Raw genomic sequence first — 57671 nt, forward strand, 5'->3', positions numbered from 1 at the left:
TCGACGAGCGGCCTCTTCTTTTTGGTAGGCCTAAAGCGTGTCGCGTTTGATTGAGGCGAATCAGGCCGTTTGCCAGAGTGCTTGCGCGTTCAGCGGGCTCGATGGTCGCAACGAGCGGGCCGATGTAGCGCATGCGTCCGCGACCGAGCGGCTCTGAGCAGGTCGCATCCCGGAACTTATCGGGCGAAGACCTCCTCCATCGGATTGCGATCGAGCGATATGGCGGCAGAAATCAGGGCCTGCCATCTGCTGAGGAGTTATGGCCGCCGGAGATTTCCTCGATCTGGCGACATCTTCGTGCTGCTTTGTTTTTCTCTGATCGGCAGTTCCGCGTGCCAAATCGTCGTCGGCCAATGTCCCGGCATTGATTGCTGGTCGCAGCGAGCGGGGCCGCCTGGCTGATTTCTCGCCATTGCCCCTTGGAAGGGAACATGTCGGGTTGATCGGTCTGGCCCCCGATCACGAAGGTGTCCTCCGCACGGGAACGATCCGCCGAGGAGTTGGACAGCGCCGTTCATGAAAGCTGCTCATAAGGTCGAGCGAGTTTCCCGGACTTATCCAGCGGCGCCCCGCCTCCTAGATCGCTGCTGGAATGAACCCGCACCTAATGGAGGTAGATACGTCAATGTCTTACAATCCAGAGGACCACATCGTTGAATGGCGCGACGTCGGCGCCGGATGCTCGCTGGCGGTTGTTGCCCTTCTCGGTCTTTTCGCGCTTGGCGGCGGATCGGCGACGCTGGCGCGAGAGCCGGCCGGCCTGACGGTCGTGCGCGCTCAAATCCCGCAACAGCCGATTTGCCCCGATGACGAGGTCGCCGTCGGACGAAAGCCCGAGCCGGCGGCATCGTGAGTCCGCGACGCGGCTGAGTGCCCGCCGGCTCAGGGCATGCCGAGCGGCGGTCGCACTCATGAGTTCATCTCATATCCCCATGCGATCGGCCGGCCCTAATGCGTTGCCGTCGGCCACGATAACATTCGAGCGACTCCAAACAGGCTGCGTGCCGGCACGGTTTTCGACCGTGCAGGCCCTGCGAAGCCTTTGGAAAGCTGACCGGTCGGCCGTGAGCGGTGCTTTCGTGCAGCGTGATCGCGACGGCATGACCACACCCGCAATCCCGAGGAGAGAGCCATGGAGCTGAGTATCAATGGTGCGAAGCACCAGGTTGATGTCGAGGCAGATACGCCGCTGCTGTGGGTTCTGCGTGACGAACTCGGGATGGTGGGCACGAAATATGGCTGCGGGCTCGCCCAGTGCGGCGCCTGCACCGTGCTTATCGACGGCCAGGCCACGCGCGCCTGCGTCACACCGGTGGAGAGCGTCGCGGGTGCCGAGATCATGACGATCGAGGCGATCACCGAGGATGCGGTGGGCCAGAAGGTCGTGGAAGCCTGGGTGTCCAATCAGGTGCCGCAATGCGGCTATTGCCAGTCCGGGCAGGTGATGGCGGCGACGGCCTTGCTGAAGCAGAACGCGCGTCCCACCGACGAGGACATCGCGGGCGCGATGGTCAATCTCTGCCGCTGCGGCACCTACAACGCGATTGCCGCGGCCGTCCGGCAAGCCGCCAGCGCGTGAGAGAGGCGACGCCATGAACGACATGACACCCATCGCCCTCCATGCCGGAGCGGATCAGCCGCTGAACCCGTCGCGGCGCGGCTTTCTGGGCGCCTCGCTCGGTGCTCTTGCCCTCGGGATCGCGCTGCCGGGCGGCGCCAGCGCCCAGGGCTCACCGCCGGCCATCACGCCCGGCACTCGGGTCAGTGCCTTCTTGGAGATCCGGCCCGACAATACGGTCCTCTTCCGCAGCGCCTTCATAGAGGGCGGCCAGGGCATCTACACCGGCCTGGCGCAGATCGTCGGGGAGGAGCTCGATGTCGATCCCGCCCAGTTCGTGGTGGAGGCCGCCCCACCCGGACCGGACTATCTGGTGATGAATGGCCGGCGCATTACCGGCGGCAGCAACTCGATGCGTTCGAGCTATGAGCCGATGCGTCGCCTCGGCGCCGCGGCGCGGCAGATGCTGCTCCAGGCCGCCGCGACACGGCTCGGCGTGCCGGCCGCGGAACTCGCCACCGAGCCCGGCCACGTGGTGCATGCCGCGTCCGGCCGGACGCTCGCCTATGGCGAGCTCGCCGGCGCCGCTGCCGACCTGCCGGTACCGACCGAGGTCGTGCTGCGCTCGCGCGCCGAGTTTCGCTGGATCGGCAAGCCGGTGGCTCGGATCGATGTGCCCGACAAGTCCACCGGGAAGGCGCGCTACACCATAGACCTGGCGGTCGAGGGCATGTTGCACGGCGCGGTCCAGCATGCGCGTCGTCTGGGCATGGAGCCGGCCTCCATCGCCAATGAGGACCAGGTGCGCGCCATGCCCGGCGTGCATTCGGTGCACAAGCTGCCCGGCGCTGTCGCCGTCGTCGCGAACAGCTGGTGGCGTGCCCGGCGGGCCGCCGAGGCGCTCCAGGTCACCTGGACCGAGCCGGCCCCCGGCACGGCGAACGCCATGCCGGGGGATTTTTCTTCGGAAGCGCGGCGGGCCGCGCTGGCCGCGGCGTCGGGAGACGGCATCGCTGCCGAAAGCTTCGGCGATGTGGACGGCGCATTGCGCACAGCGGCGCAGGTGATCGAGTCCACCTACCATGCGCCGTACCTGGCGCATGCTCAGTTGGAGCCGCCTGCGGCGCTCGCCCGGTGGAACGAGGATGGCACGCTGGAACTGTGGACGCCCAACCAGGCGCCCGATGTGTTTCAGGGCTTGGCGGCGAAGTGAACCGCCCCTAGATTCCTGGACGCCTTCTTCCCTAAATTTGAGGCAAGGAGGCCCCCGATGGGCAAAGCGAACTTCACCGAGGACTTCAAGCGCGACGCGGTCGTTCAGATCACCGAGCGGGGCTATCCGGTTGCGGAGGTGGCTGCGCGGCTGGGGATCAGCAAGTACTCGCTCTACGAGTGGAGGAAACGGTATGGCAAGTCCGCCACCGTGGCCCGCGATGACGATCAGGCCGCTGAGGTCCGCCGGCTAAAGCGCGAGTTGCAGCGCGTCACCGAGGAGCGCGACATCCTAAAAAAAGCGGCCGCGTACTTCGCCAAGGATGCAAAGTGAAGTACGCGTTCATGGCCGAGCATCGTCTGCAGTTTTCGATCCGCGCCATGTGTCGGTGCCTCCGCGTCCAGCCCAGCGGCTTCTACGCCTGGCTGAAGGATCCGCTGAGCAAGCGCGCGCTGGAAGACCAACGACAGACCGAGCTGATCCGGGCGGCATGGAGCGAGAGCGGCAGGGTCTATGGCTATCGCAAGCTTCACGACGACCTGGCGGACATGGGCGAGCACTGCTGTCCCAACCGGGTTGCGCGGCTGACGCGGCTTGCCGGTATCCGGGCGCAGATCGGCTACAGACGCCGCCCCGGCCAATATGGAGGCAAGCCCTCCTTGGCGGTCGACAACACGCTCGATCGCCGTTTTGACACGGAGGCGCCTGACAAGGCCTGGGTGACCGACATCACCTACATCCGCACCCACGAGGGCTTCGCCTATCTGGCGGTCGTGATCGACCTCTTCTCCCGCCGCGTCGTCGGTTGGTCCATGCAGGTCCGGCAGACGACCAACGTCGTGCTTCAGGCGCTGCTGGCCGCCGTCTGGCGACGCAAGCCGAAGGACCGTGTGCTGGTGCATTCGGATCAGGGAAGCCAGTTCACCAGCTTGGAGTGGGCTTCATTCCTGAAACACCACGACCTGCAGCCCTCGATGAGCCGTCGCGGCAACTGTCATGACAACGCCGTGGCCGAGAGCTTCTTCAACCTGCTCAAGCGCGAACGCATCCGCCAAAAGGTCTACCGCACGCGCGACGAGGCACGCCGGGACGTGTTCGATTACATCGAGATGTTCTACAACCCCACCCGGAAGCACGCACGCAACGGAATGCTGTCGCCAATCGAGTTCGAACGGCGGCACAAAGCGAAAGCCGAAGGCGTCTAGAAAACGTGGGGCGGTTCATTGCGCCCGGCTTGGTGATCACCACCCAGGCGACGCGGGCCATCTTGGCGGCGAGCGCCACGGTGGCTTTGTTATTGTGCATCCGGCTCTGTAGGCCGTCGATCCAGCTACCGAGCCGATCGCAGGACCGGTCGAGATGGAGCAGGCAGGATCGGGCACCGTGGATGAGGAGGCGTCTCAGATACGAGCTCCCTCGCTTGCTGATGCCGAGCAGGGTCGTCTTGCCGCCGGTCGAGTACTCCCGCGGCACGAGGCCGAGCCAGGCTGCCATGTCGCGCGCCTTGCGGAACTGCAGACCCCGGCCGGCCGCCGCCAGCAAGGCCGTCGCGGCAAGCGGCCCGATGCCTGGCACCGTCATCAGGCGGCGCGCCGTATCGTCAGCCGCGGCGACGGCCTCGATCTCTCCGGTGACCTCCTTGATCCGGGCCTCGAGGTTCTTGACGTCGTCGAACAGCTCGGTGAGCAATCGCCGCATCGCCGGGCTGAGGTCGTTCTCCTCGTCGGCAACCACGCGGGGAAGATCGGCTTTGAACTTCCCGGCACCCTGATGCATCGCGATCCCGTACTCGAGGCAAAAGGCGCGCATCTGGCAGATCACGCGCGTGCGCTGAGCGACGAGGCGATCGCGGACGCGGTGAAGCGCTTGCCGGTCGACTTGCTCCGGTGACCGGATCTCGACGAAGCGCATCGTCGGGCGTGTGACGGCCTCGGCGATCGCCTCGGCGTCGATGATATCGTTCTTGTTGGACTTCACGTACGGCTTCACGAACTTGGCCGGGACGATGCGCACCGTGTGTCCCAAAGCCTTCAGCTTGCGGGCGAGCCACTGGGAGCCGGGACAGGCTTCCATCCCGACCACGGTCCGCGCTGCGCGCTCGAAGAACTGCAGCAGCGTCTCCCGCCGGAACGTAGAGCGCTGGATCGGCGCCCCGGTGCCGTCCAGCCCGACGACGTGGAAGGTGTTCTTGCCGATGTCGATCCCGAAGACGGCCGCGTCACGGGGCTTGTTGCGTTGGGTCATGCTGGTCTCCTCTTCGCACGATGCCTCGATAGAATGAGGCGGGGAGACGGGGCGGCCGTTTGCGGCACCGGACATGTCGACATCGTCACGACGGCGGACGCACCGATCCCGGAGCCGGAAGAAGATGAGGGCTTAGCCGCTATTTCCGATCGGCTAATGACTGAGCTGACCTCTCATCGGACGCTCGGACTGCGTCAAGCACTTGGCGAACGCCCTGATGTCGCCTTCCTCGCAGCGCTGCATGCCCTAACATTGCGGAGCTTCTATCATTACGGCTCTGACAGCTGCCTTGAGCTTGAGCTGAAGAGCGTCGGCTTTAGCGCCCAGGCGCCAGGGCTGAATGACAGCGCGTCTGCTGAAGCGATCCGCGCGCGTCATGAAAATTGGGCACGGGCACTCCCGAAGGAATCGACGGAGCTTTGGGACGCTCTGCAGGAATGGGACAGCGACAGCCGATCGAGCCTGTTCGCTCATGTCGTCAGCCTGTCGGTCAATGCCGTGCACGAGGCCTGGAACCGGCGCCCACGGACCCTCCATCATGCCGATCAACTCGGTTGCGCCGTTGAGCTCGATATGGTTGCCGCTGGATGGCGGCCGACCGTCGACAATTTCCTCGGTCGCGTAACCAAGGCCCGCATTCTTCAAGCGGTAAGCGAGGCGAGAGATCAACGTGCCGCTGATCGTATCGAGCATATGAAAAAGGGCGATATGGCCCGCGAGGCCGAGAGCCTTCTTGCCGATACGGGCTGGCTACCCGAGCCGTTGCGCGGAGCCGAGCCAAGGGCAAGCGCAGAAACGACGGCCAAAGGTGACATAACGGCCGTCGTTGAAGATGTGCTATTCCAAGCCTGGGGGTCGACATCTGGTCGATCCCGGCACCGTAGAATGTTCAGTGGCATTCCGAACACAAGCCTCGTGTTGGAAAACCCGCGTGTCAGTGCGCGAGGTTCTTCACGATGTCCTCGACCATTTTCTTTGCGTCGGCGAAGAGCATCATGGTGTTGTCGCGGAAGAAGAGTTCGTTCTCGACGCCGGCGTAACCGGCCGCCATGCCGCGCTTGATGAACAGCACGGTCTTGGCCTTCTCCACGTCCAGGATCGGCATGCCGTAGATCGCCGAGGTCGGGTCGGTCTTCGCCGCCGGGTTGGTCACGTCATTGGCGCCGATGACGAAGGCCACATCCGCCTGCGCGAACTCCGAGTTGATGTCCTCGAGCTCGAACACCTCGTCATAGGGCACGTTGGCTTCCGCCAGCAGCACGTTCATGTGGCCGGGCATGCGGCCGGCGACCGGGTGGATGGCGTACTTCACCTCGACGCCTTCGCTTTTAAGCCGGTCGGCCATCTCGCGCAGCGCATGCTGAGCCTGCGCGACCGCCATGCCGTAGCCCGGCACGATGATCACCTTGGCCGCGTTCTTCATGATGAACGCCGCATCCTCCGCCGAGCCCTGCTTGACCGGGCGCGTCTCGACCGCACCCGCCGGGCCGGCCGCGGCATCGCCGCCGAAGCCGCCGAGGATGACCGAGATGAAGGAGCGGTTCATGCCCTTGCACATGATGTAGGACAGGATCGCACCCGAGGAGCCCACCAGCGCGCCGGTGATGATCAGCGCCGTGTTGCCCAGCGTGAAGCCGATGCCCGCCGCCGCCCAGCCGGAGTAGGAGTTCAGCATCGAGACGACGACCGGCATGTCGGCGCCGCCGATCGGCACGATGATCAGGCCGCCGAGCACCAGCGACACGATCACGATCAGCCAGAACACGGTGTGGCTCTCGGTCGCCACCAAGACGCCGATCAGCACGACCAGCAGCGCGGCAAGGCCGGCATTGATGACGTGACGGCCCGGCAGCAGGATCGGCTTGCCGCTCATATTGCCGTTCAGCTTGGCGAAGGCGATCACCGAGCCGGTGAAGGTGATGGCGCCGATGGCGACGCCGAGGCTCATCTCGATCAGCGCCTGTGCATGGATCTGGCCGGGATCGCCGATGCCGAACGCCGCCGGGGCGTAGAGCGCGGCCGCCGCCACCATCACCGCGGCGAGACCGACCAGCGAGTGGAACGCCGCCACCAGCTGCGGCATCTGCGTCATGGCGATCTTCTTGGCGATGATCGCGCCGGCGCCGCCGCCGATGGCGAGGCCGCCGATCACCAGCGCCCAGCCGCCGAAGCCCGACGGGGGCGAGGCCGCCAGCGTGGTCAGCACGGCGATGGTCATGCCGACCATGCCGAACATGTTGCCCTGGCGCGAGGTCGACGGGCTCGACAGCCCGCGCAGCGCCATGATGAACAGCACCCCGGAGACGAGGTACAGGAGAGCGACGATATTGGCGTTCATCCGCGCGCCCTCACTTCTTCTTCGAGTACATGGCGAGCATCCGGCTGGTCACCAGGAACCCGCCGAAGATGTTCACGCTGGCGAGGATCAGCCCGAGGAAGCCGAAGCCCTTGGCCCAGCCCGTGCCTTCCGCCACCGTATCGACGCCGACCGCCAAGAGCGCGCCGACCACGATCACCGAGGAGATCGCGTTGGTCACGCTCATCAGCGGCGTGTGCAAAGCGGGGGTCACCGACCACACCACGTAATAGCCGACGAACACCGCCAGCACGAAGATGGCGAGGCGGAACACGAAGGGGTCGATCGCCCCGCCCGACACCGCATGCACCGCCGCGCCCGCCAGCTCGGCATAATGCTGCGCCGCCGCGTCCGCATATCCTTGAGCCGCCTCCGCCGCCTGCCGCGCCACTTCCGCCGCCGTGCGTGCGCCTTCCACCGCGTTCTGGGCGATCGGATCGCCCGCTACCGGATTGGCCATTTCCTAAATCCCCTGAAAGCCTGAGACCGCAGCGCCGCGCGCTCCCCGGCGCGGCCTCGGCCCGTCACTGTCCGTCATGGCGGAGGGCGGAGCCCGTCGCCGGTCTCCCGGCCGCCCCGCCGCTCGCGTGCGCCTTACGCCGCCGAGGCTTCCGCCGGTTTGAAGTTCGGGTGCACCACCGCCCCGTCCTTGGTCAGCAGCGTCGCCTTCACCAGCTCGTCGTCCCACTTCACGCCGAGCGTCTTCGTGCCCTTGTCCACCAGCGTCTCGACGAAGGCGTACAGGTTCTTGGCGTAGAGCTGCGAGGCGGTCGCCGCCAGCCGGCCGGGAACGTTGAGATAGCCGACGATCTTGGCGCCGTTCGCCGTGGTGACGACCTCGCCGGGGACCGCGCCCTCGACATTGCCACCGCGCTCCACCGCCAGGTCGACGAGGATCGAGCCGGCCTTCATCGCCGCCACCATCTCGCCCGAGACGAGCTTGGGTGCCGGACGGCCGGGGATCAGCGCCGTGGTGATCACCACGTCCTGCTTGGCGATGTGCGCCGCCACCAGCGCCGCCTGCTTGGCCTGGTACTCGGCCGACATCTGCTTGGCGTAGCCGCCCGCCGTCTCGGCCTGCTTGAACTCCTCGTCCTCCACCGCGATGAACTTCGCGCCGAGGGACTCCACCTGCTCCTTCGCCGCCGGGCGCACATCGGTGGCCGAAACCACCGCGCCGAGCCGGCGCGCGGTCGCGATCGCCTGCAGCCCCGCCACGCCCGCGCCCATCACGAAGACGCGCGCCGCCGGCACCGTGCCGGCCGCCGTCATCATCATCGGGAAGGCCCGGCCGAACTCGGCGGAGGCATCCACCACCGCGCGGTAGCCGGCCAGATTCGCCTGGGAGGACAGCACGTCCATCACCTGCGCGCGGGTGATGCGCGGCATCAGCTCCATGGCGAAGGTCGACACGCCGGCCTTGGCGAGCGCGTCCAGCTCCGCCTCGTGGCCATACGGGTCCATGATCGCGATCACCAGCGCGCCGAGCTTGGCGCCCTTCAGCGACGCGGCATCCGGACGGCGCACGCCGAGCACGACATCCGCCCCGGCCACCGCCGCGGCGTTGTCCGCCACCACCGTGCCCCCCGCGCCCTCATACTCCCCGTCGCCGATCCCCGACGCGACGCCAGCTCCAGACGCGACAATTACCTCCGCACCCAGACCAACATAACGCTTAACAGTCTCCGCAGACGCAGAAACCCGTGGCTCCGAGGCGGAGCTCTCCTTGATAACCGATATGCGCATATTTCCCCCTGTCGTCTCAGGTCGCGCCGGAGTTGACAAATCAGCGGTCACCGGCCGAGCGCCTTCGTTCTGATGTGTCGTTTCCAAGGCTCACATACCCGGGTAGTTCGGGCCCCCGCCGCCCTCGGGCGTCGTCCAGCTGATGTTGAGGTTCGGGTCCTTGATGTCGCAGGTCTTGCAGTGCACGCAGTTCTGCGCGTTGATCACGAAGGTCGGCTGGTCGGCCTTCGCGTCCGTTGGCTCGACCCATTCATAGACGCCGGCCGGGCAGTAGCGCGCCGAGGGGCCGGCATAGACGTCGTGCTCGGACGCCTTCTGCAGGGCGAGGTCGCCGACCTTCAGGTGTACCGGCTGGTTCTCCTCGTGATTGGTATTGGAGAGAAACACCGAGGAAAGGCGATCGAAGGAGACGGCACCGTCCGGCCGGGGATAGTCGATGCGCTTCGCGTCGGCGGCGGGCTTCAACGAGGCGTGGTCCGGCTTGCCGTGTCGCAGCGTGCCGAACGGGGAAGCCTTCAGGAGCGTGTTGCTCCACATGTCGAGCCCGCCGGCGGCGATGCCGAGATAGGTGCCGAGCTTCGACCAGAGCGGCTTCACATTCCGAACCGGCCACAGGTCGCGCCCTATCTCGGAGCGGCGCCAGCCATCCTCATAGGCGGAGAGCTCGTCATGAGCCCTTCCGTCGGCGAGAGCGGCAGCAGCGGCCTCGGCCGCGAGAATGCCGGAGAGTACCGCGTTATGGCTGCCCTTGATGCGGGGAACATTCACGAAGCCGGCCGCGCATCCCAGAAGCGCGCCGCCGGGAAAGACCAGCTTCGGAACTGACTGATATCCACCCTCGGTGATCGCCCGCGCCCCATACGCCAGCCGCTTGCCACCCTCGAAGGTGTCGCGCACCAGCGCGTGGGTCTTGAAGCGCTGGAACTCCTCGAACGGGGAGAGATAGGGGTTTGAATAGTTGAGGTGGACCACGAAACCCACCACCACCTGTCCGTCCTCAAGGTGGTAGAGGAAGGAGCCGCCGCCCGTGCCGGCGTCGAGCGGCCAGCCGAAACTGTGCTGTACCAGCCCGGGGTGATGCTTGTCCGGAGCGACCTGCCATAGCTCCTTGAGCCCCAACCCGAACTTCTGCGGCTCGCGGCCTTCGTCGAGCCTGTAGCGCGCAGTGAGCGTCTTGCTCAGCGAGCCACGAGCACCTTCAGCGAACAGCGTGTACTTGCCTCGCAGCTCCATGCCACGGGTGAAATGCGCGTGCGGCTCGCCATCCCGGCCAATGCCCATGTCGCCGGTGGCGATGCCGACCACGCGTTCGACACCCTCGCTTTCGTCGAATAGAACTTCGTTCGCGGCAAAGCCCGGATAGATCTCGACGCCGAGTTCTTCGGCCTTGCCCGCCAGCCAGCGGCAGACATGGCCGAGCGAGCCGATATAGGCGCCGTGATTGCTCATGAGCGAGGGCATGAGCGCGTTGGGCAGCCGCAGCGAACCGGCCGGCCCGAGAAGATAGAAGCGGTCGTCGGTGACAGGGGTCTTGAGCGGAGGCGAGGCCTCCGTCCGCCAGTCCGGGAAGAGCCTGTCGATGCCGACGGGATCGATGACCGCCCCCGACAGGATATGAGCGCCGACCTCCGAGCCCTTTTCCACGACGACGACCGACAGGTCGGGATCGACCTGCTTCAGCCGGATGGCCGCCGCGAGCCCGGCCGGGCCCGCGCCGACGACCACGACGTCGTACTCCATGGCCTCGCGGGCGGCGGAGCTCATTTGGCGACGGCCTTCGTCAGCTCCGGAAGAACCGTGAACAGATCGCCGACCAGCCCGAAATCGGCCACCTGAAAGATCGGGGCCTCTTCATCCTTGTTCACGGCGACGATGACCTTGGAGTCTTTCATGCCGGCCAGATGCTGGATGGCGCCGGAAATGCCCACGGCGATGTAGAGGTCCGGTGCCACGACCTTGCCGGTCTGGCCGACTTGGAGGTCGTTCGGCGCATAACCTGCATCGACGGCGGCACGCGAGGCGCCGACCGCCGCACCGAGCGCATCGGCGAGCGGCTCGATGAGCTTCGCAAAATTCTCCGCCGAGCCGATCGCGCGGCCGCCGGAAACGATGGACTGCGCGGCGGTGAGGTCGGGTCGTGCGCTGCTGGCGACGGCCTCGCTGACGAAGCGCGTGCCGCCGGGGGCAGGCGCCACGGACACCGCGCTGACCGGCGCCGCATTACCCTCCGCCTGCGCCGGGAAAGCTGCGGTACGGACCGTGAGCACCTTGTGGGCATCGGCGGAGCGGACGCGCTGGATGGCATTGCCGGCATAGATAGGGCGCTCGAACGTGTCGGGCGAGATGACCGACGTCACGTCGGAGATCTGCATCACATCGAGCAGTGCGGCGATGCGGGGCAGGGCGCTCTTCCAGATCGCCGTGGCCGGCGCGACCAGCGTCTTGTATTCGGCGGCGAGCGCGACGCCGAGCACGCTCAGCGCTTCGGCGGACTGATGTTCCAGCCCGGCATCGTCGGCAAGAAGAACCTCCGCGACGCCCGCAAGGTTCGCGGCGGCATCGGCGACCGCCCGGCAATTATGGCCGGCCACCACGACATGCACGGGAGCGTCGAGCGCGAGGGCCGCAGTCAGGGCGCGCGCGGTGACCGGGTTGAGGGCTTTCCCGTCATGTTCCGCGAAAAGCAGCGTGGCCATGTCAGAGAACTCCCGCCTGTTTCAGATGGCCCACCAGTTCCCTGACAGAGCTCACCATGATGCCTGCCACGCGCTGCGCGGCTTCTGTTGTGGCGAGAATTTCCAGCCGGGGCGCGATGTCGCCGCCCCAGTCGGCGGGGGCCGTCTCCTCGATGGGTTTCTTCTTCGCCTTCATGATGTTCGGCAGGCTGGCGTAGCGCGGCTCGTTGAGGCGCAGGTCGGAGGTGATGACGGCAGGCAGGTCGAGGCTGAGCGTTTGCAGCCCGCCATCCACTTCACGGGTCACCTCGACCACGCCATCGCCGAGCACGACCTTCGATGCGAATGTTGCGAGGGGCCAGCCGAGCAGGGCGGAGAGCATCTGGCCGGTCTGGTTGCAGTCATCGTCGATGGCCTGCTTGCCTAGGATGACGAGGCCCGGCTGCTCCGCTTCGACAATCTTTTTCAGGATCTTGGCGACGGCGAGCGGCTCAATGCCGGCTCCGTCCGTCTTGACCAGCACGCCGCGATCCGCGCCCATGGCCAGAGCGGTGCGAATGGTTTCGTCGGTCTTGAGTGGGCCGATGGAGACGACGACGACCTCGCTCGCCTTGCCGGCTTCCTTGAGACGCAGTGCTTCCTCGACGGCGATCTCGTCGAAGGGGTTCATCGCCATCTTGACGTTCGCCAGATCGACGCCGGAGCTGTCCGGCTTCACCCGAACCTTCACATTGTAGTCGACCACCCGTTTGACGGGGACGAGGATCTTCATCTGTTACACTCCACTTCCGCCGGGGCGGTCATTCGAGGCTGATGCCTTCGGTGGTGATCAGGGCGCTTTTCGCAGCGCTGCTGCGCGGGCGAGGATGGAGCGGGCCCGCTGGCGAACGGGCTCGTCCACCATGTTGCCGTCGACCGCGCTGGCGCCGTCGCCGCTGGCGGCTACTTTCTCCGCCCATGCGATTTCCGCCTCGTCCGGAGCGAAGCCGCGACGAACCGGGTCGATCTGGGCGGGGTGGATGCACAGTTTGCTGCCGAAGCCCACCTCGCGGGCGTGACGGGCATCGTCGGTGATGAGCGCGAGGTCGTGGATCGACGTCGTGACGCCATCGGCCGGCGGGCTCAGCCCCGCGAGGCGCGAGGCCAGCACCAGCTCGGACCTCGCCGCCAGCAGCGCGGTGCGGGTGTGGGCGCATCCGAGATCCGCGCAGTAGTCGATCGAGCCGAAGGCAAGTCGCCCGACACCCGGCACTCCCGCCAATGCCCTTGAGCGCTCCATGCCTCTTGCCGTCTCGATGAGCGGGACGACAAACCGGCCGGGCCCGACAGCTTCGGCGATGGCCGCGATATCCTCGGGGCGTTCGGCCTTCGGAATCATGATCCCGCTGAAGCCGAGGCGCGAGACGGCCGCCACATCGTCAAGATGCCACGCCGTGCCGATAGCGTTGATCCTGACCATGATGGGGCAGTCGGAAAAGTCGGCGCGCAGCAGCCCGCGCGCCTCGCCTTTGGCGTCGGCCGGCACGGCGTCTTCGAGATCGAGGATGATGGCGTCCGCGCCGGACGACGCGGCCTTGGCGAAGCGCTCCGGCCGGTTTGCCGGGACAAAGAGCGGAGCGGTGAAATCGAGCGCGACACTCATGTCCATCGCGCCTCCGCCATCATGCCGGGAGGACCATTGGCCCGCGCGGTCCATAGCTTCATGACGTCGCCGGCCGGCTCTTCCGCGTTGAGATGGAACGGCGCCGTGTCGAACACGGGCGAGGCACCGCGGAACGAGAAGCCTTTCAGTGCGCGTCCCCGCAGCCGGGCGGCGAAGTTGAGCAGCAGCGTGGCCTGCAACGGACCGTGGACGACCAGCCCCGGATAGCCCTCGACGTCACGGGCATAGGGATTGTCATAGTGGATGCGGTGGCCGTTGAAGGTAAGGGCCGAGTAGCGGAACAGAAGCGCCGGCGTCGGCATGATTTCCTGCCGATGGGCGCCTTCCAGTGCCGGCGCGGCGGCGCCTTCCGGCGATGGGGTGGAGGTGGCATCGCGGTACACGATGTCCTGCGTCTCGCTCAGTACCGGGCGACCATCCGCGCTGATCTCATGGTCGACACGGACAAAGCACAGAACGCCGGTGCGTCCTTCCTTCACCGTCACGTCCGAGATGCGGGAGTGCTTCGTCACGACCTCGCCGATACGCGGGTCGGCGTGGAAGGTGAGCTCGCCGCCGGCCCACATGCGCCTCGGCAGGGGGACGGGCGGCAGGAAGCCGCCCTTGCGCGGGTGACCGTCCTCGCCGAGCTCCGATGTCGCGGCAGCCTTCTGCGCGAGGCACCAGTGAATGAGCTGCGGGGCGGGCGAATTGAGCGCGACCTCGTCGGCCGGCATGTCCAGCGTGGCCAGAAACCGCTGCACCAGCGCCTGCGTAAGCTGCTCGCTGGACGTTTCCTCGTGGCCGATCCACTGCTTCAGATGGTCGATGTCGATTTCGGCGGAACCGGACATGGCGAACTGCTTATGTGACCAAATATCCCCGCCCTGCCGAGCGCGAGATCGTCCAACCATTCAGCAACGTGCCATCCGCTCAATCCGGCCGAGCCGGAATGCTGGACCTCGCGGGGCGCGAAGAGAGGGCGCGCCCGGCGTCTGATCGGACTAGGGGTGGCACGTACAGGCGAAACGCCCATGTGTCCTCGGGCGCGGAGAGGAAGCCGGGCGACCCGCACGGCTCCTGTAATGCCGACAATGTCATGAAGCGTATCGTTGCGTCAATATGCGAAACTCAATTTCGCACAGCGGAACATAAATTCGCGTGCGATGCGGAGTGAACTGAGCCGCTCAGCTCGCCAGCATCGTCGCCAGCCCGCGGCAGAGATGGGCGAGACGAGGTCCGCAGTCCTGCTCCAGCTTGTCCGGGGTGATGTGGAAGGTGGGGGCGGCGCAGTTCATCGCCATGACCATCTGGCCATCCGGCGAGATGATCGGCGCAGCCACCGCCCGCGTATCGCGCTGCCATTCCCCATCGACCATGCAGAAGCCGCGCTCCTGCACCTGGGCGATGCAGTTCTCGATGCGGCTCTTCAGGTCCGGCCATTTGGCGCCGTGCGTGCGCGCAAAATGCCCGTAGAAATACTCGCGCTCTTCCGGCGAAATGCCGGCAAGAAATGCGCGGCCAAGCGCCGATGTCTCCATGGCGGCACGCGAGCCGACATCCAGATGCATGGTGCGCAGCGTCGATCCATTGCGCATGGCGACATAGATCATCGACAGGCGGTCGCGGCTCGCCAGTCCGATGGTCGCGCCGGAATGCTCGGCGAGCTGCTGCATGTAGTCGCCGGCGAGCTGGCGCACCTTCATGTTTGAAAGCACGCAATAGCCCAGGGCGAGGATCGACGGGCTCGGCTCGTAGCGGCCGGCGCCTTCGAGATGGTTGAGATAGCCGAGCCGCGTGAGGGTGTGTGTGAGCCGCGACACCGTGGGCTTGGGCAGCTTGGTGGCGGCGGAAAGCTCGGCATTGCCCATCGGCCCCTCGCCGGGCTTGAAGGCTCGGAGGATTTCAAAGGCCCGCCCGATGGCCGCGACAAACTTGCGGTCAGTCACGTCCATCTCGCCGTGAAGTTCATCGGCAGCGTGATCTTCCTTCGAGACGGTATTGGCCATGGGCTCTGCTCTACAGTGTTGTTCGTGGAAGGCGGTGAGCGCGGCCGATCCGCCCCTCTAACTGAATGGCCGCTGATCGGTGCGCCGCAAGTGGTTGCTGCTAAACTGCATCAAATAGCATAGAGGACGGAAGCGAAAGTGCCCATAGCGGAAGGATTTATTTCCATAGCGACGTTCATGTTCCGCACAACGAAATAGTTCATGGGTTGCAATCCGGCAGGATATCTTGCCAGCAACTCGGCGGGCGTCGTCATGGTTAAAGGGCGCATGTTGCCTTCATCAGGCGCGCGACGGCTTCCATGGCTCCCGCATGTTCGAAGTTTTTCAGTGTCTCCAGCAGGCGGCCGGCATCTTTTCCTAAAAGTGGCGTGGCGGATTGCATGAACTTGCCGGCCGTCGCCTCCATGGACATCGGCCGTTCAGGACTTCCGGCCGCGGCGGCGACGTCCTGCACGATCTGTTGCCCCGATTTCAGTGTCACCTGCAGCCGTGCCGACGCTCGGCCGATCTGCTCGAGCGTGACGATCTCTATCCTGTCGCGCAGCCGGGTGGTTTCAGGAGCGTTCACGCTCTCGTCGGTGAAGTCCTGCGGCAAGGCGCTATGACCAAGCAGCGACATGGCGATGCAATGCGTTAGGCTGAACTTAGCCTGAAGCGGCGTGCGAGGGCTGCGATGGCTGGCCACCTTTGGCGCCAGAGGGTTGACGCAGGCGTGCACGGTCAGGATGTCGTCAGGCGAGATCTGCGCAGCCAACTGGCGGGCCGCATCGATCGAGGCATGGGTGAGCTGGCACGCGGCGTAGGGCTTGAACGTGTTCTGAAGGCTCTGCCATTCGCCATCGAGAGGCGGGTAGGGCGGGTCGATCCTGCGCTGGAACAGAACGGAGAGCACGCCCTTCTCCTGCTGAAGCAGGCCGGGCGGCGGGAGAGCGCCGGAGGCCGCCAGCGTCGCCGACATCACGCCCGAACATGCGGCCTTGCCGACGAGCAGCGGCTTGGCGATGGACCCCGCCGAAGCCATCAGGCCAGCCACCTGCGAGGCAGCGAAGTTCACCCCTCTCTCGATATGCGTCTCGTCGAGCTGCAGCAGTGTCGCGCAGGCGGCGGCGGAAGAGAGCGTTCCCATGACGGCGGTCGGGTGCCATCCGGCATCGGCCAGCGCCACGCCGGTGCCATTCATGCCCCATCGGACGCCGACCTCGAAGCCGGCGACGAAGGCGCGCAGGACTTCCGCGCCGCCGAGCCCGCGATCCATGCCCAGCGCCATCGCCGCCGCGAAGGTCGGCGCGCCGACATGGTGGACGGACGCCAGATGAAAGTCGTCGAAATCGAGGGCGTGGGCGAAGGTGCCGTTGATCAGGGCGATGGGGGCGGCGCTGCCGGTGCGGCCGTCGAACGCGACCGCTTCGCCCTGCGAGCGCCATGCATGAATGGTCTCGGCGGCCAGCCGCGCTTCCCTGTCTTCCAGGGCCGCGAAACACACGGCAAACCAGTCGACGAGGCTTTGCTTGGCCATGTCCGCGACGGCGCGGGGAAGCGGCTGCTCCCTTAGCGAGGCGACGAAGCGCGCGATCTGCGCTGCCGTATCCGTCTCGCCGTCCGTTGCCGTCATAGCGCTGTCTGCCTCGTCACATGTCGATGGCGGATGAGCGTAGGGAAGCCTTCGTCTCCCGACCCGCAGCGACTTGAGGGAATATCGTTATTGGAAATGACAGCGTCAATATGCGATATGAAATTCCGCAGAGCGAAAGAAACGAAAAACGATAATGTTGGGAGGTGCCCATGTCGTCCAATGTCTGCTTCGCCCGAATAGACGCGCCGGAAAGCGGCCCGATGATCCGCTGGCGCGACGATGTCGCGGCTCCGTCCATCGAACGCCGGCAGCCGGCGGTTCGCGTTGCGCGCTACACCGCCTTCAATGTGAACCAGTCGGCCATCGTCGCGGAACTATCCGGGGCGGGGTCGGCCGACGATCTCCCCTCGGCGCCGAAGGGCATCGAGAGCTCGGTCCTGTTCGCGCACAAGATTTCCGAGTTCCGCCAGCCATCGCTGCACGCCGACGCGTCGCCGTCGATCCTCTATTCGGTCGTCTTCGACATTCCGCAGGAATGGCACGAAGAGTTCAACGCCTGGTACGATCAGGAGCACATGCCGATGATCTTCGAATGCCGGGAGTGGCTGCGCACGATGCGTTATCGCGTGGAGGGGAGCACGAAGGCGACGCATCTGGCGCTGCACTACATTCAGGATCCCAGCGCATTCGATTCGCCGCCGCTGAAGGCCGCCCGCCTCACTCCCTGGCGCAACGCCTTGGTGAAACATCGCTGGTTCACCGACGTCGAGAAGATGATCTATTACCGCCAGGGCTGACGGCCGGAAGCCTTCCGGCGGTATCGGGTTTTAGGGGACGGGGCGATGAGCCCCGCCCTGCGCGGGCTGATAGATCAGCCCTTGTTCTGCGCGGCGATATCGCGGCGCAGCCGGGTGCGGACCCACTGGGTCGCGCCCGAGCTGAAGCCGCCATCGATCGCGATCTCCGCGCCCGTGATGTAGCTCGACTGATCCGACGCCAGAAACAGCACGAGATCGGCACATTCCTGAGGCGTGCCCAGCCGCTGCATCGGGATGATCTGGCAAGCGGATTCCGCGTGGCCCGGCAGTCCCTCCCGCACGAAACCGGTCTCGGCGATCTGCGCCGGGTGGATCGAGTTGACGCGGATATTCCACTCGACGAACTCGATCGCCGCCGTCTTGCTGAGCCCGCGCAGTCCCCACTTGCTGGCGGTGTAGGCGGCGTCGTGATGCGGCATCAGGCCCGCCGTCGACGAGACGTTGACGATCGAGCCGCCGCCGCTGTCGCGCATGGCCGGGGCGGCCACCTTCATGCCGAGCATCGGTCCAGTCAGATTGACCGCCATGGTGCGGTCCCAACTGGCGATGTCGGTCTTCTCGATGCTCAGGCGGCTGATGGTGCCCGCATTGTTGACGAGGACATGCACCCCGCCGAAGAGCTTGCGCGTTTCATCGACGACGTGACGCCACTGGCCTTCATCCACCACATCGTGCTGGAAATACTGGGCGCGGCCACCCGCGGCGCGTATCGAGGCGGCCAGTTCCTCGCCCGCATCCGCCCGGAGATCGGTGAGCACGACGGCGGCGCCTTCCTCCGCGAAGGCACGTGCCTCCGCTACGCCCTGTCCGCCCGCAGCACCCGTGATGATCGCGACCTTGCCCGCCAGACGCATCGAACTTTCCTCAATCTGTTATGTTTTGGACGCCGACCAATGGGATCGGTCGGCGGATGATGTGCTCAGGGCTGGCCTTCGCACTCGGGAACGTCACTCAAAGGCGGCAACCAGGACAGGCGCCGCTTCGTCCAGATTTGCCTCGCCGGGCGCCCGACCTCTTCGGGGGCGTCGAGACAGCCGATGCGAAGCGAATAACGCGTCGGCGCCTCGGCCGCGCAGGAATAGATGGGTGATCCGCAGGTTCCGCAGAAGGCATGAGCGCGCTTTCCGCCGCTGTCCGCCGTCTTGAGGTAGCGGGTTGGCTCCCCGGAAATGATGCGGAAGCCGGCGGCCGGGGCCGAAACATTGGCACGGAAGGCGCCGCCCGACAGTCGCTGGCAATCCCTGCAATGGCAGATCGCAACATTGTCCGGCTCGACCTCGGCCTCGTAAGCGATGGCCCCGCAGTGACACTGCCCCCGGATCCGCATTCCGTGCTCCCGTAACCGGCTAATGCGCAGCAGGCATGGCGCCCGCTGCCTCGGCTATTTCCGCAGTCACTGCCGCCTGCGCGACCCTTCTGCCGGCAAGGCGGCCGGAGGTGAAGGCCCAGCCGAGATGATGCCCGTGACCTTCGATCAGTGCGCCTCCCAGACCGGAAGCGCCGCCGGCATAAAGGCCGGGGATCGGCTTGCCGTCGTCGTCGATCACCTCGAATCTGTCATTGATGGCAAGGCCGCCATCGGTGAAGTTGATCAGATAGCGCACCGGACCCAGCGCGATATAGGGGCCGCGCGAAAGCGCGTTCGAGCGTGTCGACGAGTTGTACTGGTCAATCGTGCTGCGGAGCGTCTGTGCGTTCACGCCGATCTTTCGCGCGAGCTCGTCGATGGTGGGACCTTCGCTGAAAATGTCTTTCCGGTTCTTCCGGTAGTCGGCGATGGACGCGTAAGCGAAGCCCGGTGCGGTCGAGACATAGTTGGGCCAGCCGGTGAACGTGTCCGCCAGTTCGCCGTCGAGAAGGATGTAGGCGATCTGCCCCGGCTGTGCGGCCACGGCCGGGCCGGGCCGGTCTTGCTCGTCACAGAAGCGCTCGCCATCCCGGTTGACCAGAATGGCGCCCTTCTCGAACATTTTCGGAGACGGGACGAGTACGGTGACGAGAAAGCTCATGATGAGCGGCCGGCAGAACGAGCCCGAGAACCGCTCCAGCGCCAGCCGCATAAGCATGGTGAGCCAGCGATAGGGCGGCAACGAGGTGACGAGTTTCGGCGGCGGTGCCTGAAAGCGTAGCCCCGCGAGATGAAGCTGCGGATTGAGGATGCGGGCGCCGAGATCCAGCGCCATATCGTGGCCGTCGCCCGTGTTGAGCGGATTGACCGGCTCCACGATGGCCATGCCCGGTGACAGATATCTGGCCCGTGCCTCCGCGCTGCCCGCATAGTCGCCGCTGCACAGGACGACGCCGCCACGCGCGGAGAATCGCGCCTCGCCCCGAGGCGTCTTGCAGACGACGCCGCTGACCCGGCCATTCTCTTTGACCAGGCCAGCAACCTGCGTCGAGGTGTGGATGGAAACCCCGAGTTTCCGGGCGCGCCGTTCGAGATGATAGATGTAGGCTCGCGAGTTCGGCAGCACGTTGTGCATGCGCGGGCGCCGGTGCGGCAGTTCCTTCACCGGCCCAAAGAACTCGACGCCCATTTCCCGCAGCCAGCGGAATGTCTCGGGCACGTTGTCGACGAGAATGCGCTGAAGCACCGCGTTCTCGGGAGCGTCGACCACGCTGTTAAACTTGCGCAGGTCGTCGAAATGGTCGTCCGTGGAGTCGAGAATTCCCTGACGGCGCTGATGTTCGGTGTTGGACGAGCTGATGGAGCCGACCGAGCGGGCGGTGGTTCCGCCGAGTTTGTCGCCCTTTTCCAGCAGGGCAACCGTTCGTCCCAGGGAGGCTGCCTCGATAGCGGCTGCCAGTCCGCTTCCTCCGCCGCCGACAACGACGACATCAAATTCCTGAACCACGATGACTGCGCCTTGATACGACCAGACGGTCAAGCACGCGCCCATTGGCGCCGGCACACAAAGCCATATGCCTGTCGCGCGTGTCAATAAATGATTGTCTTGTTTCGCATGACGAAACTAGTGAGCTAATTGTGCATCACCGTGCCAATCCGTCCGGCGCGGTGGGGACGGTAGCGCGCGAGTTCCTTAGTTCCTGCCAGCTTTAACCCGCCGGAATCTGCCCTTGCGTCATTCGATGCGGGACGGATGCGGCCATGTCCAAATTTTGAAGCTTGAGCTTTCGAAAACGTGCTGATAGTTTCGCTGTGCGGAACACGATGGTTGCCAAAGCTGTTCGATATTCGCGCCGCGCTTTTGCCGGATCGCAAGTCCTGCGCATCTCTTTTTGAGTCACTTGGAGTGTTTTTATGCGTGACGTAGTGATCTGCGAGCCGGTGCGCACCGCGGTCGGACGTTTCGGAGGTCAGTTCCGCTCGCTCGCGGCGCATGACCTCGGCACTATCGTTGTCAAAGGATTGCTTGAGCGCACCGGTTTGCCGCCGGAGCGCGTGGACGACGTTCTTTTTGCGCAGTGCTACCCGTCGATGGATGCGCCCGCCTTGGGCCGCGTTGTCGGTCTGAATGCGGGACTGCCCATCGAGGTCGGCGGGCTTCAGCTGGACCGTCGCTGCGGCTCGGGACTACAGACCGTGATCTACGGCGCGATGCAGGTCGCCACCGGGGCGTCGGATGTCGTCATCGCCGGCGGCGCGGAATCGATGAGTAACGCTCCGCTCTACTCGACGCATGTCCGGTGGGGCAGCACGGGCGATGGGATGGTTTTCCACGACTCGCTGGCGCGCGGGCGTGTCACGGCCGGCGGCACGAATTATCCCGTTCGCGGCGGCATGCTGGAGACCGCCGAGAACCTCCGGCGCGAATATGCCATTTCCCGCGAGGAGCAGGACGAGTTCGCCTGCGCGTCGCATCGCAAGGCGGTTGAGGCACAGCAGAGCGGGATCTTCGCCGAAGAGATCATACCGGTTCCGGTGACTTCGCGTGGCGTGACGACGAGCATCGACCGCGACGAGCATCCCCGCGCCGACACCACGGTCGAGACGCTGGCAAAGCTCAAGCCGCTCATGGGGCGCGAGGACAAGGAGGCCACTGTCACGGCCGGAAACGCCTCGGGCCAGAATGACGGCGGGTCGGCCTGCGTGATCACCACCAAGGAGATCGCGGAAGAGCTGGGCGTCGTGCCTTATGCGCGGCTGGTCAGCTGGGCCGTGGCCGGCGTCGAGCCTTCCCGCATGGGCATCGGCCCTGTGCCCGCCACCAGGAAGGCTCTGGACCGCTGCGGGCTCGACCTGAAGGACATCGATCTCATCGAGCTCAACGAGGCGTTCGCCTGCCAGGCTCTCGCCTGCACCCGCGACTGGAATTTCGACGGGGCGGACTGGGATCGCCTGAATGTCCATGGCTCGGGCATTTCGCTTGGCCATCCGGTCGGCGCCACCGGCGTCAGAATCCTCGCGACCCTTCTGCGCGAAATGAAGCGCCGCGATGCCCGCTACGGGCTGGAGACGATGTGCATCGGCGGTGGCCAGGGGCTGGCGGCGATCTTCGAAAATGTGAAGGCCGGAAACGACTGAAACAGGGACTGAGGTAAGTCGAAACGATCCGCACAAAAGCTGAGCCCCGTTAAATAGGGGCCAAAGGGAGGAATGAATGAACTATCGCAGGATTATCGCAGGAGCGTTCTTCGCCGGTGCCGTGCTGGCATCCGGCGCCGCCAATGCGCAGGCCCCGTTGCGCTTCATCGTGCCGTTCGGCGTCGGTGGCAGCGCCGACGTTCTGGCGCGATTCGTTGCTGCGGAACTGTCGCCGCGCATCAACCAGACCGTGGTCGTGGTCAATCAGCCCGGCGCCAGCGGACTGGTCGGCACGATGGCGACCTTCAATTCTCCGCCTGACGGCAACACCATTCTTCTGGCTGGCAGCAACCATCCCATCCTCGCCGCCACCAAGAAGAACCTGGCATTCGATGTCGTGAAGGACTTCCAGCCCGTCGTCGTGATGGCGCATGGCCCGCTGGTCTTCAGCGCGAACCCTAACGCGCCGTTCAAGACGCTGCCGGAGATGATCGCCTACGCCAAGGCCAACCCGGGCGGGCTCAAATATGCGACCGCCGGTGAGGTGGGCAGCGTCCCGCATCTGGCCGCCGAACTGCTCGGCAATGAGGCCAAGGTCAGCATGAAGGCGGTGCCTTACCCGAGCGGCGGCGCGGCGGCGCTCGACGTGATGGCGGGCGTGGTCCCCATGGGCGTGTCGGCCCTGACTAGCGTGCTGCCCTATTATGAGACGAACAAGCTCGTCGCCATCGCGCAGACGCCCAAGACCCGCTCGCCGCTCGCTCCGAATATTCCTACGGTTCATGAGCTGACCGGTCTGGACTACGACCTGACCTATTGGGTCGGCGTGCTCGCGCCGCGTGGTACGCCCGACACCCGGGTGGCCCAGCTCAACAAGGAAATCAACGAGATCCTCCGCTCGGAGAAGGGCCGTACCTTCTTCATGGCGCAGGGCTTCGAGCCGGCACCGGGTACGTCCGCCGAATTTGCGAGCTTCCTGGCCAAAGAGCGGAAGCTTTGGGTGCAGATTGGCAAGATGGCCAATATCCAGCCGCAGTAAGCCGGCACAGTTTCACGCCCGGCACTGCCGGATCGCGTGAAGACATATTTCTCATCGGGAGGTCGGGCACTCGTCCGGCCTCATATCGAAGCGACTTGAGTGGCCCCTGCCGGGTCGCCCATTGAGTGCGGAAAACTATGCGCAAGGTTGGTGTTATCGGCGCCGGGACTATGGGCTTCGGCATTGCGATCGTGGCGTCGCGCGGCGGGTTCGAGACCGTCATCTGCGATACGGACAAAGCCAAACTACGGAAGGTCGCCGCCGACGCGAGCGCGTTCTTCGAGAAGTCCGTGAAGATCAAGAAGATGTCCGAGGAAGCGGCCGGTGCCGCGATGGGCCGTCTTTCCACTACGACCGACATACGCGAGCTTTATGACTGCGATCTCGTCATCGAGGCGGTCTTCGAGAGCTTCACCGTAAAGGCCGAGCTGCTGGCGACGCTGGGTGCCAATTGCAGGCCCGAGACGGTTCTCGCCTCCAACACCTCGACGCTGTCGATTACACAGCTCGCGGCGACGACCGGCCGGCCGGAGAACTTCGTGGGTCTGCATTTCTGCCTGCCCGCGCAGGTGATGAAGCTCGTCGAGGTAACCCCCGGACTTCAGACCTCGGGAGAGGCGCTGGCGCAGGCATGGGCGTTCTGCGAGAGCGCCGGCCAGATCCCGATCAAGACGAAGGACACGCCCGGCTTCATCCTCAATTACTTCGTCATTCCGTTCAATCTGGCGGCCGTGCGGCTGGTGGAAGAGGGCGTGGCGGACGCGCCTTCCATCGACCGCGCTATCAAGACGGGGCTGGGCCATGCGCTAGGCCCGCTGGAACTGGTCGACATGGTCGGCATCGACACGCAAATCCTGCTCTGCGAAGCGTTCTACGTCTCGACGCATGATCCGCGCATGGTGGCACCGCATCTGCTTCATCAGATGGCGGCGGCGAACCAGCTGGGCCGCAAGACGGGGCGCGGCTTCTACGACTATTCCTCGACAAAGGCGTTCGGCGCATGAGCAAGCTGTCTTTTCGACTGGTCACGTCAGGCGAAAGCCGCTCCTTTCCGCAGGGCGATGCCTTCCACGCTCTGGCGGACGGCACGTCCGGTACGGTTGTGCTCGTCGGGGCCGATCTGAACGAGAAGGCCGTGAATGAGGCCGCAGGCGACGCCTCGCTGATCTTCGTCGAGCTCGACACGCAGTGTCTGGGCGAGATCACGGGGGAGCGCATGGGGCTGGAGGGCGGCAAGATTGTCGGGTTCAGCCGCTTCCGGCTCGGTGCGGGCGCTCCCTCGCAGCTCATTGAGCTCGTTGTTCAGCCCCACACCGACCGCGCGGCAAAGGAAGCCGCCGTCGCGCTGTTCGAGGCGGCCGGTTTCACCGTGTCGGTCTGCGCGGACCGGCCGGGCAGGATCGTCGACCGTCTGGTCCGGCCTTACTTCAACGCCGTGCTGAACCGCATCGACGATGGACTGGCGGGTGCCGCCGATATCGACCGTGCCGTGACGCTGGGGCTGGGCTTCAAGCGCGGTCCCGTCGCCTGGCTTGAAGAGACCGGGCTCGACGATCACGCCCGCGTCTGCAACGCGTTGACCGAGGCCTACGCGGATCCTTTCTATCGTCCTGCGCGCCGCGCGCGTGTCGCGGCCCGCCGGAGAAGCGCCAATGATCCCGACTGAATCGCTGCCGCCGCTCGCCGCAGGCTCACGGCTTGGCCTGCTGCGCGGAACGCGTGTTCTCGACCTGACGACCTCCATCGCCGGTCCCTATGCCACCATGCTGCTGGGCGATTTCGGCGCCGAGGTGATCAAGGTCGAGCGCCCCAATATTGGTGACGATTCCAGGCATTGGGGGCCGCCGAGCTATGCGGGCCACGCTCTCTGGTTTCTCAGCGTGAACCGCAACAAGAAAAGCCTCACGCTCGATTTCAGCGTCGAGGCGGGCCGCCGAATTCTGCACGACCTCATCCGCCATTGCGATGTGATCGTCACGAACCAGCTTCCCCGCGTGCAGCGCAAGCTCGGCATCGACATCGAGACCGTGCGCGCGCTGCGCCCCGACATCGTCTACGTGTCGATCAGCGGTTTCGGCATGGCCGGCGCGCGCAGCGAATGGCCCTGCTACGATCTCATCGCCGAGGGCTATAGCGGGGTGATGGACCTCACCGGCGAGCCCGATAGCGGGCCGCAGAAGGTGGGGACGCCGGCGGCCGATCTGCTCGCCGGCGGAGATGCGGCCATGGGCTGTCTCGCGGCGCTGGTCGACCGCGCGCGAACCGGCGCAGGCCATGTCGTCGAGATTTCGCTCGTCGAGAGCATGACCCGCTTCATGACGCCCCGCGTCGTCAGCTATCTCGGCGGTGGCGAACTGCCACGCCGGAGCGGCGCCCGCGACAGCGTGATCGCGATATATCAGGTGTTCATGACCGAGGATGATCCGATCACGCTCGGGCTGCCCAATGAGAACATCTGGCGGCGCTTCTGCGCGGCGGTCGAGCGGAACGACTGGCTCGAGGAAGACAAGTACAAGGGCAATGCGGCCCGCGTCTCGGTTCGGGCCGAACTGGCCGGCGAGATCCAGAAGATCCTACTGAGGAAGGGCAGGACGCATTGGCTCGATCTGTTCTCCGCGACACAGATACCGGCCGGCCCGATCAACCGTGTCGACCAGGTGGTCGAAGACCCCGAGCTTCTTGCGCGCGGTCTGTTCTATTCGATGGCCGTCGAGGACCAGCGCATACCGCAGGTCGGGCTCGGCATGCGCTTCGACGACCAGGTGGCGGGTTATGATCGCGTGCCCCCGAGCCTGGGGCAAGACACCGACGCCATCCTCACGCAGCTGCTGGGTTGCGAGCAGGACGAGATCACGCGGCTGCGTGCCGAGGGAGTTCTATAAGATGTGGCAGGAATTTGAGACCATCCTCTACCGCGAGGAGGGGCCGGTCGGGATCATCACGTTGAACCGGCCGGACGACGGCAACATGTTCACCGCGAAGATGTGCCACGAAATCCGTGACTGCCTCGAAGCCAGCCGCAACGAAACGCGCACGCGAGTGGTGGTGCTGACCGGCGCGGGCGACCGTTTCTTCTGCATTGGCGGCCGCAAGGAGAAGGGCGAGGAAACCTGGCTCTATCCGGGCGCCGTGCCCACGCTGGAAATGTATGCCGCGATCGAGCGCATCCAGAAGCCGGTCATCGCTGCCGTTAACGGCTTCGCGGTGGGCGGCGGTCATGTGCTCCACGTCGTCTGCGATCTGACCATTGCCAAGGAAAGCGCCGTCTTCCGGCAGGTCGGCCCGATGATGGGCAGCTTCGATGCTGGCTATGGCACCTGGTTCCTGGAAGACCTCGTCGGCAAGAAGAAAGCCAAGGAAATCTGGATGCTGAACGAGAAGCTGTCGGCGAAGCAGGCTCTCGATCTCGGCCTCATCAACAAGGTCGTCCCGGACGCCGAACTGATGGAAGCCACCATGGCGATGGCGAACACCATCGCCTCGCGCGGGCCCTATGCACTGGCCGCGATCAAGGGTGCCTTCGGCGCGCGCCATGGCGGGGCGCTAGGCATGTCGCGGCTGACCCATGATCTGATGCTGCCGCCCTACTACAGCTCCGAGGAAGCGCAGGAACTCGCCTCCGCATTCGAGGAGCGCCGGGCTCCGGATCCGAGCAAGTTCGGACGATAGGTCATCGCCATGCCGCAACAGGTGATCGCCGTCACGGGCACGAGCCGTGGCATTGGAGCCGAAATCGCCGTCGAGTTGGCCTCGAAGGGGCACATCGTCGGGTGTCTCGTCCGCAACGGAAAGCTGCCCGAGCACGAGCGGGCGGCGGAGTTCGCCGACCGCCTGATGCCGATCGCCTGTGATATCGTCGATGAAGATGCGCTGCGGCACGCCTTCGCCCAGCTCGTCGAACGCCATGGCCGGCTGAACGGGCTGGTCAACAATGCGGGCATTCATCTCGCCGGCCCGTCCCGCTCCTTCGCGACGGCCGACTTCGAGAAGATCCTCAAGGTCGATGTGCTCGGGCTCTTCGCGGCCTGCCGCGAGGCGTATCCGCATCTTCTGGCGAGCGAAGGCGGCACCATCGTCAATATCGGCTCCTTCTTCTCCGAGATCGGCGCGAAAGGAAGCACGGCCTACAGCGCGGCCAAGGCGGCGGTGGGAGCGATAACGCGCTGCCTGGCCGCCGAGTGGGGCGGTAAGGGCATCAGCGTCCTGAACATCGCGCCAGGATATATCGAGACCGACATCAATCGCGATTATCTGGCGGCTGAGAGCACGCAGGCCATGATCCGGGAGCGGATCGCCGTGGGTCGTCCGGGCCATGTCAATGAAGTGGCACGTCTCGTCCGCGCGATATTTGACGAGAGGATAGGATTTCTTACCGGAGAAACCATCACCATCGATGGTGGTCATCGGCTTTATTACTGAGGTCAAGATGGATATTTTCGAACGTCTCGACAAGACGATCCCGTGGTCGGAGACCGAGCAGATCGTCATCGATGCCGTGTCGCGTCTCGCCCGCGAGAAGATCATGCCCCGGGCGGCCGGACATGACGAGGCGGGTTCGTTTCCGTGGGACAACGTTGCCGACATCAACTTGCTGGAGCTGAACCGGGTCTTCATTCCAGAAGAGTATGAGGGCAGCGGTCTTTCCTATTCGACCTATCTCGCCTGCTGCCGCGAGATCGCGCAGGCCTGCGCGTCCACGGCCATTGTCTGGGCGACGAACTTCCACGCCTGCGGCCCGGTGGTGGATTTCGCCTCCCACGAGCAGAAGATGCGGTGGCTGCCGCCCATCGCCAATGGCGGGCTGGCGGCGCTCGCCATCACCGAGCCCGGCGCCGGTTCCGACGCGACGGGCATGAAGACGCGTTTCCGTCCCGATGGCGACGACATCATCGTCGACGGCGCGAAGGTGTTCATCACCAATGGCGACGTCTGCGAGTGGCTGCTGCTTTTCGGCAAATGGTCGGAGCTCGGCGATGGCCGGGATGCCATCTCCATCGCCGTCGTCGAGAAGGGTACGCCGGGTTTCGAGGTCGAGCGGCTCGAAAAGAAGATGGGCCATCGCGCTTCCAGCACGGCGGCCTTGAGCTTCAATGGCTGCCGCATCCCGCGGGCAAACCTGCTCGGCAAACCGGGGGAGGGGCTCAGCATGCTGTTCCACTTCCTCAACCGGTCGCGGCCCAGCATCGCCGCCCATGCGCTGGGAATTGCGCGGGCTGCGTTCCAGGAGGCGACGGACTACATCAATGAGCGGCGTCAGTCCGGCCGGCGCATCGTCGAGTTCCAGGGCATCCAGTTCATGCTGGCCGATCTGGCGACCGATCTGGCCATGTGCGAGCGCTGGCTCTGGCATGTCGCCGCCCGGATCGAGGCCGGCGACAACAACATCGCGCAGGAGTCGTCGATGCTGAAGTTGCGTGCTTCCGACGTCGCGATGAGGGTGACGACCGAGGCCGTCCAGCTTCTCGGCGGCTATGGCTACACGCAGGACTTCAAGGTCGAGCGGCTGATGCGCGACGCCAAGATCACGCAGATCTGGGAAGGCACCAACCAGGTCCACCGGCAGATCATCGGCCGCAGCTTCATGAAGAAGTAGCCGGAAGCGCCGACCGGGCTTTCCGGCCGGACGTACCCGTTTCGCTTCAGGCTGAAAACCAGCATCGAAACAGGCCCGCGTGACGGTGCGTGGCGCAGAGCCATGTCGGCCGCTCGGCCGATCGGCCGATCGGGAGGAAGAGCATGGAGAAAGCGCGTCTTCGTGTCGGCATCGTCGGGCTTCAGCCCGGCCGGAGTTGGGCCGCCCGCGCCCACATTCCCGCCTTGCGCGCGCTCGGCGAGAGTTTCGAGCTTGCCGGTGTCGCCAATAGCAGCCTTCAAAGCGCCGAGCAGGCCGCCGCGGCATGCGGCATTCCCCGCGCCTCTGGCAGTGTCGACGAACTTGTGGCGTGCCCCGACATCGATATCGTCGCGGTAACTGTCAAGGTTCCCCATCACCTCGATCTGGTGAGCAAGGCCGCCCGCGCCGGCAAGCACATCTACTGCGAATGGCCTCTCGGCAATGGCCTTGCTGAGGCGGAAGAGATGGCTGCTCTGGTCGGCCGCCAGGGTGTGATGGGTGTAGTGGGGACGCAGGCCCGCGTCGCGCCCGGCATTCTCAAGCTGCGCAAACTGGTTGCCGACGGATATGTCGGCGATGTGTTGTCGACCAGCATCGTCGCGAGAGGGCGTGCCTGGGGGGCGGCCATCGATAGCCGGGCCACGGGCGGCTACATGCTCGACCGGGCAAACGGCGCCACGATGCTGACCATACCGATGGGCCATGCCTTGGCGGCATTTCGCGACGTGCTCGGCGAGATTGCCGAGGTGTCGGCGGTAACCGCCACGCGCAGGACCGAAGTGCTCGCCAAAGACACCGGCGAGACCTTGCCCATGACCGCTCCCGATCAGGTCGTGCTAAGCGGATTGCTGCAAAGCGGGGCGCCGCTCTCCATCCATTATCGGGGAGGCGAGGGGCCGGGAACGGGCTTTATCTGGGAGATCAACGGCACGCGCGGCGATCTGCGTGTCACGGCCGCGAATGGCCACATCCAGATGGCCGAGCTGACGCTCGAAGGCGCGACCGAGGGACAGCGCAGCTTTGAGCGGCTTGAACTGCCGGCGGTCGAGGGCGAGCCATTCCCGGCCGAGTCCGTACCGGGAAATGTCGCCCGCATGTATGCGCGGATGGCGGCGGATCTGAACACCGGGACGCGCACCGCGACCACCTTTGACGATGCGGTGGGACTGCATCGCGTCATCGCCGCCGTCGAAGAGGCGGATCGCACGGGCGCTCGCGTGGCGGTCGCCGGCGTCGGTTAGCACTGCGCGAGGCGCCGGCGGCTCATCGCGAGCATTTCCGGCTCTTCGATGCGCCGCTTCGAATGAAGCCCGCAGACCACCGTCCGCTCGGTGTTCAAGGCCGAGCGGATCGCCATTTCTTTTGTCCGAAATCCCTCAGGCTTCGTCCGAAATGAGCGAGACGTTGAGCAGGGCGCGGCGCTTCAGCCAGGGCGAGGGCCGATATCTGGGGTCGCAATAGAAGGCGTACATGCGGTTCAGAATCTGCATGATGGTGTCCGCCCCGAGCTTGTCACCCAGTTCCAGCGGCCCGGCGGGATATCCCAGCCCAAGCTTCGCACCAAGATCGATGTCCTTGGGCGCGGCGATGCGCTGCTGGGCGATATCGCAGGCGATGTTGATGATAGTCGCAATTATCCGCTGCGCGATGAAGCCGGGGCTGTCGTGAATGGTGGTGACCGCGACGCCCGAGGCTTCCAGCATTCCCCGCAGGCTGTCGCGATAATCAGCCCGGCTGGCGGCGGTGCCCATCAGCGTGAGGCGGCCTCCGTCGCAGAACAGCGGGTCGATGGCGAAGGTGCGCCGGGGGTCGAAGCCACGATTGACCGCCATGGTGGTGGTGTCGTCACCCACGGGCGCCACGACGATGATGCTGGCCTCGTCGGGATGATCGCCACCCTCAAGCTCGATGCCGAGAGCCTCCAGCCGTGAACGCAGCCGGTTGGTGATCTCGTCGGAGCCGTCCAGCCAGATCGGCCTCGGCTCGAAATCCGTCACTTTCACTGCCGGCGAGGGGGCCTTCTTGCCGTCATCATAACGGTAGAAACCCTGCCCGACCTTGCGCCCGAAGAGTCCCGCCGAATATTGGCGGGCGACGAAGGGCTGGGGACGGAAACGGGGTTCTTCGAAGAACTGGTGATAGATCTGCTGCATGACGTTGAAGGAGACGTCGAGCCCGGTCAGGTCCAGCAGTTCGAAGGGCCCCATCCGGAAGTCGGCGCCGCCGGACATGACGAGGTCGACATCCTCGGTCGAGGCGATGCCTTCCGCGACGATGCGCTGGCCTTCTGTGTAAAGGCCGCGTCCGGCGTGGTTGATCAGGAAGCCCGGAAGGTCCGCGGTGCGGACCGCCGTGTGACCCGTGGATTCGATGATGCGCGTGGCCTGCGCCAGCGTCTCGGACGAGGTCTTAACGGCGGCGACCACTTCCGTGATCTTCATGAGCGGCGCTGGGTTGAAGAAATGCAGCCCGCACACGCGCTCGGGATGACGCGCGGCGGCGGCGATCTCCGTCACCAGCAGCGAGGACGTGTTCGTCGCCAGAATGCATTGCGGGGGCACGATATTTTCCAGCGCGTCGAACAGTTCGCGCTTGGCGGCGAGGCTTTCGACGATGGCCTCGATGACGAGATCCGCCGTGGCGAAGGGCTCGAGGCTGGCAGTCGGCACCAGGCGCGATTTGGCCATAGCCGCAGCATCGGCGGTGAGCCGGCCCTTCGCGGCATCGCGATCGATCATCGCGCCCGCGCTGTAGGCAGCCTCGCTGGCACGCGAGCGGTCCGTATCGTAAAGCAGTACCTCGTAGCCGCTCGCCGCGAACAGCTGGGCGATGCCTCGCCCCATCACGCCCGTTCCGACAATGCCCACCTTGGCGATGGCCTTGGGGGCGTCGCCGAGACTGCTTGCTCCTGCAGTTTTAGCGCTTAGGTTCACGTCGATGTCCCCATCAGGTGTCGGAAAATTTCGGTGGGCGCTTGTCGATGAAGGCCGCCAGACCCTCCTGTCCGTCCTTCGACTGCATCGACAGGGTCGAGAGGTCAGCCTCGATCTTCAGCCCCTGCTCGAGTGTCGTGTCGATGCCGCGATAGACGGCCTCGCGTATCAGCCGCAGCACGAGAAGGCCGTGGTTACTGAACTGCTGGCCGAACGCCAGGGCTTCCGCGAGCGGCTCGGCCACCACGATGCGGTTGACGAGGCCGATGGCCAGCGCCTCCTCGGCGAGGACATTACGGCCGGTCATCGTTATTTCCAGCGCCCGCGCCACGCCGACGAGGCGGGGTAGCCGCTGGGTGCCGCCATAGCCGGGAACCAGCCCGAGCTTGACCTCGGGCAATCCGAACCGTGCATTGGGGGTGGCGAGGCGGAAGGTGCAGGCGAGCGACAGTTCGCACCCCCCACCCAGCGCGTAGCCATTGACCAGCGCAATCGAGGGTATGGAGAGCCGCTCCAGACGCAGGAATGTCCGCTGCCCCAGCCATGTGCCGTTGAACTGTTCCGGCATGGTACGGTCGGGAATCTCGGTGATGTCCGCTCCCGCGCAGAAGGCTTTCTGCCCCTTGCCGGTGATTATCAGAACGCGCGCGTCGCTCTTCTCGATCTCGTCCAGCGCGCTATCCAGCTCGCGCACGGTGCCGTAGCTCAGCGCATTCAGTCGTTCCGGCCGATTGAGCGTAAGTATCGCGGCATCGTCTTTGTAAATTAGGTCGACACTCATTGTGGTTCTACCTCGCTGGCCGGTGGTCTACAGGTGATCGCGTAGTAGGGTTCCGAGCCCCTGCACCGGACCGAGTCCGACCATCTTGAAGACGTGCCAGATGCTCACCTGATTGGTGGTGAGCACGGGCTTGGCGATGGCCTTTTCGAGCGTGTCGACGATGGGAAACGTGTTCCAGTTGCCGCAGCAGAGCATCACCGCGTCGGCTTCGGGTACCGCTACCTTCTTCCCGGTTTCGAGGGCGGTTTCTGGCGCGAGCCGGCCGACTTCGAGGTTGGCGACCAGACCGATGGCCGACTGGGTGACGACGTTAAAACCGTTCTGCTCGATGAAGTTCGCCGTCGTCTGGTTGACGCCGTTGCTCCACGGCGCTGCCAGCCCGATCTTGCGGGCGCCGATGGTCTTCAGCGCTTCGATCAGGGCAGTGGAGGCCGTGGTGGCGGGCTTGCCGCTTGCCCGCGTGATGCGTTCGATCAGTTCCCGGTCGTAGCCCATGCCGTTGCGCGACGACGGGGCGGTGGCGGCGAGTACGATGATGTCCACATCGGCATGGCTGAGACGTCGCGCACCATCCTCCACCTGCTCGCCAATCTTCAGGGTCGAGCTCGGCTCGATGTTTTCAAGCGTCAGGCGCGTCGCATGCAGCGTCACGTTCTCCGGCAGGGTCCGGTAGAAGTCCGGCTCCTGAATGGAGTTCGACGAGGGCAGCAGAAGTCCGACACGGATATTTCGTGACATGGAATATGGCTCCGGGCGCGGGTCAGGCGGCGCCGACTTCGTCGAGGGAGGAGAATTTCCCCGCGATGAAGTCGGCCTTCAGTTGCGCTTTCTGGATCTTGCCGCTCGCGGTCATCGGAAGTTCGTCGAGCGGGATGAAATATTCCGGCAGCTTGTATTTGGCGATGCCGCGAGACTCGAGATAATCGGTGACCTCGCGGAAGCTCGCCGTGGCTCCCGGACGGCGGACGATGAAGGCGCATCCCTTCTCGACCATGCGCGGGTCCGGCACCGGTACGATGGCAACGGCGCTGAAGGAACCATGCGAGAGGAGAAGTTCCTCCATCTCGCGGACGCTGATCTTCAGGCCGCCCCGGTTGATGATCTCCTTCATCCGGCCGACCAGGCGGATGTAGCCCTTCTCATCGATCGTCGCGAGATCGTTCGAGAACAGCCAACCATCGGCGCGGAAGGTGGCCTGGGTACGCTCCGGATCCTGGAAATAGCCGAGCGCGACATGGGGACCGCGCGTCGCCAGCTCGCCGACCTCGCCCGGCGCCAGCGTGCGCGTGCGGGTTTCGTCGAAGATGGCGAGTTCGGCACCGGGCATGGCGGCGCCATCGGTCAGCCATAGCTTCTCCGGCTGATCGTCCTCGCGGCTGGCGGAGCCGACGAAGCATTCCGTCATGCCCCACATGCCGATTAGCGTGCAGCCGGTCTGTTCGCGGAAGCGGGCGCCGAGTTGCTCGGGAATGGGCGCGCCGGCGCAGCCGAAGATACGGAACGAGGAAAGGTCGTGCTCGCCGATCTCCGGGCATTCGAGAAGCATGCTGGCGAACGGCGTGGCGCCGAGGGTGAAGGTGCACTTCTCTCGCGCGATCAGCCGAAGGGCCTCGGCGGGATCCCACAGATCCTGCAGGACAAGCCGGCCGCCGATCGTGATGGAGAGCCGCATTCCCCACTGGAAGGCGGTGCCGTGGCCCATGGGGGAGGGCGTCCAGATCACGTCCTGCGATGTAAGGTCGAGCAGGCGGGCCATGGCCTGCGTGCCGTACATCATCGTGTTCTCGCTATGCATGACTCCCTTGGGATTCGACTCGGTCCCGGAAGTGAAGGCGAGAAGCGATACCTCGTTGCAGTCTGCGGACGGACGCGGTGCGGGTGTCGCCGGTTCCGTCAGCAGCGTTTCCCACGAGCCAAGCCCGGCATAATCATGGGCACCGCGCACGAAGATTTCGGCGACGCCCGGAAGCGACGTACGCAGCTCCGCATACATCGCCGCGTAGTCGAACCTTCTGTACACGGACGGGATCACGCAGATCTTCGTGCCGGCCTGGTTGAGAATGTAGGAGAGTTCCTTGGTCCGATAGTTCGGCAGCAGCGGGTTGGTCACGGCCCCCAGCCGCAGCGCGGCCAGATGCAGCAGGACCAGCTCCGCGCAATTGGGTAACTGCACCGAGAGCACGTCGCCCTGTCCCAGCCCCGCCGCATGCAGATTGGAAGCTATCGTCTCGACGCTCTTGCCGAGCTCGGCATAAGTGAGGCGGGCGCCATCGGGTGACACGACGGCGACCTGATCGGGCGTGTGGGCAACGTGGTGCTCGAAGCAGGCGAGCAAGGACCGGTCGTTCCACCCGCCCGCAGCCGTGTACTTGGCAATGCGTTCCGGTGTCAGTGTGGTATCGAACTTCATCTGCTGCGCGGCCCCGATCAGATCCGGCCGGTATTGCCGGATCTCCATTTCCTAGCGCGATGTCTGGCGTGATTTCTCGTAGTCGAGCTCAAAGTATTCCGGACGTCCGGCAAACCACGGGTCGCCCCAGTTCTGCTGGCCGCCATCGACGATGAGGAGTTCGCCGGTGATGTATTTTCCCGATGGCGCGGTGAGGTAGATGATCGCCTCGGCAATGTCCTGGACATCGCCGGCCCGCTTCATCGGGTTCGCCTGGAAGAAGCTCGCTTGTCCTTCCGGGGGGTAATAGTTGAAGGCGTCGGTGGCGATGGTGCCGGGCGCCACGCAGTTGACGCGAATATTATAAGGCGCCCACTCCGTCGCGACGGTCTTGGACAGGAATATCTGGCCGGCGCGCGCGGCGCAGGTGTGGGCGACCGTCGGCAGGCCTCGGGAAACGACCGCGACGACATTCACGATGTTGCCAGGCTTGCCACTGTCGCGCCAGCGCAGGGCCGCCTGCTGCATCATGTAGAAGGTGCCGTTGAGGTTGGTGTCGACAACGGCGTTCCAGCCCTTCGGCTTGATGTCCAGCGCGGCCTGCGCGAACTGGCCGCCGGCATTGTTCACGAGAATATCGAGGCGCCCATGCATTTTCCACACCTCGTCTATTAGCGCCGATACCTGCTCGGGATCGCGGATCGTCATCTGGTGGGTTGTGACCGTCGTGCCGAACCGACGCAGGAACGCGGCCGCTTCTTCAAGGCGTTCGCCGTCACGGCCACAAATCGCAAGATTCGCTCCCAGCCGGGCGTAGAGCGCAGCGGTGGCCTTGCCGATGCCGGTTCCGCCGCCGGAGATCAGTGCGAGCTGCCCAGCGAAGATGCCCGGAGCAAACACCGTGGGAAGTTCGGCCAATTGATCGTCAGTGAGGGAATATTGGCTCATTTGCCGTCTCTTATCCAAGGGTCGACAATCTCTAACCGATGAAACATCAGTGTCAATATGCGCATATCAATTTCGCAGTGCGGAATAATATAACCAATTTATGTCTGTCGATAATTGCGCCGAACGGTGCGTGCAGACGCCCGGGCATTTGTGCGCCCTCTATGAAATGTCAGGAAACATAGAGATTTATCGGGCGCGCCCCGATCTTTCGCGCAATTTTACGCGGGTTTAAAAATCTGTGTCGCACCGCGAGTTTCGTGTTTCGCACAGCAGAATTCATTGACACCTGCCAACTTTGGCTTAGCGTGGAGGAAAATTAAGACTGTTCAGGGAGGAATAGGGCATGCACGTCTGTGCGTATCGTCGCCAATTGGGCGACCCGCGCCTGCGCGACTGGCTTCGCCCGTCGCAGGATCTACATTTTCCGATTGTTCGCCCCGACCATGTGCACGGGGCATGCCGCGCCGTTCCGCTGGCTTGAGGCGGACGCAAGCCTTCCGGCCGTCATCACCGCCGGCACGATTTCCGCGTCGATGAACCAGTCGCCTTTTCGAGGCGCTTGAAGGGCGGGCATCTCACGCAGGCTCACCATCTAGCGCCGATTCCCACGGACGGACATACGTTGAATGCGTAAATCCTGGATATCGAAGGACACCGTCGCCGGCTGCGTGTTTATCTCGAGCGGGCTGACGTTTGCCTATGTGTCTTATACTCAACTCACCATTGGCGCGGCCCTCGACATGGGCCCCGGCTATTTTCCCTTTGCCGTCGCCCTCTTCCTCGCGGCGCTGGGGTTGATCGTGGTCGTCAGGGGGCTGCTTGCGGCGGTCGATCCCCAGAAGCTGATCATACCATGGCGAGGCATCGTCATGATCTCGCTGTCGATCCTTGTCTTCGCGCTGACGCTGTATCCGCTCGGCCTGTTTCTGTCCGTCGTGCTTAGCGCGTTGATCGCGAGCCTCAGCCGTCCCGGGGTCGGGCTGGTCAAGTCGGTCGTCATCGGGCTCGGCATCGGGCTGTTCTGCACCATCCTGTTCGGCAAGCTGCTTGGGCTGCCGATCCCGGTGCTTGGCACATTCCTTTCGTAAAGAAGCCAAGATGGACATCTTTTCCAATATCGCTCTCGGCTTCTCCGTCGCCTTCGGCCTCAACAATATCTTCTACTGCCTTGTCGGCACGCTGATCGGAACGGCGATTGGCGTGCTGCCGGGGCTTGGGCCGCTGGCGACGATGGCGATGCTGCTGCCCTTTACCTTCGGGCTGGAACCCACGGCGGCGCTCATCATGCTCGCGGGCATGTATTACGGCTCGCAATATGGCGGCTCGACCACGGCGATCCTGATCAACCTGCCGGGCGAATCCTCCTCGGCGGTCACCACCATCGATGGCCATCCCATGGTGAAGCAGGGCCGGGCGGGTCCGGCGCTGTTCGCCGCCGGCGTCGGCTCGTTCATCGCGGGCAGCTTCGCGACCTTCCTCATCGCGCTAGTCGCCGTGCCGCTCACCGATGTCGCCCTCAGCTTCGGGCCTGCGGAGTATTTCTCGCTGATGGTGCTGGGCCTCGTCCTGTCGACGGCGCTGGCGTCGGGTTCGGCGGTGAAGGCCATCTGCATGATCTGCCTCGGATTGCTGCTCGGTCTGATAGGCCTCGATCCGAACACGGGCGTCGCCCGTTTCACAATGGGCGCGCCGGAACTCTACGAGGGGATCGACATCGTTTCCCTCGCCGTCGGCCTCTTCGGCATCAGCGAGATTCTCAAGAACCTCGAAAATCCCGAAGTGCGCGGCTCGTCGGCGCCGATCTCGAAACTCTGGCCCACCCGCGAAGACCTGCGGCGCATGTTCGCGCCCATCGCGCGCGGCACCTTCATCGGCTCCTTCCTGGGCGTGCTGCCCGGCGGCGGTGCCTTGCTCTCGTCCTTCGTCGCCTATGCGCTGGAGAAGCGGGTCAGCCGTTATCGCTCGCAACTGGGCAAGGGCGCCATCGAAGGCGTTGCCGCCCCCGAAGCGGCGAATAATGCCGGCGCGCAGACCTCCTTCATCCCCATGCTGTCGCTGGGCATTCCCGGCAATGCCACCATGGCGATCATGATCGGCGCCATGATGATGCAGGGCATCTCGCCCGGACCGACCGTCATCGTGCGCAATCCCGACCTGTTCTGGGGGCTGATCGCCTCCATGTGGATCGGCAATGCCATGCTGGTCATCCTGAACGTGCCGCTTATCGGCATCTGGGTAGCGCTGCTGCGCATTCCCTATTCGGTCATGTTCCCGGCCATCATCGTCATCTGCTGCATCGGCGCGTACAGCGTGCAGAACACGGTGTTCTCCAGCTACATCATCCTGCTGGCCGGCCTGCTCGGCTATCTGCTGATCAAGCTGGAGTGCGAACTGCCGCCGCTGATTCTCGGCTTTATTCTGGGGCCGATGCTCGAGGTGCATCTGAGGCGAGCGCTGATCATCTCGGAAGGCGACCCGTCGGTCTTCGTGACCCGACCGATCAGCGCTGTGCTGCTGTGCCTGGCCGTGGTCGCGTTGATCGTGGCGAGCCTGCCGTCGATCTCCCGCAAGCGTCAGGAAGTCTTCGTCGAAGAGGAGTGATTCGCCCGACGTCATCGCGGACTTGGTGAAAAGGGCGCGCCCACCCGGCGCGCCCTTTGCTTTCTGGCTATCCCGAGCACCGTATTATCGAGCATCGCCTCGACCAAATGAGAAAGCCGCCGTCCCGTGAAGGGCGGTGGCTTTCTCGTTCGACGGTTATTCGGCAGGTACGGCCAGGGGCAGGGGACCGGCACCGATCGTGCGGGCCCCGCCTTGCCTAGTTCCGCGAGCGCGAGAGGATGCCGCGACCAACCACCTGCGCCTGAATTTCGGCAGCGCCCTCGAAAATGTTCAGGATGCGCGCGTCGCACAGGACGCGGCTGATCTCGAACTCCAGCGCGTAGCCATTGCCGCCGTGGATCTGCAGGGCGTTGTCCGCGCTCGACCAGGCGACGCGTGCTGCGAGCAGCTTCGCCATTCCCGCCTCGATGTCGCAGCGCCTTCCTTCGTCCTTGGCGCGCGCCGCGGCATAGGTGAACGTGCGCGCCAGCACCGCTTCGGCGAACATGAGGGCGATCTTGTCCGAGACCCGCGGGAAGTCGATCAGTGGCCGGCCGAACTGATGCCGGTCGAGCGCATATTGCCACGCAAGGTCATAGGCGTTGAAGGCGACGCCCACGGCGCGTGCCGCCGTCTGAACCCGCGCGCCCTCGAAGGTCTGCATGAGCTGCTTGAAACCATTGCCGGTTTCGCCGCCGAGCAGGCCGCTGGAAGCGACCTCGAAGCCGGAGAAGGAGATTTCGTATTCCTTCATGCCGCGATAGCCGAGCACGGCGATTTCGCCGCCGCTCATGCCATTGGCAGGAAAGGGATCCGCATCGCTTCCGCGCGGCTTCGGCGCGAGAAAGACGCTGAGGCCCTCATAACCACGACTGTCCGGCGCGGTGCGCGCCAGAACGGTCATCAGGTCGCTGCGGGCGGCATGGGTGATCCAGGTCTTGTTGCCGTCAATCTCCCAGCCGCCGTCAGTGCGCCTGGTCGCCCGCGTCCTCAGGCCGCCGAGGTCGGAGCCATGGTCCGGCTCGGTGAAGACGGCCGTTGGCAAAACCTCACCGGAGGCGAGACGCGGCAGCCAGCTATCCTTCTGCTCGTCCGTGCCGCCAAGCAGGATCAACTCGCCGGCGATCTCCGAGCGGGTGCCGAGCGAGCCGGCGGCGATCCAGCAGCGGCTGAGTTCTTCCGAGATGATGGACATTGCGAGCTTGCCAAGCCCGAGGCCGCCGTATTCCTCAGGGATGCAGACGCCGAACGTGCCGAGCTCGGCGAGCTGGCCCACGACCTCGTCGGGAATGAGTTCGTCGGCGAGATGCCATTGATGGGCGTAGGGCCGGATCCGCTCGGCACCGAACCGCCGGAATTGATCCCTCACCATGTCGAGCGTCTTGTCGCCGACGCTTTCGGAAACGCTGCCGTCGCGGCGCAGATGGTCGATGAGAGCCACGCGTACTTCCAGCAGCGCATCCGCATCCGTAAGCGCGGCAAGCCTGTCGTCGCGACGGACCCGTTCCGCCGCCTCGTCCAGCCCCAGCTCGGCGGGGCGGAATATCTCCGACTGGCTCATCGGAATGCCACCGACGAGCTGCGCCAGATATTCCGCGACGCCGATACGCAACGTCAGTTCCTCGCCGGCGGACAGTGCATCCTGTGCGGCCAGTTGCTGTGCCCATTCGGAGGCGCTGGAAATCGCGTTCGCGGTGGTGGAGATCCAGGCGAGGCCGTGCAGGATGCGCTGGTGACGATGCGCAAGCTTGGCGTCGAAGGCCGCGTTCGAGGTCAGGCGCTCAAGGCTGGCCTCGCGTGCGGTCGCGGCGAAGGTCGTTGCCGCATCTGCCGCGGCCGCAAGCGCCTCGAGGAACTCAGTGCTGTTCATGGGAATCTCATATTCCATCGACGAATCGGTCTACTTGACGAGCTTCTGGTCATGCAGGCGGCCGATTTCGCCAGATGACAGGCCGAGGAGGCTCGTGAGCACTTCGTCGGTATGTTCGCCAAGAAGCGGTGCCCTCGTGGCCGCATGACGCGGCATTCCGGGGGCGGTGAAGGTAGCGCCCGCAGCCGGGTAGCTGTGGCCGCTGGGCTGCTCTATCTCCGCGAAGATCGGATTGGCGCCCACCAGCCGCGGGTCGGTGGCGACGGCATCCTTCAATGTGGCATAGGGGCCCCAGCATACATTGTTGCTCTCGAAGGCGGCCGTCACATCGCCATAGGCGCGCGCACAGATGGCGTCGGCGACCAGCGGGACAAGCCGCTCGCGGTGGACGAACCGTGCGCCTTCATCCGCGGCGAACGAGACGTTCAACTCGGCTTCCAAGGCCGCGACGGGAGCGGCGATGTCCAGTGCGGTCGCCAGCCCGGTCCATTGCCGGGGCGTAATGGCCACCACCATGACCTGACGCCCATCTCGGCAGTGGAAGTTCCGGCCAAAGGCGCCGAACAGATCGTTGCCCACCCGCTCCCGGTCGGCGCCGCTGCTGACCTCGGCAACGTTGCCCAGATGCGAGAGGGTGGAAATGGCGACGTCAGAGAGCGGAACGCGAAACTCTTGGCCGCCCATACCTGCACGCCTTTGCCGCTCCGCCACCATCATGATGAAGGCAGCATAGGAGGCGGTTGCGATGTCCCATGCCGGCAGGACATGGTTCACTGGTTCGTTCGCGTCGGTAGCTTCCCCCGTCATGAACGGGACGCCCACCGCCGCGTTCACGGTGTAATCGACGGCGCTCTGCCCGTCGTTCCAGCCCATGATGCGCACCGTGATCAGGTCGCTGCGCCGCGCGGCGAGGCGGGCATGCGAGAGAAAGCCCTCCACCGGGTAATTCGTCACGAACAGGCCGCTGGAGGGTGCCGGCGCGGTTATGAGCGCGAGCGCCAGTTCGCGCCCTTCCGGGCGGCTGAGATCGAGCGCGACCGACTTCTTCCCCTTGTTCAGGCCTTCCCAATAGAAGCTGCGCCCCTCGGCCGAAATGGGCCACCGGTTGGCATCCGGGCCGCCCTGAATGGGGTCGATGCGGATGACCTCCGCGCCGCACTGGCTAAGCTGCAATCCGCACAGAGGCCCGGCAATGAAGGAGGCGCATTCGATGACTGTTAGGTCTGAAAGGAGACGGTACATGCGAACTCATCATGCTTCCGGACGCCGCTTCGCGCGGGCGTCGGTCGACAGGATCCAATCGAAGAAATTCGAAACGTCAAATTCGAAAGGAACACTAAAGTTGACAAAAATTATGTCAACTGTTTCGCAGTGCGAAATTAAATCATAACGGCACCCTGACCTCATAGGTCGGGCGCGGCTGGGTTTCGACCCTTGCCGAGGGGCCGGTGCCAGTTGACCCGCCACTGACTTGTCATCCAGCAGTTATAGCCTCGGTGGGTTTGGCGCGGGATTGCGCGGTGTTGTTGAGATCGGCGGCGTAGGTCGCTGGCGGGAGATATCCGAGCGCCGAGTGGGGGCGTCGGTGATTGTAATCGTCAGCCCAGGTTGAGATCCTGATTCTGGCATGGTCGAGACCGAAGAACAGGCTTTCATTGAGCAGTTCGTCACGCATCCGGCCGTAGAAGCTCTCGCAGAAGCCGTTTTGCATGGGCTGGCCGGGCGCGATGAAGTACCAGGTGATCCGGTTCTCGTGCGCCCAGCCAAGCATGGCATTCGAGGTGAACTCGGTTCCCGCAATGTCCTGATCGTCGACCGCCTGTTCGGCGCGGCTGAGCTCCGCCTTGGCGGTGACAAGCGTCAACAGACCGTGCGGATCGAGCGTACCGATGGGAGGCCGGCGATATGAGCAGCAACGACACGAGTGGCGAGATGCCGCTTGAAGGCCCGAAGACGGACCATGTCGCGGCGATGCGGCTTCGTCCTGAGCCGCCGCGCGTTACACGTCTCTCACGCAAGGTGCTTGCTGGTGCGGGTCTGGTTGCCGGCCTCGGCCTCGGCGCCACATTGATCTACGCGCTGCAAGGTCGCGACAAGGGGACTGCTGGCGAGGAGCTGTATTCCACCGAGAACCGCTCACAAGCCGATGGTCTCGCGGGTCTCCCGCGTGATTACACCGGCCCGATCCTAGGCCCGCCGTTGCCTGGCGATCTCGGCCGGCCAATCCTGAGCGCCCAGAACCGTGGCCAGCCAGTCGTGCCGCCGACTCTACAGCCGCCGCCGTTCGATCCCGAACAGCAGCGCCGCTTTGCTGAACAGGAGGCGGCCCGCACCAGCCGGGTGTTCTTCCAGAGCACGACGGCTTCTATGGGAGCAGCCGTTGGCACCTTACCCAGCATGTCGGCCGCTGGAGGTGCGGACGCTCTAGGAGGCACACCGGCACAGGATCGTCAACTGGCCTTTCTCAATGCCGCCGTCGATCGCCGCGTTGTCGCCAGCGATCGCGTTATGGCGCCGGTATCGCCTTTTGTGTTGCAGGCCGGCGCCGTGATCTCCGCCGCGCTCATCACCGGGATCCGCTCTGATCTGCCGGGACAGGTCACCGCGCAGGTGACCGAGAATGTCTACGACAGCCCGACCGGAGGCGCGCTCATTATTCCCCAGGGCACAAGGATCGTCGGCCAGTACGACAACAATATCGGCTTCGGCCAGAAGCGTGTCCTGCTGGTGTGGAGTCGGCTGATCTTCCCAAATGGCCGGTCCATCGTGCTCGAGCGCCAGCCCGGCGCAGACGCCCAGGGCTATGCCGGTCTTGAGGACGGCGTCGACATGCATTGGTGGGACCTCGCCAAGGCGGTCGGTCTGTCGACGCTGCTCTCCGTCGGCACCGAGCTCGCTATGGACGACGAGGACGAACTGATCCAGGCCATCCAAAGCGGCGCGCAGGACACCATCAATGACGCGGGGCCGCAGATCATCCGCCGGCAGTTGCAGGTCGCGCCGACGCTGACGATCCGGCCGGGTTTTCCGGTGCGCGTCATGGTCACTCGCGACCTCGTTCTCGAACCCTTTGGAGGCTGACCATGGCCAGGTTGAAACTTGGGCCCATCCTCAACGAAAAGCCGGTCAAAGTGTCGGTCGAACTACCGGCTCAGGTTCACCGCGACCTGATAGCTTATGCCGAGGTGCTGGCACGGCAGACCGGTCAGCCGGTCGATGATCCGACAAAGCTCATCGCCCCCATGGTCGAGCACTTCATTGCAACGGATAGAGAGTTCGCCAGGGTTCGACGGGGCGAAGACCGCCAGCCGCACCGGTCAACGGCGCAGCCGACACCGTCGTCATAGTGTGTGCCAGTGACATCGGTCTTTCCAATAAGCGTTTTTTCTAGAGAGCGCGGCAAATGCTCTCCCCCCATAGGAGAGGAGGCGCGCACTCGGGCCGTTGCCGCTCACCTATAACAAAGGCTCCGTCCAACCCAGATCGTGGGATCGCCCCGGCTCGAGCGCCGGGAGCCATACACACGAAGTCGATGTGCACGCCAGAATGCCTAGCGTCACAAGCGCTGAACCCATTAGAGAGGAGGCCGGTCGGGAGATCCGAAAACACGCCGATCTCGAGATGGCTGTGTTCCGTATACTCGATCGCAGCGGCTCGCATTTTCCCCTTGTGGAGTTTGTTGATCGCCGCTTGCGCGCACCAGAACCACTGGCCGGCAAGAGTGAGACGTGCCCCGCCTATATGTCGGGGTGAACCGCCCCACGTTTTCTAGACGCCTTCGGCTTTCGCTTTGTGCCGCCGTTCGAACTCGATTGGCGACAGCATTCCGTTGCGTGCGTGCTTCCGGGTGGGGTTGTAGAACATCTCGATGTAATCGAACACGTCCCGGCGTGCCTCGTCGCGCGTGCGGTAGACCTTTTGGCGGATGCGTTCGCGCTTGAGCAGGTTGAAGAAGCTCTCGGCCACGGCGTTGTCATGACAGTTGCCGCGACGGCTCATCGAGGGCTGCAGGTCGTGGTGTTTCAGGAATGAAGCCCACTCCAAGCTGGTGAACTGGCTTCCCTGATCCGAATGCACCAGCACACGGTCCTTCGGCTTGCGTCGCCAGACGGCGGCCAGCAGCGCCTGAAGCACGACGTTGGTCGTCTGCCGGACCTGCATGGACCAACCGACGACGCGGCGGGAGAAGAGGTCGATCACGACCGCCAGATAGGCGAAGCCCTCGTGGGTGCGGATGTAGGTGATGTCGGTCACCCAGGCCTTGTCAGGCGCCTCCGTGTCAAAACGGCGATCGAGCGTGTTGTCGACCGCCAAGGAGGGCTTGCCTCCATATTGGCCGGGGCGGCGTCTGTAGCCGATCTGCGCCCGGATACCGGCAAGCCGCGTCAGCCGCGCAACCCGGTTGGGACAGCAGTGCTCGCCCATGTCCGCCAGGTCGTCGTGAAGCTTGCGATAGCCATAGACCCTGCCGCTCTCGCTCCATGCCGCCCGGATCAGCTCGGTCTGTCGTTGGTCTTCCAGCGCGCGCTTGCTCAGCGGATCCTTCAGCCAGGCGTAGAAGCCGCTGGGCTGGACGCGGAGGCACCGACACATGGCGCGGATCGAAAACTGCAGACGATGCTCGGCCATGAACGCGTACTTCACTTTGCATCCTTGGCGAAGTACGCGGCCGCTTTTTTTAGGATGTCGCGCTCCTCGGTGACGCGCTGCAACTCGCGCTTTAGCCGGCGGACCTCAGCGGCCTGATCGTCATCGCGGGCCACGGTGGCGGACTTGCCATACCGTTTCCTCCACTCGTAGAGCGAGTACTTGCTGATCCCCAGCCGCGCAGCCACCTCCGCAACCGGATAGCCCCGCTCGGTGATCTGAACGACCGCGTCGCGCTTGAAGTCCTCGGTGAAGTTCGCTTTGCCCATCGGGGGCCTCCTTGCCTCAAATTTAGGGAAGAAGGCGTCCAGGAATCTAGGGGCGGTTCACAACCTACGAGCGGCGTGGGCTGGCGGCAGCCTGACCCACGCCTTCGACCAGCTGCGAGGCACGGGAGAGTGATGACGAGAAAGTTGATCGGCGCACCGTAAGCTCTGGGCAAAAAAGCGGGCTTCCAGCCCGAGCCAGTTATTCGAGAACGGGGCGCGCGGATCTCATCATGGCCTGGCTGCAACAACAGCCCACTCGCGAGAGGCCGGATACATTTATGCAGACTGGATCGTCAGACCGAACCCGAACCTTGCAACGACGGGGCGGACCATACATTTTTTGAGAGAACGTCCTGCAGCATCGCCTTGTCGAGCGACAGGTCCGCAACGATCCGCTTCAGCTTGGCGTTCTCCTCCTCCAGCTGGCGCAGTCGCTTCACTTCCGACGGCATCATCCCGCCATAGCGCTTGCGCCAATTGTAGAACGTCGCCTCGGAAATCCCGGTCTTGCGGCACACCTCACCGATCGCCGTGCCGTCCTCCGCCTGCTTCAGAACGAAGGCGATCTGCGCCTCCGAAAACTTCGATGCCTTCATGGAATTCTCCTCCTCCCCGTGCCGGGGACCATAAGTGGAAAATTCCAGTTCCGGCCGGACCAAAAAACCGGGAGCACGTCATCATGAGGGCGATCGGGGGCTTGTTGCCTCGGCCTCTGCGTTGAGACCACTAACACAGAGGCGGTGGCTCGTTTAGCGTTTCGCCGGGCCGTCCGTTCGTGTCGCGACCGAATGGCGCGCGAGGTGTGTCGTGCATGCGTCACCGTGCACAACGTAAGCTGAACCAATGCTTGCAATAGAGGATATGAATACTCCCCAGGCGGCACGGCAAAAATCAACCATTTCGTACCCTTTCCAGCATCTGGCGCGCGGTACTTCAGGATATATTTGCGCGTTGGAATCAGCAGGCTATTTGCGCCTATATCATTGCTTTGAACGACCGCTGCGTGGCCTACTGCGTCATTTCACTCTGTTTATTCGTGACAATATCCGCGAACGCGCCGAAGAACTGTGCCGAGATCTTCTTGGCAGTCGAATCCAATAGTCGTGCGCCCAACTGGGCTATCTTGCCACCGACATCCGCCTTCACTTCATAGCGCAGGAGCGTGACATCATCGGACTCTTCATGGAGGCACACAAAGGCGCGCCCCTTGGCGAAACCTGCAATCCCGCCCTGTCCCTCCCCGATGATTACATAACTATCGGGTGCTTGAATATCACTGAGGCTTACCCGGCCGCCGAAGGTTGCCTTGATGGGCCCGACCTTCAGCACGACCTTGGCGGCGAACCCATCCTCGCCATCGCGCTCCAGCTCCTCGCAGCCCGGAATCGCCCGTCGCAGAACCTCGGGTTCGTTTAGGGCCGCCCAGACCACTTCTCGTGGCGCCTCGATGCGAGCCTGACCAGTGAGTTCCATGCTCAGTCTTCTCCCTTTTTCTGTTTTTGTCGTATCAGGCCATGCAGCGTGCTTGGCGGCAACGGCATCGCATCGACCTTTACGTTGAAAGGCCGTAGCGCGTCCTCGATGGCGGCGCAGATCGCCGGTGGCGCGCCCATGCGTCCTCCTTCACCGCCTCCCTTGATACCGAATTCGGTATAAGGAGATGGCGTCTCCACGTGCCCCACGCGGATTTTCGGCGGCATCTCGTGAACGGTCGGAATGAGGTAGTCGGCGAAAGAGGCGGTCAGCAGCTGACCGTTCTCATCATACTGGAAGCGTTCGAGCAGCGCCGTGCCGATGCCCTGGGCGGTACCGCCGGTCACATGCCCGCTCAAGGTCACCGGATTGACCACGGTTCCGCAGTCATGGACCGCGACATAGTCCAGGAACGTGACCTGCCCGGTTTCGACGTCGACCTCGATGACCGGCATATGACACATATGGCCCATGATCGGATAGAAGATGCCGAGGTCGGATCGATCCTCCGAGGGCATGGTGGTGAGCGGGTGATCGTAGGTGTAGGCAGCATCGAGGCCGCTGGTCAGGCTTGGATCGTCGGGAAGAGACAGTCGAAACATGTGGGCGTGAAGCGCGACATCCGGGATGGTGACGAACGTGTTGACGTCCCGGGGGCCGATCTTGCCGTCTCGCATTTCGAGTTCCTCGACTGTGCAGCCAAGCATATGTGCGGCGATCTTGAAGAGCTTCGCCTTAATGATATTGCCGGCCCCCACAAGTGCACCCGCGATCATCACCGTGTAACGGCTGCCGCCCGGCCCTGTGCCGGCAAGGCCATGATCGGTATCGGTATAAGTGATGCTGATGTCTGCAGGATCAATCTGGAGCAGCTCGGCGAGAATCTGGGTCGCCATCGTCTCCGGACTGTTGCCCCAGAAGGGAGCGTTGAGCGAGACAAGTGCCTTGCCCATGGCATCGATCTTGACGCTGACCGCCTCCGGCGAACTCGTCAGCGCGAAACCCGGCTCCGGATTCAGCATCCAGAATTCGGTCGAGCTGAAAACGCTGCGCTCCTGGCAGGTGGCGATGCCGATGCCGATGTAACGGCCCTGCTTGCGTAACTCCGCCTGCTTTTTCCGCCAGCCGGCATAGTCAAGCATGCTGAGTGCCTTGTCGAGCACCGCGGGATAATTGCCACTGTCGTAGAGATTCCCGGTCGGAATCTTGTAGGGAAACTGTTCCTGCTTGATGAAGTTCTGTCGACGAAACTCGACGGGATCGAGACCGAGTTCATCGATGGCGGCGTCGACCATTCGCTCGATGACGAAATTGGACACTTCCGAACCAAATCCGCGATAGGCACCCTGCTGGCACTTATTCGAGAACACCGCGGTGATCTCGATATCGACAGATCGGATCTTATAGGGGCCGGTGATCTGCGACAGCGCATTGCCGTGATGGCCAACGCCAAACTGGAAGTAGGCTCCATAGTCGTCGATGCACGAGCAGCGAAGCCCGATCATGTTGTTGGCCGCATCGAGCGCGAGCTCGGCCTCGTACCAACGTTCCGAGCCGTGATTGTCGCACGCGGTGATATTGTCGATCCGATCCTCGATGTATTTCACCGGACGGCGGCAGAGACGCGCCAGCGAGGCGGCCAGAATCGGCACCTTGTGGGCGAACAGCTTGCTCCCGAAGCTGCCGCCGGCGATCGTCGGAATGACATTCAGCTTGTGGGTGGGAACCCCGAGAGAACCGGCAAGCGTGAAGCCGACATAATTATACATAGAGCTGTTGCAATAGACCGTGAACTTGCCGCTGCCGCTGTCGTACTGACCGATGGCGCCCACCGTTTCCATGGGCTGCGCGCCTGATCTCGGCCAATAGAGCTTGCGGCGGACGATCCTGGCCGCATTGGCGAAGTCCTCGTCCGCCGGACCGAACTTGAACCTCCGCTGCAGGGCGATGTTGGTCGGTCCACGCTCGGGATGAAGGATACCGTCGCCGCTTGCCGCCAGCGCGGTTTCTGCATCGGATATGACCGGCAGGCTTTCGTAGTCGACCTCGACAAGATCGAGAGCGTCCTCGGCGACGTAGCGGTTCTCCGCGACGACGACAACGACGGGCTCACCGACATGGCGAACCTTTCCAACCGCGACACAACGTTGCTCGACCGGAGGGTTGGCAAAACAGGGCAACGGGCCGGTCGTCTTCGCAAGGTCCTCGCCGGTCAGCACCTTCACCACGCCGGGCAGACTGGCGGCAGCCTCGCTGCGGATCGAAACAATACGGGCATGAGCATGGGGGCTGCGCAACACGGCCGCGTGCAACATGTTGGGCAGGTCGATGTCATCCACATAGCGGCCGTTGCCGGTCATGATGCGCGGGTCCTCGACTCGCTTCATATTCTGACCGATCCACTTCAGCGCCTGGCCAGGGCGTTCGCGCTGCCGGCTTGGAGGAATGGCGCGAGCGCTGTCCATCGTGGTCATGCTGCTTTCTCCCCGTGGGCGGCACCCGCGCGCATGATTTCTGCGGCGCGCTCGATGGATGCGACAATGTTCTGGTAACCCGTGCAGCGGCAGAGATTGCCGCCGATGGCCTCAAGGATATCCTCGCGGGCGGGATTGCTGTTGCCGCGCAGCAACTCGGCGGCGCTCATGATCATGCCGGGCGTGCAGAAGCCGCACTGCAGGCCATGCTTTTCCCAGAATGCCTGCTGGATGGGGTGCAATTCCTCGGCTGTCCCCAGCGACTCGACCGTTTCCACCGACTGCCCGTCGAGCTGGACGGCGAAGCACAAGCAGGAACGGGTCGCCTTGCCGTCGACCAGGACGGTGCAGGCTCCGCACACGCCATGCTCGCATCCAACATGCGTACCGGGAAGGCTCAGCTCATGCCTCAGAAAGTCGGTGAGCAGCAATCGCGGCTCGACGAGACGCTCGTGGCGTTGCCCGTTAACAGTTACGGAAATCTGGCATTTCGACATGCACGCTCCTCCCTCAAGGTCGTTCAGCGGGCCGATGCGGGCGGCCTTTATTGCGGCGACGCCAGCAGATCACCGCCGAACATCGCCGGATCATCATTCGGACCGCGTGCGCCTATGAGGCCACGGCACGGTCGACGCTTCTCGCCAGCACTCGCTGCGTCAGCACCCGGACAAGTTGGCGACGATAGTCCGACGTCGCATGGAGATCGGCTGGCGGGTCCGATGCCTCGGCCGCAGCGTCCGCCGCCTCTGCAATGACCTCGGCTGTGGGTGCTCGCCCTTCGATCATCGCTTCAACGACCGGCAAGCGCACCGTGTCGCAGCCGATGTTCCGGTAACCGATGCGCACGTTGCGGCACAGGTGATCTCGCACTTCCAGCAACGCTGCGCAGGCGACAAGGGCGAAGTCGCCCTTTCGCTGCGCCACTTCAAGGAACGCATAGCCATGCGGCTTTGGCGGCACCGGCAAGGTGATTGCCACCAGCAGCTCATTGGGTTCCAGGGCGGTCGTGAAGTCGCCCTGCAGGAACTCCTCGACCGGAATCTGCCGTTGCCCGTTCGAACTCTGAACGACCATTGTCGCCCCGAGCACCGACATGATCAGCGGCATCTCGGAGGCCGGATCATTGTGACAGAGGCTCCCGCCCAGCGTTCCACGATTGCGCACGGAATGATGGGCGACTTCATGATAGGCTTCGGCGATCAGAGGGCAGGCCTGCGCGATCGTCGGAGAGTTCAGCAGGGTGTTGTGCGTTGTCATCGCACCGATGTGCAGCACGCCGTCGGCGCTTTCGATTCCGCGCAGGCTCTCGAGGCGGCCGATATCAATCAGGCAGCCGAACTGAACCAGTCGCAAATTCATCATCGGGATAAGGCTTTGCCCGCCAGCGAGAACCTTCGCACTGTCGCCGCGACGGTCCAGGAATGCCAACGCCTCATCGACCGTCCCCGGCCTTTCATATTCGAATGCTGCAGGCTTCATGACTCCTCCCAACATAGTTTTGTTATAGATTGAAGACGTATCCGGACTTGTCGAGAATATGCCAGGCCTTATTAAGCAGTCAGCCGCGCTATACACGAGCACAATACTGCAGGCACGCCCCCCGCGAGCCTGAGCACGTATTTATTTATCAAATGAACATTAATATATGTTTGGTGTCAAGCAGAATGACTTCACGCGACGCGCCAATACGTAACAGGTGACCACCAAGACCTCTGCACGCGCTTCCCCTCGGCATTTCGCGCAAATCAAAGCGCTGGACTGGGAGAGGCGACTAGAAAATCATTCGATAAACAGCGTCGCATCCGTCTGCCTGCGCGTTGTCGAGCCGAGCCAAGGGCGGCATTCGCGCGCCCTGTCAGCCGGCTGTCCATCCACCATCGATAACGAGCGAGCTGCCCGTCATCAACGAAGAAGCCTCCGACGCGAGGAAGATGGCCGCACCGACCACATCGGAGAGCTGGCCGAGCCGCCCGAGCTTTATTTTGGACACGATCTCGCGCCGCTGCTCCTCCTTCTCAAGGAAGGGCTTCGTCATCGGCGTTTCGATAAAGGTCGGACCGATCGAGTTGACGCGAATCCCGACCGGGCCGAGCTCGATGGCGAGCGCCTTGGTGAACCCCTCGATCGCCCATTTGGACGCGCAGTAGATCGTCCTGTTTGCTGCACCGACGTGGCCCATCTGCGACGACATGTTGATGATGGACCCGCGGATGCCACCATTCGCCATGCCGCGGCTGACGGCCTGAGCCGCAAAGATCGCGGACTTCAGGTTCAGATCCATCACCGCGTCATAGTCTTCCTCGGTGACGTCGCTGAGCGGCTTGGGCCGGTTGGTGCCGGCATTGTTCACAAAGATATCGAATGCCGGCAACGCTGCGACCGAACGGCCAAAGTCCCTGATGTCGGTCACGTCCGAAACCAGCGGACGCGCAATGAGACCCTTCCCGCACAATTCGTCGCATGCGTGATGGATCTGATCGGCGGATCGTGCGCAGAGCGTCACATCGGCACCTGCCATCGCCAACGCGTCGGCGATGGCCCGACCTAGGCCGCGTCCAGCTCCGGTGACCAAGGCGCGTCTTCCGCCTAGATGGAAGTTCGCCAGCACATCAACATCGCTCGTCATGGCCGATCACTTGATAGCTTGGGGATTGATCGGCGAGCCGGCACCGCCGGGCAGATGCAGAGGCGGAGCCACGAAGAAGAATTCATAGACTTTGTCCTGCGCACAATCCTCGGCCAGTTCCTTCACGTAGAAGATCTCGCCCATCGAGATTCCCATCGCCGGAATGACGACCCAATGCCAGGGCTGATTGGCGTCTTTGGTCTCGTTCGGCCGCACCTCGCAGCCCCATGTGTCGGTACAGATTGCAGCGACGTCCTTGTTCCGCAGCCAGAAGCACGTTTCGAAACCCAGGCCCGGAGCGTCTCCGCCGGCGTACCCCTCCCAGCTCCCGGACGCGAGACAGCGCTCTTGGTGTCCGGTGCGCACGATCACGAAGTCACCCTTGCGGATCTCCACATTCTGGCTCGTCGCGCAGGCATCGAGGTCGGCGCTGGTGATCGCGTAGCCATCCGCCAGCGAGGACAGGCCCTTGAAGCGGGCGATGTCGAGAAGGACGCCGCGCCCGACCATCTTGTCGCGCACATGCTCGATACCGAGCTTTCTTGCACCCTTCGCATCGACGAGCCCAGCATCGTAGCCATTGTACATCTTGTCGTCGAGAAAGATGTGGCAGAGCGCGTCCCATTGGGTGGACGCTTGGCACGGCATGTTTATGGCGTCGTCCGCGTACCGCAGATAAGGCCCGGGAGCATCCTGGTTGCCGGCGACGGCATCGGTTCCGGTGGCCAGCATGGTGTGGATCGGATTCCAGCGTCCTCCGAACAGCCCGGATTGTATCGGCTCCTTGAGCGAGAGGGCGAGGGAGAACGTTCGGCCCTTGCGGATCAACCGGCCAGCCGCGATCACATCGGACGGCTCGATGTTGTTCAGCGTGCCGATCTGGTCGTCTTCGCCCCAGCGCCCCCAGTTGGAAACCTCATTTGCCGCGTCGTAGATCGCCTGACGATCGAAGCTCATCGCGCCCTCCATGTTTATCGATCGATAATTAATATCGAAGCAAACTGGCCGTCAAGGTCACAATGTGTAATATGCGGCGAGGTAGGGATCTGCAGGCATCCGCGCGGCTCGTTCGCGCCGAAGGCTGACCTGGATCGGAACGACGGGCGTCCATGAAGAAAGCCGCAAGCAAGACTGACAGCCGCCGCCGCCTGCCGCCCGCCGAGCGTCGAGAGAAGATCTTGTCCGAAGCCATTTCGGTCTTTGCCGAGAACGGCTTTGAAAGCAGCACGCGTGAGCTCGCGCAGCAGCTCGGCATCACCCAACCGCTGCTCTATCGTTACTTTCCCAACAAGGAGAGCCTGATTCGCGAAGTCTACAGGGCCGTTTACCTTGATCGCTGGAACGTCGAATGGGATCAGCTCCTCTGCGACCGGAGCCGGCCTCTGGACGAACGTCTGCGGGTTTTCTACGGAAGCTATACCGACGCTATTTTCGCCCGCGAATGGATGCGCATTTATCTGTTCTCCGGCTTGAAAGGCGCCGATATCAATCGCTGGTATATCGGATTGCTGGAAGAACGAATTCTTCAGCGCATCATGAAGGAGTATCGTCATCTTGTCGGGCTGGATGACGAAATCCCCCCGTCGGCGGAGGAGCTGGAACTGGCGTGGGCCTTCCACAGCGGGATCTTCTATGCCGGCGTGCGCGAACATATCTATGAGTTACCGCCGGTCCAGGATCGCCAGCGCATGATCGCCAATACGGTGCGCCTGTTCCATCTCGGTATTCAGGACTTCTATGCGGAACAGGCGTTGGCGGCCGTCACCCCGGCCGCTCTCAAGAAGTCGCCGAAGCATTCGGCTCTATCCAAGCGGAAGGTCCCCACTCGCTGACCCAGCCTAAGGCCTCTTGGCGACTGGCTCATCCCGTGAGCTCGGACGTGACGACGGAATTTGACGCCTGTCCGGCGGATGATCCGTGATCGAGGCCGCGAGCCAAACTCGTGCGCATCATAAGCCGTCCGGTCGTTACGCGCCCACGCCACCTGTTTCGCCGGAGCGAACACGGCGTCCTTGACAACAAGAAATAAATAATCGATTGATAAATAATGGCGGAGACGGGTGGCGCCCCTAGCGCGGCAGGTATCCATATGATGTAGCCCGCGGGGCTACGCCACCGCCTGCATCACCCCAGAGCGACAAAGCGGAGGCGACATGATCGTGCATCTCAAGAAGGGCAAACCAGAAGCCGAGCGCTCCGAGGACGACCAACAGGTGCGGTCGGTCGTTGAGGCCACACTCAAGGATATCGAGGCACGCGGCGACCGCGCGGTCCGGGAACTGTCGCAACGGTTCGATGCGTTTTCGCCCCCCTCTTTCCGGCTGTCGGAGAGCGACATAGAGGGCCTCATGAACAAGGTGGCGGACCGCGACATTGAAGACATCCGGTTTGCACAGACCCAGGTCCGCAAGTTCGCTGAAGCGCAGCGCAACTCGATGAGCGACATCGAGATTGAAACCCTGCCCGGCGTCATATTAGGCCACAGGAACATTCCAGTTCAGTCTGTTGGCTGTTACGTACCGGGCGGCAAATTTCCGATGGTCGCCTCCGCCCACATGTCGGTCGCAACCGCCTCCGTAGCCGGCGTTCCACGGATTATCGCGGCGACACCGCCTTTCAAGGGCGAACCGAATCCCGCGGTCATTGCGGCAATCAAGCTGGGCGGAGCTCACGAGATCTACGTGCTGGGCGGGATCCAGGCCATCGGCGCAATGGCCATCGGTACGGAGACAATCAATCCGGTCGATATGCTGGTCGGCCCCGGCAATGCATTCGTGGCCGAAGCGAAGCGCCAACTCTACGGGCGCGTCGGCATCGATCTGTTCGCGGGCCCGACCGAGACGATGGTGATCGCCGATGACAGCGTCGATGCCGAGATGTGCGCCACGGACCTTCTGGGCCAAGCGGAGCACGGATACAACTCGCCCGCGGTGCTGGTAACGAACTCGCGAGCCCTGGCAACCCAGACCATGGCCGAGATCGAACGTCTCCTGGCGATCTTGCCGACGCGGGAGACCGCGGCAAAGAGCTGGGAGGATTATGGTGAGGTGATCCTGTGCGACAGCTACGACGAGATGCTTGACGTTGCCAATGATATGGCCTCCGAGCATGTTCAGGTTATGACAGACCGGGACGACTGGTTTCTGAAGAACATGCGTTCGTACGGCGCGTTGTTTCTCGGCCCCCGCACGAACGTTGCGAATGGAGACAAGGTAATCGGCACCAACCATACGCTACCCACTAAAAAGGCTGGTCGCTACACTGGAGGACTGTGGGTCGGCAAGTTTCTAAAGACCCACAGCTACCAGAAAATCACAACCGATAGAGCCGCAGTGGAGATAGGCGGCTACTGTTCGCGACTGTGTCTACTCGAGGGTTTCGTTGGCCACGCTGAACAGGCCAACGTACGTGTACGCCGCTACGGCGGACTGAATGTTCCATATGGGGAGGCCGCCGACTAGGACTCGGGCGCGTTCTGCTGCCGTATCGGCACAGCGGCAGTAACCGCGGCCTTCGTCGGACCGCCCCTCGAGCCGACGACAGTGTGGACGCTGCTCCATCTGGCCGGCGTGCGGGCGGGACTCAACGGCTACAGATTGCTGAAAGGACGCCCGCTATGGTCTTCGATGCGGTGACGTTCGGCCTCCTGCTCGCCTCGGCGGTGCGGCTGTCTGAGCATTCCTGGAGCCGCGAGAGCCTCGTTGACAGGAAAAACGACGTAGGCCATCACTACGTTAGTGCGCGTCTGGAGCGCCACCTGTCCGCGGCAAGAGAGCTTGCTCTCATCCAGTCACTAGATACTCGAGAACCTTCTTCCAGCCTTTCGTAAGCGGACACTGGGCGATTGGAAGGAAGGTTTGTCGTGAGCCGTACCCTCACGTCTCGCACGTCTGTCGAAAGCCTGCGTAAGGAAGCCAAGCGCTGGCTAAGGGCACTTCATGCCCCCAGCCCGGCAGCCGCGAACCGCTTTCGCGCCGCCTGGCCCGACGGACCAGCCGAGCCGCTCCTGCGCCATGTCCAGCATGCCCTGGCACGGGAGTATGGCTGTGAAAGCTGGGTCGCACTCAGGCAGGAGATCGAACAACTGGCACGAGCCGGCGGGAGCAACGCCGATCGCGTCAAGCAGCTGCTTCGCCACGGCTGGGACGGCGATCCGGCACTCGCCCGCCATGTCCTCGACCGCTACCCCGCCATCGCCCGCGACAGCATATTTACCGCCGCGGCCTCCGGCAACCTTGCCGAGGTCAGACGCCGGCTTGCTGGCGACCCGGCTGAAGCGACACGTACGGATGGGGTCCACATGTGGACCGCTCTCACGCATGTCACATACGGGCGCCTCGATGCACACAATGCAGTTGCCATAGCGCGGCTGCTGCTTGATGCGGGCGCCGATCCGAATTTCGGCTTCGATGACGGGTGGGGCAGCCCCTTTACCGTGCTCACCGGCGCCATCGGGCGCGGTGAGCAGCATAAGCCGAGTCATCCTCAGGTGCAGGTTCTCGTCGATCTCCTCGTCGCGGCGGGAGCTGACCCGTTCGATCGGCAGTCGCTCTACAATATCTCCGTCGATGGCAAGGACATCGATTGGTATGAGCGGCTCTGGCAGCTTTGCCTCGCGAAGGGTCTCACGTCCAAATGGAGTGACCCGGACGCATGGATCAACGGCGGCACGATAAAGGTCAACACGCTCGACTATCTTCTTGGCAACGCCGTCGGGCAAAACCATCTCGAGCGCGCCGCGTGGCTCCTCAGGCACGGTGCCAGCGCGAATGCGCCCCAGGCTTATAATGGCTGGCCGATGCACAAGCTTGCGCAGATATCGGGCTTTCTCGACATGGTCTCGCTTCTGGAGCGTCACGGTGCGGAGCCGGCCAAGTTGACGGGAGCACAGGCTTTCCAGGCGGCGTGCCTGCGCCAGGATGAGGCGGCTGCCCGCGCGCTGCTCGCCACTGATCCCGGGCTCGTGAAGGACGCGACACCGCTACTGGCGGCCGCTGAGTTCGGCAATGCCGGTGCAGTCGCATTGCTGCTTACTCTCGGCGCGTCGGCCCGCGCGCTGGACGCAGACGGCATCAGTCCGCTGCATCGGGCGGTGCAATCTGGCTCGCTGGAGGCGGTCGAGCTACTCCTGGGCGCAGGCGGCGATGTCGATCTGACCGAGCGGCGCTGGGGCGGAACCCCACTGAGCTGGGCAGCCGTCATGGGACAATCAGACATCTTCGAGCGGCTTGCCGCGCTCAGCCGCGATGTGCGCACCCTCGGCTACAGGGCAAAGCTTGACCGGCTGGAAGCGGTTCTGCGCGCGGAGCCTGAACGGGCCAACCAGATTTCAGCCGATGGAGACGGGCCGACCCCGCTATTTATCCTGCCGGGCGATCCCGACCTGGCAGCGGCGGTCGCGCGCATTCTGCTCGCTTATGGCGCTGATCCAGCAGTGAAGAACGCGAAAGGGCAAACTCCGGCTGAGGTTGCGCGAGACATCGATTTCGACGAGGCTGCTGAGTTGATGGAACGCGCCACAGACGCGTATCGCCGTGCTAAGACGTAAGAATACTCTGTTCATCAGGGCTGCATGGCATCGGAGGATGATTGTCAAACGGCTCGCAACGTTGCGCCCCAATCAGCGTCCAATATCGGCTCTGACGCAATTTCAGCAGTGAAACTATGACAGCGCGACGATGCGTGCC

The 57671-nt window shown here is 64.0% G+C and carries 47 protein-coding genes and 6 pseudogenes; 22 read left to right on the forward strand and 31 right to left on the reverse strand.

The features are described from left to right. Positions 1-622: 622 nt before the first annotated feature. Complete coding sequence (locus tag K9D25_RS21850; RefSeq protein WP_244450974.1) at positions 623-913, reverse strand: hypothetical protein; 291 nt, start codon at positions 911-913, stop codon at positions 623-625. A 219-nt stretch (positions 914-1132) separates the two neighbouring features. On the opposite strand from K9D25_RS21850, the gene K9D25_RS21855 reads away from it, so the two are divergent. The 3 genes and pseudogenes from K9D25_RS21855 to K9D25_RS21865 all read left to right on the forward strand — a co-directional run bounded on the left by K9D25_RS21855 (position 1133) and on the right by K9D25_RS21865 (position 3976). Then, on the forward strand, positions 1133-1579 hold the full coding sequence (locus tag K9D25_RS21855; RefSeq protein ID WP_244450975.1) for a (2Fe-2S)-binding protein: 447 nt from the start codon (positions 1133-1135) through the stop codon (positions 1577-1579). A gap of 13 nt (positions 1580-1592) precedes the next feature. Then, a pseudogene (locus K9D25_RS21860) lies at positions 1593-2768 on the forward strand (molybdopterin cofactor-binding domain-containing protein); the annotation flags it as partial. A 60-nt stretch (positions 2769-2828) separates the two neighbouring features. Further along, positions 2829-3976 (forward strand): IS3 family transposase gene (locus K9D25_RS21865; protein ID WP_244450976.1). Its coding sequence is split into 2 segments (ribosomal slippage): positions 2829-3063 and positions 3063-3976, totalling 1149 coding nucleotides; the frame shifts between segments, so codons are not numbered across the junction. A gap of 28 nt (positions 3977-4004) precedes the next feature. Here K9D25_RS21865 and K9D25_RS21870 read toward each other — a convergent pair. Next, positions 4005-5015 (reverse strand): annotated as a pseudogene (locus tag K9D25_RS21870) (IS110 family transposase); the annotation flags it as partial. A gap of 102 nt (positions 5016-5117) precedes the next feature. Between K9D25_RS21870 and K9D25_RS21875 the strand changes: the two are divergent. Then, positions 5118-5849: pseudogene (locus tag K9D25_RS21875) on the forward strand (DNA-binding protein); the annotation flags it as partial. 100 nt (positions 5850-5949) lie between these two features. Here the strand turns inward: K9D25_RS21875 and K9D25_RS21880 are convergent. From K9D25_RS21880 to K9D25_RS21925, 10 genes are all read right to left on the reverse strand, one after another. Further along, positions 5950-7353, reverse strand: coding sequence for an NAD(P)(+) transhydrogenase (Re/Si-specific) subunit beta (locus K9D25_RS21880; protein ID WP_244450977.1), 1404 nt, complete (start codon positions 7351-7353; stop codon positions 5950-5952). Between the two features lie 10 nt (positions 7354-7363). Continuing rightward, complete coding sequence (locus K9D25_RS21885; RefSeq protein ID WP_244450978.1) at positions 7364-7831, reverse strand: proton-translocating transhydrogenase family protein; 468 nt, start codon at positions 7829-7831, stop codon at positions 7364-7366. 134 nt (positions 7832-7965) lie between these two features. Then, complete coding sequence (locus tag K9D25_RS21890; protein WP_244450979.1) at positions 7966-9117, reverse strand: Re/Si-specific NAD(P)(+) transhydrogenase subunit alpha; 1152 nt, start codon at positions 9115-9117, stop codon at positions 7966-7968. Between the two features lie 90 nt (positions 9118-9207). Further along, entirely contained in the window at positions 9208-10881 is a 1674-nt protein-coding gene (locus tag K9D25_RS21895) for an electron transfer flavoprotein-ubiquinone oxidoreductase (protein ID WP_244450980.1), read from the reverse strand. After that, on the reverse strand, positions 10878-11813 hold the full coding sequence (locus K9D25_RS21900; protein WP_244450981.1) for an electron transfer flavoprotein subunit alpha/FixB family protein: 936 nt from the start codon (positions 11811-11813) through the stop codon (positions 10878-10880). The genes K9D25_RS21895 and K9D25_RS21900 overlap by 4 nt, the downstream gene beginning before the upstream one ends. Position 11814: 1 nt before the next feature. Next, a complete protein-coding gene (locus K9D25_RS21905) occupies positions 11815-12564 on the reverse strand; it encodes an electron transfer flavoprotein subunit beta/FixA family protein (protein ID WP_244450982.1) in 750 nt (249 codons plus the stop codon). 57 nt (positions 12565-12621) lie between these two features. Then, positions 12622-13434 (reverse strand): HpcH/HpaI aldolase/citrate lyase family protein, encoded by an 813-nt coding sequence (locus K9D25_RS21910; RefSeq protein ID WP_244450983.1) that lies wholly within the window; start codon positions 13432-13434, stop codon positions 12622-12624. Continuing rightward, positions 13431-14288 (reverse strand): FAS1-like dehydratase domain-containing protein, encoded by an 858-nt coding sequence (locus K9D25_RS21915; RefSeq protein ID WP_244450984.1) that lies wholly within the window; start codon positions 14286-14288, stop codon positions 13431-13433. Before K9D25_RS21915 ends, K9D25_RS21910 begins: the two co-directional genes overlap by 4 nt. Before the next feature lie 333 nt (positions 14289-14621). After that, a complete protein-coding gene (locus tag K9D25_RS21920; RefSeq protein WP_244450985.1) occupies positions 14622-15443 on the reverse strand; it encodes an IclR family transcriptional regulator in 822 nt (273 codons plus the stop codon). 256 nt (positions 15444-15699) lie between these two features. Next, on the reverse strand, positions 15700-17055 hold the full coding sequence (locus K9D25_RS21925) for an MmgE/PrpD family protein (protein WP_244450986.1): 1356 nt from the start codon (positions 17053-17055) through the stop codon (positions 15700-15702). A gap of 221 nt (positions 17056-17276) precedes the next feature. Between K9D25_RS21925 and K9D25_RS21930 the strand changes: the two genes are divergently transcribed. Next, positions 17277-17813, forward strand: a complete 537-nt coding sequence (locus K9D25_RS21930; protein ID WP_244450987.1) for a DUF4286 family protein — start codon at positions 17277-17279, stop codon at positions 17811-17813. A 74-nt stretch (positions 17814-17887) separates the two neighbouring features. Here K9D25_RS21930 and K9D25_RS21935 read toward each other — a convergent pair whose 3' ends face one another. From K9D25_RS21935 to K9D25_RS21945, 3 genes are all read right to left on the reverse strand, one after another. Further along, the gene (locus tag K9D25_RS21935) at positions 17888-18688 is read right to left on the reverse strand and encodes an SDR family NAD(P)-dependent oxidoreductase (protein ID WP_244450988.1); all 801 of its coding nucleotides are present in this window, start codon (positions 18686-18688) and stop codon (positions 17888-17890) included. A gap of 65 nt (positions 18689-18753) precedes the next feature. Further along, positions 18754-19161, reverse strand: a complete 408-nt coding sequence (locus K9D25_RS21940) for a GFA family protein (RefSeq protein WP_244450989.1) — start codon at positions 19159-19161, stop codon at positions 18754-18756. A gap of 19 nt (positions 19162-19180) precedes the next feature. Then, on the reverse strand, positions 19181-20722 hold the full coding sequence (locus K9D25_RS21945) for an FAD-dependent oxidoreductase (RefSeq protein ID WP_244450990.1): 1542 nt from the start codon (positions 20720-20722) through the stop codon (positions 19181-19183). Positions 20723-21096: 374 nt separating this feature from the next. On the opposite strand from K9D25_RS21945, the gene K9D25_RS21950 reads away from it, so the two are divergent. The 9 genes from K9D25_RS21950 to K9D25_RS21990 all read left to right on the forward strand — a co-directional run bounded on the left by K9D25_RS21950 (position 21097) and on the right by K9D25_RS21990 (position 30214). Next, positions 21097-22320 (forward strand): acetyl-CoA C-acetyltransferase, encoded by a 1224-nt coding sequence (locus tag K9D25_RS21950; RefSeq protein WP_244450991.1) that lies wholly within the window; start codon positions 21097-21099, stop codon positions 22318-22320. A gap of 76 nt (positions 22321-22396) precedes the next feature. Further along, positions 22397-23359, forward strand: coding sequence for a Bug family tripartite tricarboxylate transporter substrate binding protein (locus K9D25_RS21955; RefSeq protein ID WP_244450992.1), 963 nt, complete (start codon positions 22397-22399; stop codon positions 23357-23359). 137 nt (positions 23360-23496) lie between these two features. Next, on the forward strand, positions 23497-24363 hold the full coding sequence (locus K9D25_RS21960; RefSeq protein ID WP_244450993.1) for a 3-hydroxyacyl-CoA dehydrogenase family protein: 867 nt from the start codon (positions 23497-23499) through the stop codon (positions 24361-24363). After that, positions 24360-25025 (forward strand): 3-hydroxyacyl-CoA dehydrogenase family protein, encoded by a 666-nt coding sequence (locus K9D25_RS21965; protein WP_244450994.1) that lies wholly within the window; start codon positions 24360-24362, stop codon positions 25023-25025. The genes K9D25_RS21960 and K9D25_RS21965 overlap by 4 nt, the downstream gene beginning before the upstream one ends. Next, complete coding sequence (locus K9D25_RS21970; protein ID WP_244450995.1) at positions 25012-26241, forward strand: CaiB/BaiF CoA transferase family protein; 1230 nt, start codon at positions 25012-25014, stop codon at positions 26239-26241. Before K9D25_RS21965 ends, K9D25_RS21970 begins: the two co-directional genes overlap by 14 nt. A 1-nt stretch (position 26242) precedes the next feature. Next, positions 26243-27028 (forward strand): enoyl-CoA hydratase-related protein, encoded by a 786-nt coding sequence (locus K9D25_RS21975; RefSeq protein WP_244450996.1) that lies wholly within the window; start codon positions 26243-26245, stop codon positions 27026-27028. Positions 27029-27037: 9 nt separating this feature from the next. Then, positions 27038-27778: an SDR family NAD(P)-dependent oxidoreductase gene (locus tag K9D25_RS21980; RefSeq protein ID WP_244450997.1), complete on the forward strand. Its 741-nt coding sequence runs from the start codon at positions 27038-27040 to the stop codon at positions 27776-27778. A 7-nt stretch (positions 27779-27785) separates the two neighbouring features. Continuing rightward, positions 27786-28952, forward strand: coding sequence for an acyl-CoA dehydrogenase family protein (locus K9D25_RS21985; protein ID WP_244450998.1), 1167 nt, complete (start codon positions 27786-27788; stop codon positions 28950-28952). A gap of 143 nt (positions 28953-29095) precedes the next feature. Next, entirely contained in the window at positions 29096-30214 is a 1119-nt protein-coding gene (locus K9D25_RS21990; protein ID WP_244450999.1) for a Gfo/Idh/MocA family protein, read from the forward strand. A 135-nt stretch (positions 30215-30349) separates the two neighbouring features. Here the strand turns inward: K9D25_RS21990 and K9D25_RS21995 are convergent, their stop codons facing one another. Genes K9D25_RS21995 through K9D25_RS22015 form a run of 5 tightly spaced genes read right to left on the reverse strand, consistent with a single transcriptional unit; the run spans position 30350 to position 36024 of the window. Next, a complete protein-coding gene (locus tag K9D25_RS21995; protein WP_347881479.1) occupies positions 30350-31906 on the reverse strand; it encodes a 3-hydroxyacyl-CoA dehydrogenase in 1557 nt (518 codons plus the stop codon). Between the two features lie 13 nt (positions 31907-31919). Then, positions 31920-32687: an enoyl-CoA hydratase/isomerase family protein gene (locus tag K9D25_RS22000; protein ID WP_244451000.1), complete on the reverse strand. Its 768-nt coding sequence runs from the start codon at positions 32685-32687 to the stop codon at positions 31920-31922. A 27-nt stretch (positions 32688-32714) separates the two neighbouring features. Continuing rightward, a complete protein-coding gene (locus K9D25_RS22005) occupies positions 32715-33425 on the reverse strand; it encodes a maleate cis-trans isomerase family protein (protein WP_244451001.1) in 711 nt (236 codons plus the stop codon). A gap of 22 nt (positions 33426-33447) precedes the next feature. Next, positions 33448-35097, reverse strand: a complete 1650-nt coding sequence (locus K9D25_RS22010; RefSeq protein WP_244451002.1) for an AMP-binding protein — start codon at positions 35095-35097, stop codon at positions 33448-33450. Between the two features lie 51 nt (positions 35098-35148). After that, on the reverse strand, positions 35149-36024 hold the full coding sequence (locus K9D25_RS22015) for an SDR family oxidoreductase (RefSeq protein ID WP_244451003.1): 876 nt from the start codon (positions 36022-36024) through the stop codon (positions 35149-35151). 626 nt (positions 36025-36650) lie between these two features. Between K9D25_RS22015 and K9D25_RS22020 the strand changes: the two genes are divergently transcribed. After that, positions 36651-37112 carry a tripartite tricarboxylate transporter TctB family protein gene (locus K9D25_RS22020; RefSeq protein ID WP_244451004.1) on the forward strand — a complete coding sequence of 154 codons (462 nt, stop codon included), beginning with the start codon at positions 36651-36653 and terminating at the stop codon, positions 37110-37112. 10 nt (positions 37113-37122) lie between these two features. Continuing rightward, complete coding sequence (locus K9D25_RS22025; RefSeq protein ID WP_244451005.1) at positions 37123-38625, forward strand: tripartite tricarboxylate transporter permease; 1503 nt, start codon at positions 37123-37125, stop codon at positions 38623-38625. 217 nt (positions 38626-38842) lie between these two features. On the opposite strand, the gene K9D25_RS22030 is transcribed toward K9D25_RS22025, so the two are convergent. The 3 genes and pseudogenes from K9D25_RS22030 to K9D25_RS22040 all read right to left on the reverse strand — a co-directional run. After that, entirely contained in the window at positions 38843-40495 is a 1653-nt protein-coding gene (locus K9D25_RS22030; RefSeq protein ID WP_244451006.1) for an acyl-CoA dehydrogenase family protein, read from the reverse strand. 30 nt (positions 40496-40525) lie between these two features. Further along, on the reverse strand, positions 40526-41737 hold the full coding sequence (locus K9D25_RS22035) for a CoA transferase (RefSeq protein WP_244451007.1): 1212 nt from the start codon (positions 41735-41737) through the stop codon (positions 40526-40528). 277 nt (positions 41738-42014) lie between these two features. Beyond that, positions 42015-42290 (reverse strand): annotated as a pseudogene (locus K9D25_RS22040) (integrase core domain-containing protein); the annotation flags it as partial. Here K9D25_RS22040 and K9D25_RS22045 point away from each other — a divergent pair. The 3 genes and pseudogenes from K9D25_RS22045 to K9D25_RS22055 all read left to right on the forward strand — a co-directional run. Then, a pseudogene (locus tag K9D25_RS22045) lies at positions 42291-42404 on the forward strand (P-type conjugative transfer protein TrbG); the annotation flags it as partial. Then, entirely contained in the window at positions 42401-43576 is a 1176-nt protein-coding gene (locus K9D25_RS22050; protein ID WP_244451008.1) for a TrbI/VirB10 family protein, read from the forward strand. The pseudogene K9D25_RS22045 and the gene K9D25_RS22050, both read left to right, overlap by 4 nt. Before the next feature lie 2 nt (positions 43577-43578). Beyond that, a complete protein-coding gene (locus tag K9D25_RS22055; RefSeq protein WP_244451009.1) occupies positions 43579-43842 on the forward strand; it encodes a DUF2274 domain-containing protein in 264 nt (87 codons plus the stop codon). A gap of 421 nt (positions 43843-44263) precedes the next feature. Here K9D25_RS22055 and K9D25_RS22060 read toward each other — a convergent pair. The 8 genes and pseudogenes from K9D25_RS22060 to K9D25_RS22095 form a co-directional block, all read right to left on the reverse strand. After that, positions 44264-45411, reverse strand: a protein-coding gene (locus K9D25_RS22060) for an IS3 family transposase (RefSeq protein WP_244450976.1) whose coding sequence is annotated in 2 segments (ribosomal slippage) — positions 44264-45177 and positions 45177-45411 — 1149 coding nt in all. Because the reading frame shifts where the segments join, the coding sequence is not laid out codon by codon here. A 338-nt stretch (positions 45412-45749) separates the two neighbouring features. Further along, a pseudogene (locus tag K9D25_RS22065) lies at positions 45750-46007 on the reverse strand (transposase); the annotation flags it as partial. A 412-nt stretch (positions 46008-46419) separates the two neighbouring features. Further along, positions 46420-46884: an SRPBCC family protein gene (locus tag K9D25_RS22070; protein WP_244451010.1), complete on the reverse strand. Its 465-nt coding sequence runs from the start codon at positions 46882-46884 to the stop codon at positions 46420-46422. A gap of 2 nt (positions 46885-46886) precedes the next feature. After that, complete coding sequence (locus K9D25_RS22075; RefSeq protein WP_347881480.1) at positions 46887-49358, reverse strand: xanthine dehydrogenase family protein molybdopterin-binding subunit; 2472 nt, start codon at positions 49356-49358, stop codon at positions 46887-46889. Then, positions 49355-49855, reverse strand: a complete 501-nt coding sequence (locus tag K9D25_RS22080) for a (2Fe-2S)-binding protein (RefSeq protein ID WP_244451011.1) — start codon at positions 49853-49855, stop codon at positions 49355-49357. Before K9D25_RS22080 ends, K9D25_RS22075 begins: the two co-directional genes overlap by 4 nt. Positions 49856-49967: 112 nt before the next feature. After that, a complete protein-coding gene (locus tag K9D25_RS22085; RefSeq protein ID WP_244451012.1) occupies positions 49968-50837 on the reverse strand; it encodes an FAD binding domain-containing protein in 870 nt (289 codons plus the stop codon). Between the two features lie 376 nt (positions 50838-51213). Then, on the reverse strand, positions 51214-51984 hold the full coding sequence (locus K9D25_RS22090) for an SDR family NAD(P)-dependent oxidoreductase (RefSeq protein ID WP_244451013.1): 771 nt from the start codon (positions 51982-51984) through the stop codon (positions 51214-51216). A gap of 6 nt (positions 51985-51990) precedes the next feature. Further along, positions 51991-52941 carry a cyclase family protein gene (locus K9D25_RS22095; protein WP_244451014.1) on the reverse strand — a complete coding sequence of 317 codons (951 nt, stop codon included), beginning with the start codon at positions 52939-52941 and terminating at the stop codon, positions 51991-51993. A gap of 152 nt (positions 52942-53093) precedes the next feature. Between K9D25_RS22095 and K9D25_RS22100 the strand changes: the two genes are divergently transcribed. The 3 genes from K9D25_RS22100 (at position 53094) to K9D25_RS22110 (ending at position 57532) form a co-directional block, all read left to right on the forward strand. Next, positions 53094-53816: a TetR/AcrR family transcriptional regulator gene (locus tag K9D25_RS22100; protein WP_244451015.1), complete on the forward strand. Its 723-nt coding sequence runs from the start codon at positions 53094-53096 to the stop codon at positions 53814-53816. 321 nt (positions 53817-54137) lie between these two features. Then, positions 54138-55445: a histidinol dehydrogenase gene (gene hisD / locus K9D25_RS22105; RefSeq protein ID WP_244451016.1), complete on the forward strand. Its 1308-nt coding sequence runs from the start codon at positions 54138-54140 to the stop codon at positions 55443-55445. Between the two features lie 401 nt (positions 55446-55846). Then, positions 55847-57532 (forward strand): ankyrin repeat domain-containing protein, encoded by a 1686-nt coding sequence (locus K9D25_RS22110; protein WP_244451017.1) that lies wholly within the window; start codon positions 55847-55849, stop codon positions 57530-57532. Positions 57533-57671: the final 139 nt, after the last annotated feature.

The organism is Ancylobacter polymorphus (genome assembly GCF_022836935.1).
Lineage (GTDB): Bacteria > Pseudomonadota > Alphaproteobacteria > Rhizobiales > Xanthobacteraceae > Ancylobacter > Ancylobacter polymorphus_A.

Coding starts and splice junctions, on each gene's coding strand:
- K9D25_RS21915 (WP_244450984.1), bottom strand. CDS start 14,288: ATGTCCGGTTCCGCCGAAATCGACATCGACCATCTGAAGCAGTGGATC.
- K9D25_RS22025 (WP_244451005.1), top strand. CDS start 37,123: ATGGACATCTTTTCCAATATCGCTCTCGGCTTCTCCGTCGCCTTCGGC.
- K9D25_RS21975 (WP_244450996.1), top strand. CDS start 26,243: ATGTGGCAGGAATTTGAGACCATCCTCTACCGCGAGGAGGGGCCGGTC.
- K9D25_RS21895 (WP_244450980.1), bottom strand. CDS start 10,881: ATGAGCTCCGCCGCCCGCGAGGCCATGGAGTACGACGTCGTGGTCGTC.
- K9D25_RS21955 (WP_244450992.1), top strand. CDS start 22,397: ATGAACTATCGCAGGATTATCGCAGGAGCGTTCTTCGCCGGTGCCGTG.
- K9D25_RS21990 (WP_244450999.1), top strand. CDS start 29,096: ATGGAGAAAGCGCGTCTTCGTGTCGGCATCGTCGGGCTTCAGCCCGGC.
- K9D25_RS21905 (WP_244450982.1), bottom strand. CDS start 12,564: ATGAAGATCCTCGTCCCCGTCAAACGGGTGGTCGACTACAATGTGAAG.
- K9D25_RS22075 (WP_347881480.1), bottom strand. CDS start 49,358: ATGACCACGATGGACAGCGCTCGCGCCATTCCTCCAAGCCGGCAGCGC.
- K9D25_RS21885 (WP_244450978.1), bottom strand. CDS start 7,831: ATGGCCAATCCGGTAGCGGGCGATCCGATCGCCCAGAACGCGGTGGAA.
- K9D25_RS21935 (WP_244450988.1), bottom strand. CDS start 18,688: ATGCGTCTGGCGGGCAAGGTCGCGATCATCACGGGTGCTGCGGGCGGA.
- K9D25_RS22100 (WP_244451015.1), top strand. CDS start 53,094: ATGAAGAAAGCCGCAAGCAAGACTGACAGCCGCCGCCGCCTGCCGCCC.
- K9D25_RS22095 (WP_244451014.1), bottom strand. CDS start 52,941: ATGAGCTTCGATCGTCAGGCGATCTACGACGCGGCAAATGAGGTTTCC.
- K9D25_RS21850 (WP_244450974.1), bottom strand. CDS start 913: ATGAGTGCGACCGCCGCTCGGCATGCCCTGAGCCGGCGGGCACTCAGC.
- K9D25_RS21970 (WP_244450995.1), top strand. CDS start 25,012: ATGATCCCGACTGAATCGCTGCCGCCGCTCGCCGCAGGCTCACGGCTT.
- K9D25_RS22015 (WP_244451003.1), bottom strand. CDS start 36,024: ATGAGCCAATATTCCCTCACTGACGATCAATTGGCCGAACTTCCCACG.
- K9D25_RS21855 (WP_244450975.1), top strand. CDS start 1,133: ATGGAGCTGAGTATCAATGGTGCGAAGCACCAGGTTGATGTCGAGGCA.
- K9D25_RS21960 (WP_244450993.1), top strand. CDS start 23,497: ATGCGCAAGGTTGGTGTTATCGGCGCCGGGACTATGGGCTTCGGCATT.
- K9D25_RS22085 (WP_244451012.1), bottom strand. CDS start 50,837: ATGAAGCCTGCAGCATTCGAATATGAAAGGCCGGGGACGGTCGATGAG.
- K9D25_RS21920 (WP_244450985.1), bottom strand. CDS start 15,443: ATGGCCAATACCGTCTCGAAGGAAGATCACGCTGCCGATGAACTTCAC.
- K9D25_RS21910 (WP_244450983.1), bottom strand. CDS start 13,434: ATGAGTGTCGCGCTCGATTTCACCGCTCCGCTCTTTGTCCCGGCAAAC.
- K9D25_RS21900 (WP_244450981.1), bottom strand. CDS start 11,813: ATGGCCACGCTGCTTTTCGCGGAACATGACGGGAAAGCCCTCAACCCG.
- K9D25_RS22050 (WP_244451008.1), top strand. CDS start 42,401: ATGAGCAGCAACGACACGAGTGGCGAGATGCCGCTTGAAGGCCCGAAG.
- K9D25_RS21950 (WP_244450991.1), top strand. CDS start 21,097: ATGCGTGACGTAGTGATCTGCGAGCCGGTGCGCACCGCGGTCGGACGT.
- K9D25_RS22055 (WP_244451009.1), top strand. CDS start 43,579: ATGGCCAGGTTGAAACTTGGGCCCATCCTCAACGAAAAGCCGGTCAAA.
- K9D25_RS21985 (WP_244450998.1), top strand. CDS start 27,786: ATGGATATTTTCGAACGTCTCGACAAGACGATCCCGTGGTCGGAGACC.
- K9D25_RS22000 (WP_244451000.1), bottom strand. CDS start 32,687: ATGAGTGTCGACCTAATTTACAAAGACGATGCCGCGATACTTACGCTC.
- K9D25_RS21890 (WP_244450979.1), bottom strand. CDS start 9,117: ATGCGCATATCGGTTATCAAGGAGAGCTCCGCCTCGGAGCCACGGGTT.
- K9D25_RS21940 (WP_244450989.1), bottom strand. CDS start 19,161: ATGCGGATCCGGGGGCAGTGTCACTGCGGGGCCATCGCTTACGAGGCC.
- K9D25_RS22035 (WP_244451007.1), bottom strand. CDS start 41,737: ATGTACCGTCTCCTTTCAGACCTAACAGTCATCGAATGCGCCTCCTTC.
- K9D25_RS21980 (WP_244450997.1), top strand. CDS start 27,038: ATGCCGCAACAGGTGATCGCCGTCACGGGCACGAGCCGTGGCATTGGA.
- K9D25_RS22070 (WP_244451010.1), bottom strand. CDS start 46,884: ATGGAACTCACTGGTCAGGCTCGCATCGAGGCGCCACGAGAAGTGGTC.
- K9D25_RS22010 (WP_244451002.1), bottom strand. CDS start 35,097: ATGAAGTTCGATACCACACTGACACCGGAACGCATTGCCAAGTACACG.
- K9D25_RS22080 (WP_244451011.1), bottom strand. CDS start 49,855: ATGTCGAAATGCCAGATTTCCGTAACTGTTAACGGGCAACGCCACGAG.
- K9D25_RS21965 (WP_244450994.1), top strand. CDS start 24,360: ATGAGCAAGCTGTCTTTTCGACTGGTCACGTCAGGCGAAAGCCGCTCC.
- hisD (WP_244451016.1), top strand. CDS start 54,138: ATGATCGTGCATCTCAAGAAGGGCAAACCAGAAGCCGAGCGCTCCGAG.
- K9D25_RS22030 (WP_244451006.1), bottom strand. CDS start 40,495: ATGAACAGCACTGAGTTCCTCGAGGCGCTTGCGGCCGCGGCAGATGCG.
- K9D25_RS22020 (WP_244451004.1), top strand. CDS start 36,651: ATGCGTAAATCCTGGATATCGAAGGACACCGTCGCCGGCTGCGTGTTT.
- K9D25_RS22005 (WP_244451001.1), bottom strand. CDS start 33,425: ATGTCACGAAATATCCGTGTCGGACTTCTGCTGCCCTCGTCGAACTCC.
- K9D25_RS21880 (WP_244450977.1), bottom strand. CDS start 7,353: ATGAACGCCAATATCGTCGCTCTCCTGTACCTCGTCTCCGGGGTGCTG.
- K9D25_RS22090 (WP_244451013.1), bottom strand. CDS start 51,984: ATGACGAGCGATGTTGATGTGCTGGCGAACTTCCATCTAGGCGGAAGA.
- K9D25_RS21925 (WP_244450986.1), bottom strand. CDS start 17,055: ATGACGGCAACGGACGGCGAGACGGATACGGCAGCGCAGATCGCGCGC.
- K9D25_RS21930 (WP_244450987.1), top strand. CDS start 17,277: ATGATCCGCTGGCGCGACGATGTCGCGGCTCCGTCCATCGAACGCCGG.